Source organism: Mycobacterium bohemicum DSM 44277 (assembly GCF_001053185.1).
Classification (GTDB): domain Bacteria; phylum Actinomycetota; class Actinomycetes; order Mycobacteriales; family Mycobacteriaceae; genus Mycobacterium; species Mycobacterium bohemicum.
Genome location: NZ_CSTD01000001.1, coordinates 1,660,220 through 1,717,890, shown reverse-complemented (window position 1 = coordinate 1,717,890; position 57,671 = coordinate 1,660,220). Strand labels below are relative to the sequence as shown.

The following is a 57,671-nucleotide window of genomic DNA, read 5'->3' as shown; positions in this document are numbered from 1 at the left end:
GCCACATCGGCCAGCAGCCAGTCCCCCAGCTCGCGCTCGATGCGGCCCAGTCCGTTTGCGGCCGCGTCGATCTCCTCGCAGTCGTAGAGCACCAGCGTCAGGTCGTGGGCCGGTTCGGCGACCGTGGCGGCCAGGTGCAGGAAGACCGCGTCCCCGGATTTCATGTCCGAGGTGCCGCAGCCGTACAGCTCCCCGCCGTCCAGGCGGCTGGGCAGGTTTCCGGCCGCCGGCACGGTGTCCAGGTGCCCGGCCAGCAGCACCCGCGACGGGCGGCCCAGCGACGTGCGCGCCAGCACCGCGTTGCCGTTGCGGACGATCTCGAAGCCCGACGTCTGGGCGCGCAGCGCGGCCTCCACCTCGTCGGCCAGGCGGGCCTCGTCCCGCGACTCGCTGGGGATGTCGACCAGCGCGGCGGTCAGCTCGATCGGGTCCCCGCGCAAGTCCAGCACGCCCCCAGTATGCCGAGCAGACGCAGAATCGCACTCGCGGCGGGCTCGGGATGCGATTCTGTGTCTGCTCGGCGGCCAAAGTAACCTGACCGCCGTGACCGGAGCAGTAGGTATCGGGCTGGCGACGCTGGCCGCGGACGGATCGATCCTCGACACGTGGTTCCCCGCCCCGGAGCTGACCGCCGAGGGCACCAGCGCCACCACCAGGCTCGACCAGCCCGACGCACCCCCGGACCTGGCCGCCCTGACGGGCCGCGACGAGGACCGTGGCACCCAGACCGTCGTCGTGCGCACGGTCATCGGCTCGCTGGACGACGTCGCCGCCGACGCCCACGACGCCTACCTGCGGCTGCACCTGCTGTCGCACCGCCTCGTACCGCCGCACGGGCTCAACGCCGGCGGCCTGTTCGGGATCCTGACGAACGTGGTGTGGACCAATCGCGGGCCCTGCGCGGTCGAGGGCTTCGAGGCGGTCCGGACCAAGCTGCGCCGCCACGGACCGGTGACCGTCTACGGCGTGGACAAGTTCCCGCGGATGGTCGACTACGTCGTGCCGACCGGGGTGCGCATCGCCGACGCCGACCGGGTGCGGCTCGGCGCCCACCTGGCGCCGGGCACCACCGTGATGCACGAGGGCTTCGTCAACTACAACGCCGGCACCCTGGGCGCCTCGATGGTGGAGGGCCGCATCTCGGCGGGCGTGGTGGTGGGCGACGGCTCCGACATCGGCGGCGGGGCGTCCATCATGGGCACGCTGTCCGGCGGCGGCACCGAGGTGATCTCGATCGGCAAGCGCTGCCTGCTCGGCGCCAACGCGGGCGTGGGCATCTCGCTGGGCGACGACTGCGTCATCGAGGCCGGCCTCTACGTCACCGCGGGCACCAAGGTCACCATGCCCGACGGCAAGGCGGTCAAAGCGCGCGAGCTATCCGGCGCCAACAATGTTCTGTTCCGCCGCAATTCGGTGACGGGAGCCGTCGAGGCGGTCTCGCGCGACGGTCAGGGCATCGCGCTCAACGAGGAGCTGCACGCCAACTGAGTCACGCCGGGGGTTCCACGGTCAGCGGCGCGGTCGCGTTGGTTTCCGGCAGCAGATACGTGCACACCAGGCTCGTCACGGCCAGGATGGAAAGCATCAACCCGATCGACCAGCTGCCGTAGCTGGCCATCAGCGTGCCCGCGAGCAGCGGCGGCAGCGCGCCGCCGATCACCCCGGCCAGGTTCTGCGCCAGCGCCGACCCGCTGTAGCGGTAGCGGGTGGCGAACAGCTCCGGGATGAACGCCGCGGTGGGCCCCGAGCCGATCGGGGCGACGACGGCGATCCCGACGACGGCGACCGCGTACAGCACGGGATTGCGAGTGTTCATCAGCGGCAGCACCGCGAATCCCCACGGCAGGCACAGCGCCCACCCCACCAGCATCACGCGCCGGCGCCCGACCCGATCGGAGAGGGTCGCCGAGACCGCAATGGAGGAAATGCTCGCCAAGCCGGTCAGCACGCCGACGGACCAGATGAAGCTGCGGGTGTATCCCAGGTGGGAGTGGGCGTACATGATCAGGTAGGTGTTGCCCATGTAGGCGAAGCCGAACGCGCTGAGCATGGCGCCCGCGGCCAGCAACACCTCGCGGCGCTGCAGGTGCAGCACCTCGGCCAGCGGCGCCTTGGGCACCAGGTGGCGGGCCTTCTCCTCGGCGAACACCGGGGTCTCGTCGATGTTGAGCCGCACATACAGCGCGAAACCGATCAGCGCGGCGCTGATCAGGAATGGAATGCGCCATCCCCACTGCAGGAACGCGGGGCTGTTCTCCCCGATGGTGACGTTCACGCCCAGGAACGTCAGGCTGGACAGCACGCCGGCGGTGCCGCCGCCCAGCAGCGTGAACATGCCGTAGCGGCCGCGCTTGCCCGGCGGCGCGTACTCGGCGCTGAGCAGCGCCGAGCCCGCCCATTCGCCGCCCACCGCGAAACCCTGCAGCAGCCGCAGCGCGACGAGGATCAGCGGCGCGGCCACGCCGATGGCGGCGGTGCTGGGAACCAGGCCCACCGACACCGTGGAGACGGCCATGATCAGCAGCGTCGCCACCAGGGTCTTCTTGCGGCCCAGCCGGTCGCCGAAGTAGCCGAAGAAGGCCGCGCCCAGCGGCCGCGACAGGAACGCCGTGGCGAACGTTCCCATCGAGGCGATCATCGCGACAGTCGGGCTCAGGCGGGGAAAGAACACGGTGGGAAACACCAGCGCCGCCGCGGTGCCGTAGATCAGGAAGTCGTAGAACTCGATGGCCGAGCCGACCAGGCAGGCCGCCGCCACCCGGCCCAGCGGGGTGGTCTGGGGGCGGTCCCGAACCGCCGCCGTCGAGCTGTCTTGCTGCACGGTTACGACGGTAGGTCAAGGTTCGCGGTAACGCTCGGCAGAAAACTGCCAACATCCTGCGTGTCGCCTCACCACAGGTCGGGCGCCCGGTACAAGTTGGCGGGGTCGAGCTCGGCGTTGCCCCTGGCGACTTCGCCGACGGCCTCGAGCGCCCGGTGCAGCCGTTCGAGGCCGTCGGCACCGACACGCCTGCGCACGGCCCGGTCCAGCGCGGCGGCCGCGTGCAGGCGGGCCCGGACGTGCTCGACCGCCTTGTCGGTGAGCTCGACCACCTTCTCCCGCTGGTCTTCCGTCGACGCGACGACGTCGACGTAGCCCCGCCGGCGCAGGTCGGCGACGATCTTGCTGGCGGCTTGCCGACTCACGTCGAACTGCCGCCCCATCTGCGAAATGGTGAGCGGCGCGGGCTGGGCGTACAGGGCGAACACGTAGTTCATGGCGGCGCGCCGCTCCGGGTACCCCGCCGCCTCCATGTCGGTGTCGATCCGGTGGACGTAGCTCCACCACGCCATCCGCAAGGCCTGACCCAGCTCCGTCTGCGGCGATTTGGACCCGGGCGCCTCCGGATTGACAACCATGGTTGACAGTCTAGCCAACCGCTCCTACGATTCAAATTGTCAACCACATATGACAATCCCGGAAGGGAGACTGACATGTCCAAGATCCGCACCTTGTCCGCCGGCGTCCTGTGCGCCGCCGGCCTGTCGCTCGCCGGACTGCTGGCCGGTCCCGCGGTGGCCAACGCCGCACCCGGCGTGCCGCCGACCATGCAGCCCGGTCACCCCGTGGCGGCCCCGATGCATCCGGTGCCGCCCCCGACGCACCCGATCTACCACTACGCCGACGACCTGACCCACCCGGTCTGGTCGGTCACGCACCCGTTCTGGGCGCTGGTGCCGTAGCCCGCCGGCTCAGCCCTCGGCCAGCAGTTGCTTCTTGAGCACCTTGCCCATGGCGTTGCGGGGCAGCGCGTCGACGATGCGCACCTCGCGCGGACGCTTGTGCACCGAAAGCTGCCCCGCGACAAAGTCGATCAGCGCGCCGGGCTCGGCCGAGCCGACGACGAACGCGACGATCCGCTGGCCGAGGTCCTCGTCGGGCAGCCCGACGACGGCGGCCTCCCGCACGCCCGGGTGCCCGAGCAGCGCCGTCTCGATCTCCCCGGCGCCGATGCGGTACCCGCCGGACTTGATCAGGTCGACGGACTCGCGCCCGACGATGCGGTGCATCCCGCCGCCGTCGACCACCGCGACGTCCCCGGTGCGGTACCAGCCGTCGGCGTCGAACGCCTCGGCGGTCGCGTCCGGCCGGTTCAGATAGCCGTCGAACATCGTCGGTCCCCGAACCTGAAGCCGCGCGACGGTCTCCCCGTCGCGCGGCGCCGGGTCGCCGTGGTCGTCGACCAGCCTGGTCTGCACGCCGGCCACCGGCAGGCCCACCCAGCCGGCGCGGCGCTCGCCGTCGGCGCGCGTCGAGAGCGTGATCAGCGATTCGGAGGCGCCGTAGCGTTCGACGGGCTGGTGTCCGGTCAGCGCGGCCAGCCCCTCGAACACGGGCACCGGCAGCGGTGCGCTTCCGGATACGAGCAGCCGCGCCGGGCGCAACGCTCGGGCGGCCGCCTCGTCGGCGACCACCCGCGACCACACCGTGGGCACGCCGAAATACAGGGTGCCGCCCGCCCCCGCACAAGCACCCGCATACCCGGCCGGGGTCGGTTTACCGGTGTGCACGAAGCGATTTCCGATCCGCAGCGACCCGAGCAGCCCGAGCACCAGCCCGTGCACGTGGAACAACGGCAGCCCGTGCACCAACACGTCCTCGGGCGTCCACTGCCAGGCCTCAGCCAGCGCGTCGAGGTCGGCGGCGATGGCCCGCCGGCTGAGCACGACCCCCTTGGGCAGGCCGGTGGTGCCCGAGGTGTAGATGACCATCGCGGTGGCGTCGGGTGACGGCTCGGGATAGCGGTGCCAGGATCGGGCGTGCAGTCGCACCGGGATGTGGGGCAGCCCCTCCGGTTCGTCCGGCACCGGACCCAGCCAGGCCTGCACGCGGGAGTCGGTGACCATGTGGCGGCGCTCGGCGGCGCCGACGTCGGCGGGCACCGGAACGAACGGCACTCCGGCGATCAGGCAGCCGGTGACGGCCAGCACCGTGGCCGCGGTCGGCGTGGCCAGGATCGCCACTCGCCGGGCGCCGGCGACGCGCTCGGCCACCGAGGTGGCGGCGCCCACCAGGTCGTCGCGGCTGAGCGCCGCGCCGTCGATGCTGACCGCGTCGGCGATGTCGGCGGCCGCGGGGTTCAGCGAAGCGAGCAGCACGTTACTGCTCGTCCCAGATCTTCATCAGGGTGGACAGGATTTCCTCACCACGCCCGAGGCCGCCCAGGTGGCTTTCGCCCGGCAGCACGATGAGCTCGGCATCGGGGAGCCGCGACACCACGTGCTCGCCGTGCGCGAACGGCACGATGTGGTCGCTGTCGCCGTGCCACCACCGGACCGGCACCTTGACCTCGTCCAGCCGGAATCCCCAGTCGCCGGTGAACAGGATGATGTCGTTGAACGGGGCCGCCAGCTGCTTGCGGCTGCCATTGAGCAGGTCGTCGAGGAACATGGCCCCGAACTCGGGCCGGGTCAGCAGGCGCCGGTCGCCTTCGGGTGAGATCGCGGCGTACAGATACAGCGCGGGATTCGCCACCGGGCGGATCATCCGGACGACGAGGCTGGCGCCGATCCGCAGCGGGTCGCCACCCAGTCGCAGCAGCGGAGCCACCCGCTTGCCCAGATTCATCAGGCCGCTGGCGATGCCTTCGTCGCCGAGGAACGGGGCGACGCCGCCGAGCACCCCGACGGCCACCACCCGATCGGGCAGCACCGCCGCGGAGGCGAGCGCGTACGGACCGCCGCCGGACAGGCCGATGACGGCCATCTTGTCGATGCCCAGCGTGTCGGCGATCGTCCGCAGGTCGTCGCCGAACGCCCGGATGTTCTCGTACCGATGCGGCGTCGAGGAACCGATGCCGGGACGGTCGAGACCGATCAGCCGGATGCGGTGCTGTTCGGCGTAGACGCGCGCTTCGACAGGAATCTGGCGCCGGGCCCCGGGTGTGCCGTGCAGCCAGAACATCGCCCGCCCTTGCGGGTCGCCGAACTCGGCGAAGCCGATCTGGCGGTCCTCGCCGACCGCGACGTTTCCTTCGAGCTTGGGCCGGGCGATCTCGATGACCATGCCACTAGCCTTCCATCCGCCGAACCGGTCACGGAAGGCGGCTCGTAGCGCTACGACTAGGCGTTCAGCACCCGCTCACCGATGACCCGCTCGGCCCGCAACGCGGCCAACTCGTCCGCGGAACAGCCCAGGTCGCGCAGGATCTCCTCGTTGTGCTGGCCCAGCGTCGGTGGGACGCCGCGGTGGTGACGCGGCGGCCCCGGGGTGATGCGGAACGGCCAGCCGGGGTAGCGGTGGGAGCCGGTGATCGGATGCTCGAACTCCTCGTAGTATCCGCGGGCCTGCAGCTGCGGAATGTCATACATCCCCTCCCCCGTGACGACTCGCTCCGCCGGGATGCCCTGCGCCCGCATAAGTTCCACCACGTCACCGGCCGCCCGTGTGCGGGTCCAGGCGGCGACCATCTCGTCGAAGACGTCATGGTCGACGCGCGGGTCGTCGGGCACGGACAGCGCCACCCAGCAGCCCTCGTCGCTGGTCGGGTAGACACCCTGCAGGTAGCCCCGCCGGCGGTTGCCCTCCCGCGGCGCCACCACCCCGTTCATCGAGTACTCGATCACCGGTTCGGCCGTCACACACGCCGCGACCTCGATCTGGGCGATCTCGATCAGCCGGCCCTCCCCGGTGCGGCGCCGGTGCTCGAGCGCCGCCAGCAGCGCGACCCCGGCGTGCACGCCGACGATGGGGTCGGCGGGCCCCTGCGGGTTGCACGGCGGGCCGTCGGGATATCCGGTAACCGCGGACATCCCCGCGGTCTGCTCGAAGTTCAGCGCCCAGCCGACGTAGTCGCGCCAGGGGCCCTGCAGGCCGTAGCCCGGCATCCGCACGGCGATCACGTCGGGCCTCAGCGACACCAGTGAGTCGTAGTCCAGGCCGAACTGCTCGACCACCCGCGGCGAGAAGTTCTCCACGACGACGTCGGCCCGCGCGGCCAGCCGGCGGGCGATGCCGAGGCCACGGTCCGAGGTCAGATCGAGTGTGAGGTCGCGCTTGTTGAGGTTGGTGCCCTGCCAGATGGGGCTGCGCTCGTACCAGTCGTCGCCCTCGTAGGCGAACGCCCCGGAGTAGCGGTGCCCGTCGGGACGCTGGATCGATTCCACCTTGATCACGTCGGCTCCGAAGGCACCCAGATAACACGTCAGGTACGCCCCGGCCCAGAAGGTGGTCAGGTCGAGCACCCGCAGGCCGGCGAAGGGCAGCGGACCCGGCGGCGTGTCCGCCGGGGGCGGTTGTGGGGCAGAGACTTTCGGGAACCTGAACGCCGGGCCCGGGCGCCGGAACGACCACCCCGGTCCACCCGCCCCGACGAAGAAGCCGCGTTCGGCGTACTGCGGACAGTCCAGCACCGTGGCGCCGTCGTTGACCGGGGAGGTCGGGATGCGCAGCGCCTGGCCGAGTTCGACGATCTCGGCGACGGTCTGACCGGCCAGCACCGGCTCCGCCTTGGCGAAGAATTCGTCGCGCTCCGGGCCGCCCAGCATGATCGCGATCTGCTGCTCGCCGTACTCGGGCAGGCCGAGCATCGCGCACACGTCGAGCCAGTGCTGACCGGTCAGGCAGTTGATGCCCACCCAGCCGTCGGCGGCACGCACCACGCCGAGCATGGGTGCCGACCGCAGATTCGCCGGCAGGCCAAGGCTTTTCATTCGCTCCGCCATCAGCATCGGATAGGGCAGCGTCGACAGCAGCGCCTCCAACTGCGACACGTCGACCTGCCTGACACCGCCGGCGGCAGGCAACCGCAGCGCCGTCAGCGCGCCCAGCGCACCGTAGGCGCCCGCGACGTACTCGGGGATGCGGGCGCCGACTTGCACCGGTGGGCGCTCGGGATCCCTGGCGCTGATCCATCCCGACGCCGCCTGCAGGGTCAGCGGGGTGGCACGCCGATCGCGCCACGGGCCGGTCTGACCGAACGCAGAGATGCGCAGCAGCACCAAGTTCGGGTTGAGCCGGTCCAGGTCGTCCGGGCCCAGCCCCCAGCCCTCGAGCGTCCCGGGGGCGAAATCCTCGACGAGCACGTTTGCTGCGGCGATCAGCTCGCGGGCGGCGGCCGCGTCGCCGGGCTGGTCCACGTCGAGTGTGGCGCAGCGCTTTCCGGCGTTGAGGTACTCGAACAGCCCGCTGCGCCGTGGATCGCGAAGCCCGTCCGGAAACGGGCCCCACCGGCGCAGCGGGTCCCCGGCCGGGGGCTCGACCTTGACCACGTCGGCGCCGAGGTCGACGAGAAGCTTTGCGGCGTAACAACCCGCGATCTCGGTGGTGAGTTCGACGACGTGGAGCCCGGCGAGGGGTCCCGTCATGCCGGGATCCCGATGGCCTTCACCTCCATGTACTGGTGCAGTCCGCTGACCCCGCCGCTCTCCCGGCCGAACCCGCTCAGTTTGAAACCGCCGAAGGGCGCGTCACCGGGCCCGACGCCGTTGACCGCGACCTGCCCGGTGCGCAGGCGACGGGCGACGTCGACGGCCCGGTCCACGTCGCCGCCCCACACGCCGCCGGACAGCCCGTAGCGCGAGTTGTTCGCGATCGCAACGGCGTCGGCGTCGTCGGAGTAGCGGAGCACCGACAGCACGGGACCGAAGACCTCCTCCTGGGCGATCCTCGAGTCCGGGTCCACGTCGGTGAGGATCGTCGGTTCGAAGTAGTAGCCGACGTCGAGGCCGGCCGGGCGGCCGCCGCCGGCCGCCAGTTTGGCCCCCTCGTCGACCGCGCCGTCGACGTGCGCCTGGACCCGGTCCCGCTGCGCCGCGCTGATCAGCGGACCCATCTGCGTCTCGGGGTCCCTCGGGTCGCCGACCTTGACGGCTCGCGCGAGCGCGACCAGCCGGTCGACGACGTCGTCGTGCAGCGAATCGGGCAGCAGGAGCCGGCTGTGCAGGATGCAGGCCTGCCCGGCGTGCAGCGAGCAGCAATCGAACAGCATCTGGCGCAGCATCTCGTCGGTCACCTGCGTGTCGTCCAGCACGATGCTTGCCGATTTCCCGCCGCACTCCAGCAGCAGGCGCTTCATCGAGTCACCCGCGGTCCGCATGACCTCACAGCCGACCGCCGAGCTGCCGGTGAAGCTGATCATGTCGACACGCGGATCGGTGGTGAGCAACTTGGCGGCCGGAATGCCGGATGGCGTAACGACATTCACGACGCCCGGCGGGATGTCGGTGTGCTCGTCGATGATACGGGCGAGCGCGAGGCCGGCGATCGGCGTCAGCGGCGACGGCTTGAGCACGACGGTGTTGCCGGCGGCGAGCGCGTTGTTCACCTTCATCACGTTGAGGCAGTGCGGGAAGTTCCACGGGGTCAGGATCGAAACCACGCCCAGCGGCTCGTGTCGCAGCAACGTCGTCCCGGCGCCGACCCCGGTGATCGGCTCGTCGGTCAACTGCGTGGCGAGTTGGGCCGCATACATGGACATGTATCCCGCGCCGTCGATCTGCATCATGCGCTCGTTCGCGACGCAGCCCCACTCCGCCTGCGACAGCGCGAAGAACTCGTCGGCGTGCTTGAGCAGGGCGTCGCCGAGCTGATTGAGGCACCGGGCGCGGCCCTCAGGTCCCATGGCCGCCCACGGCCCGCTGTCGAACGCGCGCCGTGCGGCGGCGATCGCCTCGCCGACCTGCGCGGCGCTCGCGTCGGGCGCGGTGCCGATGATCTGTTCGGTGGCCGGGTCGAGGTCGTCGTAGCGACCGTCCTCCGGCTCTACCCAGCTGCCGCCGATGTAGAGCTGGTAGGTGTCGAGAAGGGGACCCGGAGGTGGTAACTCGGCCATCTGATTCCTCACCGAACGTCGGTCATCTAGGCAGTCAGTGTTCACCCACGCCGTCCCGGCGTCAATCACCAATTCGCCGAATTCCACGCTATTTACTGTCGTTGGGCGCGTATTGACAGAAGCAGCGGGGCCGGAGTAGACACAACCTCGCAAGACACATTGGCACGATCTGTCGGATTCGCCTGGCGAGGGAGGCCTGCCGTGCAGACTACTTTTCCGCTGCACTCCCCCGACTTCTACGCGGGCGATCCCTACCCGGCGTACCGGGAGCTGCGGGCCAACATGCCGGTGTGCTGGAACGACGTCACCAACTTCTGGGCGCTGCTGAAATACGAGGACATCCGCTTCGTTTCGAGCAACCCGACGTTGTTCACCTCGACCAAGGGCATCTCGATCCCCGACCCGCAGCTGCCCAACCCGGTGCAGGAGGGCAACCTGATCTTCACCGATCCGCCGCGGCACCGGCAGTTGCGCAAGCTGATCAACTCCGGGTTCACCCGCCGGCGGGTGGCCGTGCTGGAGCCGAAGATCCGCGAGATCGTCCGGGGAATACTCGATGGCATCGAACCGGATTCGGTCCACGAGTTCGCCGAGGAGATCGCCGCGCCGCTGCCCACCCGGATGATCGCCGAGCTCATCGGCGCGCCGCCCGACGACTGGGAGCAGTTCCGGGCGTGGTCGGACGCGGCCACCGGAACGGCCGACCCGGAGATCGAACTCGACTCCCTGGTGGCCATGGGACAGCTCTACGAGTACTTCCAGAAGCTGATCGCCGCGAGGCGCAGCAGCCCGCGCGACGACCTGCTGTCGGTGCTGGCGCGCGCGGAGATCGACGGGGACCGGCTCACCGACGAGGACCTGCTCAACTTCTCGTTCCTGCTGCTGGTGGCGGGCAACGAGACGACCCGCAATCTGATCGCGCTGGGCACGCTGGCGCTGATCGCGCATCCCGACCAGTACCGCTTGCTGGCCGCCGATCCCCGGCTGATTCCGGACGCCGTCGAGGAGATGTTGCGCTGGAACAGCCCGGTGGTGCACATGGCGCGCACCGCCACCGCCGACGTCGAGATCCGCGGCCAGCGCATCGCCGAAGGCGAGACCGTCGTGATGCTCTACCAGTCGGCCAACCGCGACGAGGACGTATTCGGTGCGGATTCCGAGGAGTTCAAGGTGACCCGCCGGCCCAATCCGCATATCGCGTTCGGGTGTGGTGAACACTCCTGCATCGGTGCGCAATTGGCGCGCCTGGAGGCGTCGGTGATGTTCGAGGAGCTGCTGCGGCGATTCCCCAGGCTCGAACTCGTCGGCGACGTGGACCGGATGCGGGCCACGATGGTGCCCGGCGTGAAGCGGATGCCGGTGCGGTTCGAGAGCGCGAGCTGAGTCATGGAACTCGATTACACGCCCGAGCAGAAGCGGCTGCGCGCCGAGATCCGCGCCGCACTCGAACGCGTGATGACACCGGAACGCGTTGCGGCGATCGGCGACCGCGTCGAGGGCGGCCCGGAAGTGCGGGACTGCGTGCGCGCCCTGGGGGCGGCCGGCCTGCTCGGCGTCGGGTGGCCCAAAGAGTATGGCGGCCGCGGATTTTCGGCTATCGAGCAGTTCATTTTCGCCGAGGAGGCGCAGCGGGTCAATGCGCCGATCCCGCTCGTGACGCTCAACACCGTCGGGCCCACCCTCATGCAGTGCGGCACCGACGAGCAGAAACGACAGTTCCTCCCGGCGATCCTCGACGGCAGCGTGGAGTTCGCGATCGGCTACTCCGAGCCCGGCGCGGGCAGCGACCTGGCGTCGCTGCGCACCGCCGCGGTCCGCGACGGCGCGGACTGGGTGATCAACGGCCAGAAGATGTTCACCAGCGGCGCCGCGTACGCCGATTACATCTGGCTGGCGGCGCGCACGGACCCGAACGTCAAGAAACACAAGGGCATTACCATCTTCATCGTGCCGACGTCGTCGCCCGGCTTCTCCTGGCGGCCGCTGCACACCATGCCGGGTGTCTCCACGTTCTACACGTTCTACGACGACGTCCGCGTCCCGGAGAGCGCCATCGTCGCCGGGGAAAACCAGGGGTGGCAACTGATCACCACCCAGCTGAACTTCGAGCGCGCGGCCCTGGGCAATCTCGGCGCGATCGAGCCGCTGTTCGAGAAGACCCTGGACTGGGCCACCAGCACCGAACTCGACGGCGGGCGCGTCATCGAGCAGCCCTGGGTGCAGCTCGCCCTCGCCAGGGTCGAAGCCCAGGTCGCCGCCTACAAGCTGGTCAACACGCGGGTCAACGCCGCCATGACCAAGGGAGTACTTGGGATGGCCGAGGCGTCGGCCGCCAAGGTCTTCGGCACCGAGCTGACCCAGCAGGTCGCCCGCCAGCTGCTGGAGGTGCTCGACCGCAACGGGTCGCGCGCGGGCCCGGCGGCGCCGCTGCGCGGGGCGCTGGAGTCCGCCTACCGGTTCGCGGTCATCAACACGTTCGGGGGTGGAGCCAACGAGATTCAGCGTGACATCATCGCCATGGCCGGATTGGGGATGCCGCGAGCCCCTCGCGACCTTCGGGCCGCGCAATAGTCAGGAGGGCAAGACCTGTGACCGAGCAAGACTCCGAGTTGCACGCCAAGTTGCGGGCGCTCGTCGGCCAGCCCACCGGGGGGTCCGGAAAGCCTTCGGTGGCACCGGATCCGGTGAACCAACCGATGATCCGGCACTGGGCGCATGCCCTCGACGACATGAATCCGGTCTACCTCGATCCGGAGTTCGCGGCGACGACGCGGTTCGGCGGCATCGTGTCGCCGCCGGTCATGCTGCAAACGTGGACGATGCCCTCCCCCAAGCTGGAAGGGATCGGTGACCGCGGCGGCGCGCCCGTCGAGATCACCGGCAACCCGACGGCGTTCCTCGACGAGGCCGGCTACACCAGCACCGTGGCGACCAACTCGGAGTTCGAGATCGAGCGGTATCCGCGCCTCGGCGATGTCATCAGCGCGACGGCGGTATACGAGTCCGTCTCCGACGAGAAGAAGACCGCGCTGGGCACCGGCTTCTTCCTGACCTGGTTGACGACCTACACCGATCAGAACGGCGAGGTGCTGGGGCGACAGCGGTTCCGCGTGCTGCGATTCAGGCCGGCGAGCTGATGGCATCCCGGTTGGCGCCGGCGATCAGCCCGGACACCGAGTTCTTCTGGAGCGGGCTGCGCGAGCACAAGCTGTTGATCCAGCGCTGCAGCGGCTGCGGGGCGTTGCGCCACCCGCCCCGCCCCATGTGTCCCGCATGCCGTTCCCTGCAGTGGGAGGCCATCGAGTCGTCGGGCCGCGGCACGGTGTACAGCTACGTGATGCCGCACGAGCCCCGGTTCCCGTTCTTCGACTATCCCTACATCGTCGCGCTGGTGGATCTCGAGGAAGGGGTGCGGCTGGTGTCGAACCTGTGCGGCATCGACCCGGCCGACGTCACGGTGGGCATGCCCGTGCAGGTCTACTACGAGACCTTCGATAACGACCTGGTGTTGCACCAGTTCCGGCCCGCGGGATAGCCGGCGCAATGGATTTCACGTTCACCGAAGAGCAGGAGACGGTCGCCAAGCTCGCGAAAGACCTGTTCGAGCGCCGGGCCACCCCCGAGCGCCTGACCGAACTGGAAGCCGGCGAAGTCCGCTTCGACGCCGCGCTGTGGCAGGAACTCGCCGCCGCCGACCTGCTGGGCACGGCGTTGCCGGAGACCTTCGGCGGCAACGGTGGGGGCTTCCTGGAGCTCGCCATGCTGCTCGCCGAGGTGGGCAGGAGCGTCGCCCCGGTGCCCGCCTACGCGACGCTGGTGCTGGGCGCCGACGCGGTCGCGCGGCACGGAACGCCCGAGCAACAAAGACGATTGCTGCCCGGGGTCGTCGCGGGAAGCCGCATCCTCAGCGCGGGCCTGCAGGAGCCCGGCCGCTCCGACCCGACGCTCCCGTCGACCACCGCGCGGCGCGACGGGCCGGCCTGGCGGCTGGACGGGGTCAAAGAACTGGTGCCGGCCGCCCAGCTCGCCGATACGGTCCTGGTTTCGGCCGCCACCGACGACGGCGGCCCGGGTCTGTTCCTGGTGGCCACCGACGCCCCCGGCGTCGAGGTCCGCCCGGTCGCCACCACCGGCCGGGAACCGCACGCGGACGTATTCCTGGACGGCGCCGCCGTTTCCGCCGACGACCGGCTGCCCGGCGACGGATCGGCGATCGGTGCGCTGTACACCCGTGCGCTCGTCGGGCTGTGCGCCATCCAACTCGGCGTCGCGGAGCGCGCATTGCAGATCGCGGCCGAATACACCAGCGCGCGTGAGCAATTCGGGCGAGCGATCGGCAGCTTTCAGGCGGTGCAGCAGCGGATGGCCGACGCCTTCATCGACGCCGAAGCGATCCGGTGGACCACCTGGCATGCGGCCTGGCTGATCGCACGGGACCGACCCCCGGGTGAGGCTCGCCGGGCGGCGCGCATCGCGAAGTTCTGGGCCGCGGAGGCCGGTGCGCGGGTCGCCGCCACGGCCCAGCAGGTCCACGGCGGGATCGGCATCGATCTCACCTACCCGCTGCACCGCTATTTCCTCTGGGCCAAGCACAACGAACTGACGCTGGGACCCGCGTCGGCACAGCTGGCCAGTATCGGCGCCACCTATCCGGAAGGAATCCGATGAACCCCACGACAGCGGCCAAGGGCCGCACGACGCTCACCTGGGCCGACATCAACGTCGGCGACGAGGTGACCCCGCTGGAAATCCCGATCACCACGACGATGATCGTCGCCGGCGCGATCGCCTCGAGGGACTTCATGCCGGTGCACCACGACCGCGATTACGCCCAAAAGCAGGGCTCGCCGAATCTGTTCATGAACATCCTGACCACCAACGGATACTGCGTGCGCTTCCTCACCGACTGGGCCGGACCGGAGGCGATGGTCAAAAACCTGTCGATTCGCCTTGGCGTGCCGTGCTTTCCGGACGACCCGCTGCGATTCACCGGCAGCGTGACGTCCAAGAGCGAGGGCTCCGACGGTGAGAACTTCGTCGAAGTCACCTTCGCCGGCTCGAACAGCCTTGGTGATCACGTCTCGGGCACCGCGGTGCTGAGCCTGCTCGACGGAACGCGCGCATGACCAGCATCCTGCCGGGCGCCACCGCCATCGCGGGCATCGGCCAGACCGAGTTCTCCAAGGAGTCCGGGCGCAGCGAGCTCCAATTGGCCTGCGAGGCGGTCAGTGCCGCGCTCGACGACGCCGGCCTCGCGCCGAGCGACGTCGACGGCATGGTCACCTTCACCATGGACTCCAGCGACGAGATCGACATCGCCCGCAACGTCGGCATCGGTGACCTGAGCTTCTTTTCCCGGGTGCATCACGGCGGCGGCGCGGCGGCCGGCACCGTGGTGCACGCGGCGATGGCCGTCGCGACCGGCGTCGCCGACGTGGTGGTGTGCTGGCGAGCGTTCAACGAACGCTCCGGCATGCGCTTCGGCGGCAGTGGGCGCACCGACCTGGGGACCCCGTTGTTCATGGCGCACTACGCGCCGTTCGGATTGCTCACTCCCGCGGCCTGGGTCGCGATGCACGCGCAGCGCTACATGTCGACCTACGGCGTCACCAACGAGGACTTCGGCAGGATCGCCGTCGTCGACCGCAAGCACGCGGCCACCAATCCCGACGCCTGGTTCTACCAGCGCCCCATCACGTTGGAGGACCACCAGAATTCGCGCTGGATCATCGAACCCGTGCTGCGCCTGCTGGATTGCTGCCAGGAGAGCGACGGCGGGGTTGCGCTGGTGGTGACCAGCGCCGAACGCGCCCGCGACCTTCGCCAGCCGCCGGCGATCATAACGGCGGCGGCGCAGGGCGCGGCCGCCAACGGCGAGATGATGACGAGTTACTACCGTGAGGACATCACCGGACTCCCCGAGATGGGCGTGGTCGCCGAGCGGCTGTGGCGCGATTCCGGCCTCAAGCCGCAGGACATCCAGACCGCCTTCATCTACGACCATTTCACGCCCTTCGTGTTCGCCCAGCTCGAGGAGCTCGGGTTCTGCGGCCGCGGCGAGGCCAAGGATTTCGCCACCGTCGAGCGCCTGTCGCTGGGCGGGGAATTCCCGATCAACACCAACGGCGGGCTGCTCGGCGAGGCCTACATCCACGGCATGAACGGCATCACCGAAGGCGTGCGCCAGGTGCGGGGCACGTCGTACAACCAGGTCGACAACGTCGAGCACGTCCTGGTCACTTCGGGAACCGGCGTGCCCACCAGCGGCCTGATCCTCGCGCCGGCCGGCTGAGGGATCGCCACCATGCCCAAGCTCGCGCTGCTGTCGGCGCCCGGAGGCCCGATAGAGCTGGCCGATTTCCCGCTCACCGCGCCCGCGCCGGGCACCGCGGCGCTCAAGCTGCGCATGGCCGGCATCTGCGGATCGGACCTGCACATCTTCCGCGGCGAGCTGCCCCTGCCGTGCCCCTTCGCCATGGGTCACGAGATGGTCTGCGAGATCGCGGAATTGGGCGAGGGCCTGTCCACCGACGCGACCGGCCAGCCGCTGGCGGTGGGCGACCGGGTGGTGACGCCCTACTTCTGGTTCTGCGGGCAATGCCACGCCTGCGTGCGCGGCCGGTCCCACGCCTGCCAGAACCTGATGGCCGGCGAATACCGGACGCACGAGCACGAGCCGCATTTCGTGGCCGCGCACGGGGAGTACTACTACACCAGCCGACGACAGCCGCTGTACAAGGTGCCCGAGGGTCTCACCGACGAGGCCGTCGCACCGCTCAATTGCGCTCTCGCCCAGGTTCTTTTCGCGCTGCGCGACGTGCGGCTGGGTGACACTGTCGTCATCCAGGGCGCCGGCGGCCTGGGCATCAACGCCGCCGCCGTGGCGCGGACGGCGGGCGCGGCGGCCGTCGTCGTCATCGACAAGATCAACGAGCGCCTCGACGTCGCGGCCGACTTCGGCGCCACCGAATGCATCGACGCGAGCGGCATGTCGACCCACGAGGTCACCGAGCGGGTTCGGCAGCACACCGATGGCATCGGAGCCGACTGGGTGCTCGAGGTCGTCGGGGTGCCGGGCGTCATTCCCGAGGGGATCGGCTTTCTCAACAACGGCGGCACACTGCTCGAGGTCGGCAACGTCGGGATCGGGCGCACGTTCCAGCTGGACCCGAGCGCCCTGGTCTACGGAAACAAGTCGGTGCGCGGCGTGATGTTCTACGACCCGGTCACGCTGGCCATCGGCCTGTCCTTCCTGCAGCACACCGACTTTCCGTTCGAACGTCTGATGCCCAAGCCGTTCCGTCTTGCCGAAGTCAACGACGCGTTCGCGTCGGCCGATGCCGGGCTGGTGCCCCGGGGCGCTCTGGTTCCGTGATGAGTCAGGCTGCCGAGGCTTCCGGTCCCATCGCGGACACCCGCGAGCTGATCGTCGAGTCCGCCTACTCCTGTTTCAGCAGGCAGGGATTGGAAAAGGCGACGATCGTCGACATCGCCAGGACGGCCGGCGTGTCGCGCAGCACCGTCTACGAGTACTTTCCCGACAAGGCCGCCATCGTCGAGGCGTGTGCCGAAAACGCCTCGCAGCGGTTCTACCGCGAGATGACCAAGGCGATGGACGGCGGCACCTCTCTCGAGGACAAGCTGTGCCGCGCAGCGGTATTCGTGACCCGGGCGCGGCGCGTCATCGCGACCGAGAAGTACTTCGACGAAGACGCGGTCAGCCTGCTCTTGACCAAGGATGCCGCCGTCCTGCTTCGCGAGTGCGTGGATTTCTTCAAGCCGTACCTGTCGGCCGCCAGGCTGACCGGCGAAGTCCGCAAAGACCTCGACGTCGAGGCCGCCGCCGAGTGGTTCGCGCGCATTTTGTTCTCGCTGTTCAGCACGCCGTCCTCGACGCTGGACATGGACAATCCCGACGTGGTCGCCGAGTTCGTGCGCGCCCACGCGGTGCGCGGATTCGCCGGGGACCGTGCGCGGGCAAGGCGAGCGCAGTGACCGCGGGCGGCAGACCCGTCGGGGATGTTCGGTCGTCGCTCAGGTAGCGGGGCCCAGGAAGCGTTGCACCATGACTCGTTCGGCGACGGGGTCGTTCAGCGGCCAGCACCACAGCGCCAGGAAGACGCGGATGAGCCATTGCGCAGCGAGCGGGTCCGGGTTGTCTTCTCCGAGCATTTCCGCCGCGAGGTCGGTGACGACGGGCGAGTTCGTGATCCAGTCGCTGACCGCGGTCGTGGGTAGCGACCGCATGAGCTGGGCCAGCGGATCCGATTGCAGGCATTGCAAAGCCACGAGGGTGGCTGTCGCCACCCGGTCCGGGCCGCTGAGGCCTTTGATGGCGTCGCGCGCGGTGTCGACGATGCGCGCCGACTGGATCGCCACGACGGCGTCACGGATGGCCGCCTTACCGCCGGCATGCCGATAAATCGTCGCCGGCGAGCAGTGGACACTGGTCGCCAACGCCTCGATGGTGAAGGCCTCGTAGCCCTTGCGGGAGATGAGCTCGGCGGCCGCGGCGTAAATCCGTTCCGCGGCTTCGCTGCGGCGGTCCCGTCCCAGCAGCCAATCGTCGCGCGACATGACGATGTGCTCCTTCGGACCGCCGGCCGGTGACATACTTTTCTTAGCGTGAGAATTATTCAACACCTTTTCTCACACCTCTGCGCTGATGGTGCCACGTGGGCGATCCGGGACAGCCTCGGCCCCCGGTCGAGCCGTGCCTCAACTTTGTCGCACCCCGTTGACGCCGCGGACGGGCGCATTCAGCCTGAACTCATGACGGTCGTCGATGATCCGATTCAGCTCTTCGGCCACGAGGCGCTCCAGGACCCGTATCCGTTGTATGACCGCATGCGCGCCCAGGCACCGGTCCGGCGGATCGGCGATTCGGTGTTCTACGCCGTCTGCGGGTGGGACGCGGTGCAGGAGGCCGTCGACCGGGTCGGCGACTTTTCGTCGAACCTCACCGCGACCATGGTCTTCGGCGAGGACGGCACCGTCACCCCGTTCGACATGGGGCCGGTCGGGGGTGCCGCGCACGCGTTGGCCACCGCGGACGACCCGGCCCATGCGCTGCACCGCAAGATCCTGCTGCCGCACCTGTCGGCCAGGCGGGTGCGGATCATCGAGCAGTACGCCGTCCAGACCGCCGAACGGCTGTGGGAGCAGAACCTGCAGGACGGCCGCATCGAGTGGATGAGCGCCGTCGCCAACCGGCTGCCCATGATGGTGGTCGCCAGGCTGCTGGGCCTGCCCGATGGCGACGTCGACACATTGATCCGGCTCGGCTACGCCACCACCACCCTGCTCGACGGGATCGTGACGCCCGCCCAGCTCGAGGAGGCGTTCGCTGCGGCGTTGGAGCTGTCCGGCTATGTCTTGGAACATTTCGAAAGGGCAAGCGCCAGTGCCGAAGACGGCTTGATCGCCGATCTGGCCGCCCGTTGCCGCTCGGGTGAGCTCGAGCAACTGCCGGCGCTGGGGATCATGCTCACACTTTTCAGCGCCGCCGGCGAATCGACGGCGTCCCTGCTGGGCAGCGCGGCGTGGATTCTCGCCGATCGTCCCGACATCGCGCAGCGGGTGCGCGAGAATCCCGAATTGCTGAACAGTTTCATCGAAGAAACGCTGCGCGTCGAACCGCCGTTTCGCGGGCACTACCGGCACGTGCTGCGCGACACCACGCTGGCCGGCGTCGAGCTGCCCGCGAATTCCCATCTACTGCTCATGTGGGGAGCCGCCAACCGCGATCCGGCGCATTTCGAGGCGCCGGACGAGTTCCGCCTCGACCGCACCGGCGCCAAGAGCCACCTGACGTTCGGCCGGGGCGTGCACTTCTGCGTCGGGGCCGCGCTGGCGCGCCTCGAAGCCCGAATTGTGTTGGGCCACCTGCTGAACCGCACGACCTGGTTCGAGGCGATCGACGTCGGCGAATGGTTGCCCAGCATCCTGGTCCGGCGGCGCACGCGGCTGCAGCTGGCGGTGCGATGACGGGTGGCCTCGTGCGACGGGCCCTGATGCTGACCGCGGCGGTGGTGGCGGCGACGACGATGCTGTCGGGCTGCGGCGGTTCCGGGGAGAAACGCGCGGCGTCGCAAGCGGTCGTCATCGTCTCCGGCGGCGCCGCGACGAGCCCCTTCACCACGCCCGACCAGGCGTGCGCGACCGGGCTGGCCGCGGGCAACACCGACACCGCGATCCGCGAGGACCTGCTCAAGCACGGCTACAAGGTGTTCACCTCCCCGGCGATGGCCGGCCGCGGCCAGGTGGTGGACCAGACCGGCTTCGGACCGTTCGGGACATGCCCGATCACCTTGCCGGAGAACATGACCGTCAACTCCACCGGCAGCATCGACACCGCCGGTGAGCATCTGGCCCGGTTTCTGACGTACCTGCACACCGACAAGGGCATCGACGACGTCGACCTGATCGGACACTCGATGGGCGGGCTGTACTCGCGCGCCGCCATCCGGGTGCTGACCACGACGAACTTCCCGGTGCACGTCCGCTCGCTCACCACCGTCGGGACGCCGTGGCAGGGGTCCTATCTGTCCGATTACGCCAATGACGCCCTGCCCCTGACGGACTGCGCCGGCGACCAGTTCTGCGAGGGCGCGATGAAGGATTTCAAGACCGAGGTGCTGCGCCTGGTGGCCGGTTCCGGTCGCGAGGTCAACCAGGCATACCTGATGGGGAGAGACGGCTGGAACCAGTTCCAGGCGGGCGTGCTGGACAAGATCCCGGTGGTGCTGGTCGGCGGCAAGAAGTTCACCCGGGCGGGGCAGGTCAACCCGATGGTGTGGCCCAACGACGGGATCGTGGCGCTGCGTAGCGCGCTGGCGGTCGACATTGCCGATCCGGTGCTGCCGCACCGCCGCTGCTACACCTACGACGACACCCACAGCATCTTCGTGTCGAGCGCCGCCGGGCTGGACTGGAAGACCGCCCTCACCTGGGATCCGCAGGTCCTCGACGTCCTGCGCACCGCGATCGACGATGCGCCGAAAGCCCTGCAGGGCACCAACCGCGAGGGCTGCCCGTCTTCGTAAGCGCTCGAGTGTGAACTCAGGGCTTCGCGGGTGAACCCAGGGCGGGATTTCGGCGATTTTCCCGCCCTGGCTTCACTTTCGATGCCGCGGCTTCACTTTCGATGCGCCGGCGCCCGTCGGCCCACTCAGCGGCGCTGCTCGGCCCAGACCGCCCCGCCGGCATGCACCGGCCGGCCGTGGCCGGGCAGCAGGTGGGCGACCGGGAGCTCCTCGAGGCGGTCGCGGGTGACCGCGGCGCTGGCGGCGTCGACGATTTCCGGCGTGTGCCAGACCTTTCCGCGCGTCGTGAGCACGGCGTCGCCGGACAGCAGGGTCCGGGTGGTCGAATTCCACAGCGCGATGCTGTCGTCGGTGTGGCCGCTGGCATTGATCACGGTCCAGTCCGGGGCACCCGGCAGGGGGTGGCCGTCATCGAGCCCGCCGCGAGGCGACGCCCCCCTCCAGCGCATGCCGGCCGGGGTGCCGTATCCGGCCAGCCGGGCCCCGGTCAGCAGGCCCGTTAAGCCCATCCGGTCGAACGGCTGGTCCACCATCGTCGGCCAGATGCGCGCGGCTTTGGCCGGCGTCGGCGTGCGCGGCTTCAGCCCGTCCAGATAGGTGAGCGTGACGGCGGGCAGCCAGATCGGCGCGCGGTGTCGCGCGGCCAGTTCGGCCGCGCCACCCACGTGGTCGCTGTGCCCGTGCGTCGCCACGACGGCATGCAAGGTGCCGCCGAGCCGCTCCAGGACCGGCGTCACGTCCCTGACCGCGCGCGGCAGCCCGGCATCGACGACCACCAGGCCGTCGTCGCCGCGCACGACGTAGCAGTTGAAGATCCACCGCGAGAGCCGGGTGACGCCGAGATCCGGCATGTCGTCGACGATCAGGGCCATAGGCCAGACGCTACGCCCCGGCGTGCGAATCCCGATGCGTCAGCGCCCGCAGGAAGAACATCAGGTTGGCCGGCCGTTCGGCCAGGCGACGCATGAAGTAGCCGTACCACTGGGTGCCGAACGGCACGTACACCCGGAGCCGGTTGCCCGCGCCGGCCAGCCGCAGTTGTTCGCCATCGCGGATGCCGTACAGCATCTGGTATTCGAAATCGCTTGCGGCACGGCCCGCGTCGCGCGCCAGCGCGGGCACCGCCGCAATGATCTCCGGGTCGTGGGAGGCGACCATCGGGTAGCCGGAACCTGCCATCAGCACCCGCAGGCAGCGCAGGTAGGAATCGGTGACCGCGGCGGGGTCGCGGTAAGCCACCGACGCCGGCTCGTCATAGGCGCCCTTGCACAACCGGACCCGCGCACCCGCGAGATCCCGGCAATCGCCGAGCGTGCGCCGCAGGTATGCCTGCAAAACCACGCCCAGCCAGGGGAAGTCGGCGCGCAGGTCGCCCACGATGGACAGCGTCGACTCCGCCGTCGTGTGGTCCTCGGCGTCCACCGTCACCCACACCCCGGCCCCGACGGCGGCCGCGCAGATCGCGTGGGCGTTCTCCCGCGCGATCTTTTCCCCGTCCCGTTCCAGCGACCTGCCCAGGGCCGACAGCTTCACCGACACCTCGAGCGGCGGGGCGTCCGTTTCGCCGCGGTCCCCGAGCCGGCCCAGGCGGTCGATCAGGTCCACGTAGACCGCCACCGCCGCGTCGGCGTCATCGGCGCGGGTGACATCCTCGCCCAGGTAGTCGACGCTCACGTACCGGCCCGACTCCCGCAGCGTCGCAACGCCGGCCAGCGCGCCGGCGAGGGTCTCCCCGGCGACGAACCGCCGCACCACCTTCCGGGTGACCGGCAGCCGTTGGACGCCGCGGCGCAGGCCGTCCCGGCGGGCGGCGGCCAGGATCACGGGGCGGACCGTGCCGGCGAAGAGGGCGGGCATCGCTCACGAACCCATGTGCGGGTAGGTGTGATCGGTGGCCGGGACGAACGTCTCCTTGATGGTGCGCGCCGAGGTCCACCGCAACAGGTTCAGCACCGACCCGGCCTTGTCGTTGGTGCCCGAACCGCGCGAACCCCCGAAGGGCTGGCGCCCGACCACCGCGCCAGTCGGCTTGTCGTTGACGTAGAAGTTGCCGGCGGCGAACCGCAGCCGGTCCTGGGCGGTCAGCACCGCGTCGCGGTCGTCGGCGATGACGGCGCCGGTCAGCGCGTAGCGCGAACCGCCGTCGATGACGTCGAGGATGCGGTCATAGTCATCGTCGGGGTACACGTGCACCGACAGCAGCGGGCCGAAGTATTCGGTGGCGAAGGCCTCGTCGCCCACGTCGTCGGACAGCAACACCGTGGGACGCACGAAATAGCCCACGCTGTCGTCGTATTCGCCGCCCACCGCGATGGTGACGGCACCGCTGCCCTTCGCCCGTTCGATGGCGTCGACGTTCTTGACGAACGCGCGCCGGTCGATCAGCGCGCCACCGAAGTTGGCCAGATCGGTGACGTCGCCGTAGCGCAGGCCGCCGGCGATGCCCAACAAGTCGTCGCCCATCCGCCGCCACACCGACTGCGGTATGAACGCGCGCGAGGCGGCCGAACACTTCTGGCCCTGGTAGTCGAATGCGCCGCGGATCAGCGCGGTGCACAACACATCCGGGCGCGCCGAGGCGTGGGCGACGACGAAGTCCTTGCCGCCGGTCTCGCCCACCAGCCGCGGATAGCTTTGGTAGCGGCTGATGTTGGCGCCGACCCGCTGCCACAGGTGCTGAAAGGTGGCCGTCGACCCGGTGAAGTGGATGCCGGACAGCCGCGGGTCGGCCAGCGCCACATCGGACACCGCGAACCCGTCGCCGGTGAGCAGGTTGATCACCCCGGGCGGCAACCCGGCGGCCTCGAGCAATTGCATGGTGAGGTACGCCGACAGGGTCTGGGTGATCGACGGCTTCCACACCACGGTGTTGCCCATCAGCGCCGGTGCGGTCGGCAGATTGCCCGCGATCGAGGTGAAGTTGAACGGGGTGATCGCGTAAACGAATCCGTCCAGCGGGCGGTAGTCGCTGCGGTTCCATTCCCCGGGCCCGCTGATCGGCTGCTGGGCCAGGATCTGGCGGGCGAACGCGACGTTGAACCGCCAGAAGTCGACCTGCTCACAGGGCGAGTCGATCTCGGCCTGGTAGGCGGACTTGGACTGGCCGAGCATCGTCGCGGCGGCGATCTTCTCCCGCCACGGGCCGGCAAGCAGGTCGGCGGCCCGCAGGAACACCGCCGCCCGCTCGTCGAACGGCATTGCCGCCCAAGGCGTTTTGGCCGCCATCGCGGCCTCGATCGCCGACGTGGCGTCGGCGTGCACCGCGTTGGTCAGGGTGCCCAGCCTGGCGGCGTGGCGGTGCGGCTGGACGACGTCGATGCGCTCGCCGTCGCCCATCCGGTGCCTGCCCGCTATGACGTGCGGCAGGTCGATCGGGCGGTCGGTGAGCGCGGCCAGTTCGTTCAGGAGCCGGGCGCGTTCCGGGGAGTGCGGGGCGTAGTCGTGGACCGGCTCGTTGGCCGGCACCGGCACCTGGGTGATCGCGTCCATGGAGCCAGGGTCCTCGCGCGCGTCGGAGATTGGTTTAGCCGATTGCACAGGATGACACCGACTTACTAGTACGATCGGACAATATGCGCGAGGGCGGTGTGGGGCTGGGCCGGCTGGTGCTCGCGCTCGATACGACGCTGGTCAGCCTGGTCGAGGCCCCGCGGGGCCTGGACGTCCCGGTAGGCTCGGCGGCCCTCATCGATGCCGACGACGTTCGGCTGGGGCTCGCCGTCGCCGCGGGCGCGGCCGACGTCTTTTTCCTGCTGGGGGTGAGCGATCGCGAGGCGCTGCGGTGGATCGCCGAGCAGGCGCGCACGCGGCCGCCGGTGGCGGTCTTCGCCAAGGAGCCGTCCGATGCGTTGGTCACCGCGGCCGTCGCGGCCGGGTCGGCCGTGGTGGCCGTCGAACCGCGGGCCCGTTGGGAGCGGCTGTACCACTTGGTCAATCACGTGCTGGAGCATCACGGGGATCGCGCCGACCCGTCGGACGACTCCGCCACCGACCTGTTCGGCCTGGCGCAGTCGCTGGCCGACCGCATTCACGGCATGGTCAGCATCGAGAACGCCCAGTCCCAGGTGCTGGCCTACTCGGCGTCCGATGAAGACGCCGACGAACTGCGCCGCCTGTCGATCCTGGGCCGGGCAGGGCCGCCGGAACATCTCGAGTGGCTGGCCCAATGGGGCATCTTCGACGCGCTGCGCGCCGGCGGCGAGGTGGTGCGCGTGGCCGAGCGCCCGGAGTTGGGGCTGCGGCCGCGACTGGCCATCGGGATCTACCAGCCGCCGCCGGCCGCGCGGCGACCGCCGGTGTTCGCCGGAACCATTTGGGTGCAACAGGGTTCGGCGCCGCTGGCCGAGGACGCCGAGGAGATCCTGCGCGGCGCGGCGGTGCTGGCCGCGCGGGTCATGACGCGCCTGGCGGCCCGGCCGTCCACGCATGCGCGACGCGTGCAGCAACTCCTCGGCCTCACCGACTCAAAAGCCGACGCACCCGCCATCGCGGGCGAACTCGGCCTGACCGTCGACGGCGCCGCCGCGGTGATCGGCTGGGCCACCGGCGAACCCCGTCCCGCGCGGCTCGCCGACGTCCTGGCGTTGAGCGCCAGCGCTTTTCGCGATGACGCGCAGGTGATCTCGCACGCGTCGCGGATCTACACCGTGTTCCCCCATGCCGCGACGCCCCGCGCGGTCACCTCGTGGGTCCGCGGCACGATCGGCACGCTGCGAACCGAGCTCGGCGTGCAGCTGCGAGCGGTCGTGGCCCAGGTGGCCAACCGAAGGTGTGGGACGTTGCGTTCGTCGGTCAGCGTCCAGCCGTGCATCTGGGCGCTGAGCGGCATCCGCTTTCGATCGAACCGGTGACGTCGCTGGCCGAGGCCCGCACCACCGTGCTGCTCGACGAGATCGTCAGCCTGGTCGGCGCCGACGACCGGCTGGTCGACCCCCGGATCCGGGATCTGCGGGCGCGGGACCCGGCGCTGGCCGAGACGCTTCGGACGTACCTGGACAGTTTCGGCGACGTCGCCGCGGCCGCCCGGTCGTTGCGGGTGCACCCCAACACCGTGCGCTACCGGGTGCGGCGCATCGAGCAGCTGATGTCGGTCTCGCTGGCCGATCCCGATGTGCGACTGCTGTTTTCGCTGGGGCTGCGGGTGGGCTGACGGGCGCTATCCCCCGCGCAGCTGGTCGGCGATGCTGAAGCCGTTGCTGTCGCTGCGGTGCTCGTTCATGTTGCGGCACTCGCCGAAGAGCTGGACGGCCCCGTCGGCGCCCTGGAACGGGCTGACGCCGATGGATGCCATGACACCGCCCTGGTGGATCACCGCACCCGGCTCGTGCCGGCCCGGCGGGGCACCGGGCGACCAGCCGTTGGCCACCATCGTCTTGGCGACCTGGTCGAAGTACGCGGCGTGGTCGACCCCGGGGGGCACCGTGAACGTCATATCGACCCGCCCGCGGTAGGGCGGCTGCCCCTGGTCGTTGCAGGATTCCCAGCTGAATCCCCCCGAAGGGTCTTGCAGCCCGGCCACTTTGGCGATCTCCTTGGCCGGATCCACGACCTGGGCGATGGCCTGCTGGTCGGACAGCGGGTGCTCGGGGTGGTCGGGGTCGTGTCTCGACGGAAACATGGCAGAGCATCCTCCCAGCACGGCGGCGGCGGTGACGGCGGCGACGGCGACCGGCCGCGGCCGCCGCCGTCGCGGTCGACTAACTGAAATCATGATCTTTGGTGACCGAATTCGCGGGCCGATCCCATTCGGGGTCGACGGTGACGGGTTCGCGGATCTCGACGTGCGGCAGCGGGACGGTGCCGAACGGGGTGTGTATCTCGGTCGGGGTCGACAGGGCGGCTTCGTTGCGAAGGGGCGCCAGCATGCCGTCGTTGGCCAGGTTGCCGCCGTGCCCGGTGGCGATCTCGGTCATGCTGCGCAGCGATTCGCTGCCCCTGTCGTAGTAGTGCGAATGGTCGTTGAACCAGGGCACGACGCTGTCCGAGCCGGCGACCTCGGCGCGGAAGCGGATGGCCCCGAAGCCCTCGTGGGCGGGGTCGGCGCCCAGGCCGGCCAGCTGCCCGAGGGGGCCGCCGAGCGCGACGTTGAGGGCGTTCGGCGGCACGCTCCCGGTTTCGCCGATCCAGCTGATCGCGTCGGTCGAGGCCGCGCCCACGTACAGCTTGCCGCCATTTAGGTGGAAGTCGGCGGCGCTGTGCGCCAAATCGGCTCCGGGACAGCCGATCAGCACCGCGTCGTTGGCGCGCATGCCGCTGCCCGCGAACGCGTCGGCGACCGTGGTGGATCCGTATGAATGCCCGATGACCGTCACGTGCGACGGGATGGAGCCGTCGTGGGTGACCGCGAGGCTGTTGACGTCGGCCGCCAGCACCGCCCCGCCGGACCGGGCCATCCACGGCGAGCCGACCTGTTGCAACTTCGAGGGGTCGACCGCGGCGGCCTCGGGATTCTGGAAGTCGAACTCCGGTGCGTTGTAACCCATCCACGCGATCACCGCGGTGGAGTGCGCGGGGTCGGCCTTGACCGACTGGTCGTAGAGGTTGATGGCGTCGTTGTGCCCGTCGTAGAGCCAGCCGCCCTTCACGCTGCTGTTGGTGCCGGGCACGATGACGGCGGTGTTCCGGGCGCGGTCGGGATTGCCGATCGCGACGGCCGCCCGGCCCTTGCCGTCGAAGGCCAGCGGGTCGTAGGCCCACAGCAGCACGGGCCGCGGGTGGGACGGGTCGGATCCCCGGTCGTGCTCGATGCCGTGGTTGGTCTTCACCGCATTCTGGTACCGGGTGATGTCGCCTGCGGTCAGCCCGTACTTGGCGGGGTTGGCGAAGATGTCGTTGCCCCGGTCATTCAGGACGTTGCCCCGCAGGCTGTCCGGCGACAGGCCGTACCGGCCGGCGACGTCCTCGACGCGGTGCAGATCGTCGCTGAGCACCGCGGCGTTGACCTGCCCCCGCATGTCGGCGGGGATGCCATCGAAGTTGCCCAGCGCCTCGGGGTGCTCGCCGATCAGTTGCCGCTGTTGGTCCGGGGTCAGCGTGTTCCACCAGCGGTCGACGTCGTCGGCACTGGTTCCCGGGGCGGGAAGCGGTGGGTAATCGGGCCGCGGTCGGTCCGCCGCGTCGACGTCGGCGAGCCCGGTGGGGTCGTAGCCGTCCGTGCGCAAGGTTGTCAGCGACCGCTGCAGGGAGTCGGAGTAGCCGCCGCGGATCGACAGAAGTTGGCTCAGTGCGGCCTTGGTGTCGGCGATGGCGTCGTCTTCGCAGGCGGTGATCAGCGCGCCGAGCGCGTCCCGGTCGGCGGCGGTCAGGCCCGGAGCATTCTCGTCCTCGGCGGCCAGCGCGATCAGGTCGTCGAGCCGCTGGACATCGGTTTCGAGGGTCACGATGAGCCCGGCCGCCGTGCGCTGCGCCTCGGCCAGGGCGGCCGCGATGTTCTCCAGCTCGGCCCCGATCTTGGGCAGCTGGGCCGACTGCGCCCCCAGCGCTTGCGCCACCCGCTGCACCTCGGCGGAGTCGTTGATGGGGTGCTCGCCGTTTTCCCGGTTCCAAGACGCCTCGAAGCGGCGCCGGGCGTCCTCGAAGGCCGCGGCGGACTCCGCGGTGCTGCGGCCCGCCGAGTGAAACGCCTGGGCGAGCCCGGCGATCTGCGCCGGGCGACCGGCCTGCAGGCTCCGGTTGATCGCCCACGGGTCACCGCCGGCCTGGGCGACCAGCGCCGGGACGCTTATGTAGCGAAGCCGCATCGCAGAGCCCGCGGCCGCCCGGCGTCACGCTCGTCGTTGTCGATCAACTCCGTGGACCCCCGTCCGCCCTTCCCGGCCTGGGACAACGCTACTACCCTCCGGGCCCGGCGGGGCGACGCCGGATCGCGGATCGGTAGCTGACCGGCGCACGGTCGTGGCCGGGGCGCTGCCGTCGGGCGTCGTCGACGACCGGGACCGCGTCCTGCAGGGCTCGACGACGCCCAAGGCCCCCCGTTCAACGGCGGCCTGTTCTGGTGCCCCTGCCGCGCCATTCCGGCCCGCGCGAAGCGGCAGTCGATGTCGGGCAACGGTTTTCCTCACGCTGAAAGAATGTTGTTGGCGTTGCAGGCGATTTGCGTCCGGTTAGGCTGCCTGCGTGCCGAAGTCTCCCTCGTCCTACCTGGTGCTCGCGTCGCAGCGCAGCGGCAGCACCCTGCTGGTCGAAACGCTGCGGGCCACCGGCGTGGCCGGTGAGCCTCAGGAGTTCTTCCAGTACCTGCCGACCACGAGCCTGGCGCCGCAACCGCGGGAGTGGTTCGCCGACTTGCAGGACGAGTCGATCCTGCGCCTGCTCGATCCGCTCGAACCGGGCAAACCGGATCTCGCGCCCGCCGAGACGTGGCGCGAATATATCCGGACCGTCGGCAGGACGCCCAACGGCGTATGGGGCGGCAAGCTGATGTGGAACCAGACGCCGCTGCTCTTGGATCGCGCGCGTCAACTGCCGGATCGTTCGGGCGACGGGCTGCTCGCCGCGATTCGCGACGTTGTCGGCGAGGAACCGCTGTTCATCCACGTCCACCGGCCCGACGTGGTGTCGCAGGCGGTCTCGTTCTGGCGGGCGGTGCAAACGCGGGTGTGGCGCGGCAAGCCCGACCCGCTGCGCGACGCCCGTGCCAGCTATCACGCCGGGGCGATCGCTCACGTCGTCACCATGCTGCGCGCTCAGGAGGAGGGCTGGCGGAGGTGGTTCGCCGAAGAGGACGTTCACCCCATGGACATTCCGTATCCGGTGTTGTGGCGCAACCTGACTCAGGTGGTCGCCGACATTCTGCAGGCGCTGGGCCTGGACCCGCGGCTGGCGCCCGAGCCGGTGCTGGAGCGCCAGGGCGACGACCGGTCCGACGAGTGGGTCGACCGCTACCGCGCCGACGCCGAGCGGGACGGACTGCCGACCTGACCGTGACGACGCTGCCGGGCCGACGGCGGGCCGCTGCACCGGTACCCCGCGGCCGGCATGCATCGTTGTGGGCGAGAACACGTTCCGTCGCTTCTCCGGCAGCCGCGCCATGCTGATCACGCTGCTGGTGATGGCCGTCGCCGTGAGCCTGGAACCGTTCCGGATCGGCATGACGGTGCTGATGCTGAACCGGCCCAGGCCGCTGCTCCAGCTCACGGCTTTCCTGTGCGGCGGCTTCGCGATGGGCTTGAGCGTGGGCCTTGTGGTCCTGTTCGTGCTGCGGCGTGTGTCGACGGGAAAGGAGTACTTCACCCTGCCCCGGGTGCAGATCCTGATCGGCGCGCTGGCGCTGGCCGCCGCCGCCGTGCTGGCCGTGAAACCGCCCGCGATCCGCGGGCCCGCACCGGATTGGCTGTCGGCCCGGGCCCGGCGGCTTTTGGCCGGGCCGTCGCTGTGGGTGGCCGCGGTGGCCGGGCTCGGGATCGCCCTTCCTTCGGTGGATTACCTGGCCGCGCTGGCCCTCATCCTCGCCTCCGGGGCGGCGGCCGTCACACAGGTCGGGGCGCTGCTCATGTTCACCGTGGTGGCCTTCGCGTTCGTGGAGATCCCGCTGCTGGCCTACGCGCTCGCCCCCGGCCGGACCCGATCGGTGATGGTGGCGCTGCACGACTGGGTCCGGGCCCGTCGACGCCTCGAGGTCGCCGCCCTGCTGACCGTGGTGGGCGCCGCCCTTGTGGCGGCCGGCATCGCGGGTTCGTGACCGGCCGGCCTGTCGAGTTGCGTTCCCGGACAACCGAGTGCGGACCGGCCTCGCGCTCGTCGGCGCGCGGCGTTCACGCCACCGTCGTCGACACGTCCGCGCTCGGGGCCTCGGCGGCTTCGTGCGGTGCGTCGGACTTCAGCAACGGCCAGCCCTTCCGCAAGACATAATCGAGCCAGGCGCCGGCCAACTGCGAAGTAAGCACGGCCGCGACCACGAGCGTGGTGTAGAACTTCGAGCTGATGATGCCGGCGTCGAAGGCCACACTGGCCAGGACGATGCCGGGACCGCCGCGGGCGTTGGTGGTGATCCCGAGATTGATCAGCTCCAAACCGCGAAAACCGGCGAGCCGGCCGGCCAGTGCCACCGACAGCATCTTCACCACGCAGGTGCCCACGATGAACACGACCATCATCGTCAGCGAGACGCCGCGGATGAGGTCCAGTTTCAGGCCGACGATCGCGAAGTAGACGGGAATGAAGAAGGCGAAGGAAACCTTCGTGATCGCGTTGAGCGAGTCCTCGAAGATCTCGTGGTCTTTGTCGACGAAGGCGAAGCCCGCGAGGAACGCGGCGAAGACCAGGTTGACGTCGAGCGCCCCGGCGGCCGCGCAGTAGGCCAACAGAACCGCGATGGCGTAACCGGTCGGCGAATGCTGCGCGAGAACATTCCAGCTCGCCTTGTTGAGGGCCCTGACCGCGCGCGGCACCAGCGTCAGCCCGAGGGCGAAGAAGATCACCGTGATGACCAGGTGCGCCGAGATCTGCCAGGGATTCAGGTGCGACTTGGCCGCGATCGAGGTCGCGATCGCGAGCGCAAGCCACAGCACGATGTCCTCGAGGACCGCGACGCCGAGGATGAGCCGGGCGAAGCGAGTGTCCAGGATGTTCAGATCGGCGAAGATCTTCGACACCACCGGCACCGAGGTGACGGCGACGCCGACCGCCAGGATGATGATGAGCGACAGGCGGTTGCCGTGCGGGCCGGCCAGGCTCGGGCGGATGAGAGCGGGCCCGAAACCCAGTCCCAGCAGGAACGGTATGCCGGTCCCGACGATGACGAGCCAGCTCACACTCCGCCGCTCACCTTTTCCGAACAGCTGCTGCATCTCCGCGCCCGAGACGAACATCAGCAGCAGCAGCCCGAGCCAATACACGAAACTGAGGATCTGGCTGTTGTGCCGGGCGGTACCGATCAGGTGCTCGACGAACGGCAGGCGGCCAAGCAGCGCCGGTCCGAGCACGATGCCCGCCAGGATCTCACCCACGACCTTGGGCTGGCCGAGCTTGACGAACACGTAGCCCAGCAGTTGGGCCAGCCCGACAAGGGCAAACAGCACGAAGATGACCGCGGTCAGTTGAGCATTCGACACTAGGCACTCCTCAATGTGGTGGGCACGTCCGGGCCGACGCGACCGGGGCCGATGACCCATCGCTGATACATCCCGAAGGCGAGCGTCAATGCTCCTGCCCCGACAGCAACGGAGATGGGGTATTGCACCCCGGGAGACTTGATGACCAACGGAAGCAGTCCCACGGCCAGCGCGGGCGGCAGGCGAAGGTTGAAGAGGCGCAACACAATAACGCCCGCGACCATAGCGGACGCCGCCGCGATCGCGCCGCTGCCGCAGAGGCGAACGGCGGCCCACCCCGCGGTGGCGGTCAGAGCGCAGGCGGCGGGGAGGGCCAGCGGCTTCCCCGCCCACGGGCACGTCGTGGGATGCGCGAACATCTCATAGGCGATGACGATCAGGGGCGGGAACAACAGCAGCCGCCATCCGGAGGCCGTCCACACCGTGGCGCCCAACGCCATCGCGGTCACGAACGCGAAGTACGGCAGGACCCAGGCGCTTCCGGTGGGGGCCGTCTCGAGAATGTCATCGATGCTCGTTGTCGACCCATCCGCGCCGTGGTGATACTTCCGTCGGCAACGCCTCTGCCAGGGCAACAGAATCAGCGTCAGGGCGACCAGGCTGATCGCGACCGAAGCCGCGTAGACCCAGCTGGTGATGCCCAGGAACAGTGGCAGCACGCCGGCCGCGACCGCCGGCGCGATGTTCGACTTGGTCAGCAGCAACAGGAGCAGACACGCGGAGACCACGAGCAGGATCGCCGGCACGCCGAACGGGAGCAGTCGGGTGACCAGCGTGCCGAATGCCGCCGCCAGGACCGGCGTCGCGATGAGCCGCCCGGGCTGACTCGCCCACTTTCCCCAGGGGCGCGTCAACACGTCGTACGACAGCGCCGCAAGCCCGGGGAACAGCAGGTAATGCCGGCCGTGGCACTGGGCTGCCAGCATCATGTAGATCACCGCGACGGCTTCCATCAGGAGGCGGTCGCGCAGGTCCAGACGTCGGTCAACGATCGGTTCTGAGGCCATGTCTGCATACCAAGCGTCATGCCGCGGGACCCCCCGCACGGGCGGGGCCCCGCGGCACTCCATTGTCGTTTCCGCCCGACTCAGCGGTCCTAGACGGTTTCCCCGGTCTCCAACCAGTGGGCGCATTCTGGGCCCAGCTTCGCCAGCGCGACACGGTCGAAGCGCGCGACCTGTTCCGGCGTCAGCTCGTTGCGGTGATCGCGCTTTAAACCTTTGTGGAAGAAGGCTTTTGCGCTAGACATATGCGCACCGCCGAACGGAGCCATTTTCTCCGCGCGGGCGCTCATGTAGTCGAACGAGCAGTGTTCGACGATGGTGTCCATCCGCAACGAGGCGGGGTCGATGGAGAAGAACTCCGCCAGTCGGGCGATCTGCCCGCGCAGGTCCCGCTTGAGCTGTCCGTAGTGCAGGAGCAGCACATTGGGCTCGTCGCGAAGCACCCACCACGATTTCATGATGTCGAGCAGGTCGCAGCACTGATATCCGTCGTTGTCCAACCACAGGTCGAAAAACTCGTGCATGTCCTCGGGGATCACCAACGGCGCCGGGTCACCGGACCACTCGGCGTGAATCCGGTTGATCGTCTCCATGGTGGGCGCCGAGAAGTTGTAAAGGTAATTGTGGAAGCTGATTCCGAGGTCTTTGCCGTTGCGACCGACGAACACGTACCGGGCTTCCGGCGCGATCGGGAGGGCGTCGGCCGGCAGATGCGACTTCATGACCCGCCGCAGTCCGGCATCCTTCTGCTGCTGCAGCACGTTGAGCATCCCCGCGTGGTCACCCCAGCTGGAGTCGAGCCAGGGCGACGTGTCCGACAGCCCGCCGTCGGGCTCCTCCCCGTTGTGGAGTATTTGCTGGACGATTCGCTGGGTCCACGTGGTGCCGGCCTTGAACGGGTCGGCGACGACGATGTCCCCGTCGGCGAAGCCGCCCTGGGCCAGAAAGTCTTCCCAAACCAGCGAGTTCGAGAGATAGTCCCGCAAAACCCTTGTCGGTGCGAGCAGTTGTTTTTCCACGAACCGGTTGCCTTTCGTCAGACCGCGAAAGCGCGGGCGTTAATCGGTAACATTTCGAGGCCCGTTGAGGGACGAAGCATTTCTCAACACGTCGGGCCTGCCTGTCCTTCATGTCCGGCGACGATCTCACGCCTCTCGGCTATAATCCCGCCACCCGCGACGCGCGGACCCCGCTGAGCTCGCCGTCCGTCAACGAACCGGGCGCCGGGCGCCGGCGCTGGCCTCGCTGCGCTCGGAATTTTACTCATCGTGATTCTTATTATTGGGCGGAAAGCTTAACGGTCGCTGTGTTTCAGATGGCGGCTTCCTGTTGTTCCCGCAGGCGGGCGCATCGTTGTGCGCGCGGGTCGAACGCCGGGACACGGCGAAAGGACACAGGAACTTCCAACCTGGGCGCGCAGAAATCGCAGGCCGCGCCATCCGGGCGCCGCCACGGCACGTCACCGCGGCGCCGACGAGGCGCGCGAAGGCTTCTACCTCACATCGACCCGACCGAACCGGGCCAAGGGCTCCCGACGCCCAACCGGGCTACTCAGGATTGCGTCTGGCCGAGAAAGCGATCCGTCACTTCGGGTCCCGTCGAACGCATTTCGATGGACAGGTCCAGCAATTGGTCTTTTGCTTTCTTGGGGAGCAGCTCGATGGAGCGGGTGGTGGCCGAATCGTACTTGGCGCCCGGGTACCGCTGCAGGAGCGCGTTTTTCTGCTCTTCGGTGGTATGGATCTCCAGCAGCTTCATGCCTGCGAAAGCCTCGTTCGCCAGGTCGGCCATGCCGGCATTCTGCAACAATTCCAGCCGATCCTCGTTGATCCACACGTTGATCTTGATGGTGGGAGCGGCACTGCTCACGCGTCGAGTCCTTCCACTGGGTTGAGGGTGAAGACCGGGCGCCGGTCTCTCAGGTATTCCTCGGTCACGAAGGGCGAGCCCTCCCCGTACTCGGCGGCGCAGTCCATGACCACCTCGAACACCTCGTGGCGCATGACTTTCTGCGTCGGCTTCACCTCGTCGGTCAGAATGCTTCGGATCAGGCTGCCGCTGAAACTCTGAGACTTTGAATCATGGCCGCACAGAGCGGAGTTCGTGACTTCCTGGCATTGCGGGCAATACCAGTTCTCGCGGAGAAACACCGGCTTGATGCCCAGCTCCGCCCGGTATTGCTTGAGCAGGTTCTGGGCGTCGTAGGGATGGTAGAAGTCGCCCACGCCGGCGTGGTCGCGCCCGAACATGTGGTGGGTGCATCCGAGGTTGGTCCTCAGGATGGCGTGGAAGATCGCCTCGCGTGGTCCCGCATACCGCATGTCCCACAACGTGAACGACACCATGTGCACATCTTGTCGGAAATATCCGCTGACATTGAGCTCGTTTTGGGCCAGCAAAATCGCTTCGTCGATGTAGTCCCCCACCCGCTTCTGGCCGATGATGGCGTTGACCAGTACTCCGGTGCTCAGCGTGTCGACGGGCATGTCTTCGTTGGCGGCGAACCACGCCTGCTTCATCAGTGCCTCGTGTCCGGTGTGGGGGACGTTTCGGGTCTGGTGGGCAACGGTGTGCCGCCAGCCCTTCTGTGTCAACGCGTCCTGATGCTGTTTTGGCGTCATCCAGAATTTCTTGAACGGCTCATGGAAGACGGGTTCGTTGATGAGCGTGATGTCCCCGCCGATGAACCTGTTCTGGTAGCCGAGCGTCTTCTTTACGCCGGGGTGCCGGGGATCGGACGTCCCGTAGGTCTTTTCGGCCATCCGCTCGAGGTCGTACTCGAAGATCTCGTTCACCTCGAAGACGGCCATCGGGACGCCGAGATAGTCCAGGACGACGCTGCCCCCCTCCGTCACGCCCAGGTTCTCGATGTCGTCGGCGGACAAGTCGAAAACAATCGGGATGCTCCACAGCGTGCCGTCCGGCAGCTGGAAGTTGTCCAGCGTTCCGTCTATCTCCTCCCGGCCCATGAATCCCGTCAACGGCGTGAAGAATCCATACGCAAGGCTGATCACCTCGTGTGCGGTCGCCTTGGATATCGAAACGCGGGGCATGCCCTTGATCGCGCTCGCGTCCGCGGTGGACACGCGTTCCACTATCGGATGGCCGTTGTGACCCTTGTAACTCATTGCCATGACCTCTTTTTCCGGGCTCGCGCTGCGTCCATCGAGCGGAGCGGCAGCTAGTTTTTCACCATTGGTTCGGGGGAATGGGGGCTTGGGCCGAGGACGGGGATGACACCGGTCTCCTGCAGGTGCGAAATCACCTCGTCCGCCAGGGTGTCCGCGTCCTTCTGGCCGCCCTCGACGCGCAGTTCCGGTTGCAGCGGCGGCTCGTAGGGATCGTCGATGCCGGTGAAGCCCTTGATCTCGCCGGCCCTGGCCTTCCTGTACAGGCCCTTGGGATCGCGCTGTTCGCAGACCTCGATCGGGGTGTCGATGAAGATTTCCAGGAAATCGCCGTCCTCGAGCGTGGCGCGAACGGCGTCGCGGTCGCGACGATAGGGGCTGATGAACGCGGTCAGCGCGACCATGCCGGCCTCGCAGAACAGCTTGGCCACCGCCCCGATCCGGCGGATGTTCTCCTCGCGGTCCGCGGCCGAGAACCCCAGGCCGAAACGGTCGGCGAATTCCTTACCGTGGCTTGCCTCGAGCGTTTCGGGGCCGGCGTTGAGCCCGTAGCGCACGTTGTCGCCGTCCAGCAGGAAGCTCCGGACGCCCCGCTCGTAGAGCTTCTGCTCCACCATGTTGGCCACGGTGCTCTTGCCGCTCGCGCTCAGACCGGTGAACCAGACAACGCAGCCGCGGTGGCCGTTGAGCTTCTCGCGGTATTCGCGCGTGACGGTGTGTTGATGCCAGGTGATGTTGTTACTCATTGTCAGCTCCTCCGTCTTGACGGCTCGTACGCGGACCCATGCTTGACGCCGTCACGTCGTGACCTTCTGCTCGTTTGATAATTGCGCGGATGCCGGCGTGGCCGAATCTGCCTCCTGCGGCCGCACATAACGAATCCAGACCAGCGCGGCGGCGGCCACATAACACATCAGGAACGTCCAAAAGGCGGGTGTCTCTGTCCCGGTGGTGTCGTACGACTGCCGCAGCGCCAGGTCGATGCCCACCCCGCCGAGGGCGCCGAAGGCACCGGCCACCCCGATCAACGCCCCCGACCGCACGCGCGCCCAGTGCCCGCGCTCGGCCGCGGCGACGCACAGCGCGCGGGCGCGCGCCTCGAACACCGACGGGATCAGCTTGTAGACCGCGGCTTTGGCCGCACCGCAGAAGATGAACAGGGCGATGAAACCGACGATGTAGCCCAACATGGTGAGATCGGTTACCTTGCGGCCGCTGTCCTCGGCGGCGTCGGCGTGCGTGCTCATGCCAACCAGGAAGCCCCCCGCCACGATCGAGGCGAGGAAGACGGTCAGGGTGACGCGCCCGCCGCCGAAGCGGTCGCTGACCTTGCCGCCGACGATCCGGGCCAGCGACCCGAGCAACGGGCCGATGAAGGCGACCTCGGCGGCGTGCAGCGACGCCTGGGCATGGGTCTCCCCGCCGGCCACGAAGTTGTGCAGCAATACCTGCCCGAACGCGAATGCGAATCCGAGGAACGATCCGGAGGCGCACAGGTAGAGGAACGAGATGGCCCAGGTGTCCGGCACCGTGACGATGGACCGCAAGTTGTGCAACGACAGCCCGGTGCGGTGCGCGACAACGTTGTCCATGAACACCGCCGCGCCGACACCGCCGATCGCCAGCAGCACGAGGTATATCGCGCAGACCCAGTACGGCGCCGCGTGTCCCATGGTCGCCAGAGCGAGGAGTCCGACCGCCTGGATGCCCGCCGACCCCAGGTTGGCCATCCCGCCCGTCAGGCCCAGCGCAAAACCCTTGAGCCGCTGCGGGAACAGGCCGTCGACCTTGGCCAGCGAGGCGGAATAGTTGCCGCCGCCGAGGCCGGTCAGCGCGGCACATACCAGATACGGCCACAGCGGCAGGCCGGGATGGGCCAGCAGGACGATCGCTCCCGCGGTCGGAAACAGCAGCACAACGGCCGAGAAGATCGTCCAGTTCCGGCCGCCGAACCAGTTCGCCGCCATCGAATAGGGAATGCGCGCGAGCGCGCCGACCAGCGCGGCGGTGGCTCCGATCAACAGCTTGTCGCCCGTGGCGAAGCCGTAGACGGGCTGCGGCATGAACAGCACCATCACCGACCAGAGGTACCAGACCGAGAACGCGACATGGACATTCACGACCTGCCAGAACAGGTTGCGCCGGGCGATCGCGTGATTGCCGCCGTGCCAGGCGACCGCGTCCTCCGGATCCCAGACCACGATGCGATGCGAACGCGACAAGTGGTATCTCCCTTTCGCAGTCGACGGTGGCGTGGCCTCGAAATCGACTTGACCGCCGCCGCCGTCCCACGGGCCTCGGGCGTCCGGTCCAGTCGGGCTCGTCAACACTTCAGCACCGGCCGGCTTCGGTTGCGAATACTCGCAATCCCAACGGCCACTTGCGATCCTCCGCGTCACGCTCGGCTGCCCAACCGGCCAGCCGACTCCTCGATGATCCGTTCTGCAGGGGCCGTCCGCCGTCGACAGCGACGTGCCTGTGATGAACCCCGGTGATTCATTAGTAATCGCACTCGGGTCACTTCACAAGTTAAGTGGGTCAACTTACAGGAGATTTCCAGCCTGCTTCACCACGATCCACACCGGGCCGATGCGCAATCGAGACGCGACGACGGCGTCGAACGGTTGAAATTCGGCCCGGCATCCATCACGAAAAACGACGGACCCGATTCGACCGCACAGTTAGCTGCAGAGATGCTTGCCGCGGCGAAGCGGCGCGCCGGCGGATCACATCCCTGTCCCGGTTGGGTGCCGACATGTGCCAAAGCCCGCCGGGGACCGCCTTCCGGAACGGCCCAGCCAACCATGTCGTCTGGAACATATCGCCTGGCAGAGCCCGAGATCCCACCGCGATCCGCCCGCGCGCGACCGGCGGCCGGTTTGGGTGCCACGGTGAGCCTCGCGATCTGGAATGGCATCGGGTCGCGCCGAATGCAGCGGCCCTTCGACAGCTTGAAGTTTCAGAGTTGTTCGCTGGAAAGATCCTGTACATCCGCGGTTTTAACTTGTCGAACGTCCCGAATCGCGTTTGACTGAATCAACAACCAGTGCAGTTTTGTCGCCGGGATCCGCGGCGCCAAACGCACGCCGACGGCGGTGGGGCTCGCCACGAACCGCGCGTCACAGTCGACGCCCAACGGTCCCTACGAAGCAGATCACCAGCGATGGCTGGCCAAGGGGCAGTCACCTGTGATGCGGAGGGCCGTATGTGGGCGCGCACTTTTCGTCGCACCACGCATCGAGAGCGTTCCCGCCTCCGCCCTCCACGTCGCTGACGATCTCGATCGGCCGTCGCCGCCAGGCCGCCTGACGAAGGGAATCACCGTGTTGGACTACGGAGCGCTGCCGCCCGAGATCAACTCCGCCAGGATGTATGCCGGCGCCGGCTCGGGCCCGATGATGGCGGCGGCCGCGGCGTGGGACGTGCTGGCCAATGCGCTGGAATCGGTTGGCCGGGCGTACGCCACGACCATCGCGCGGTTACAGGGCGAGGGTTGGTCCGGCGCCGCGGCGCAGACGATGGCCGGTGCGGTCGCGCCATACGTCGCGTGGGTGTCGAACGCGGGGGCGCAGGCCGAGGAGGCCGCCAGTCAAGCGCGCGCGGCCGCGGCCGCGTACGAGACGGCGCTCGCCGCGACGGTGCCGCCGGCACTGGTCACCGCGAATCGCACCGAGTTGGCCACGCTGATGTCGACGAACGTCTTCGGGCAGAACACCGGGATGATCGCGGCGACCGAGGCGCAGTACGAGCAGATGTGGGCCCAAGACGCCGCCGCGATGTACCGCTATGCCGCCTCCTCGTCGGCCGCGACCACGCTGAGGCAGTTCACGCAGCCGCCACAGACCACCAACGCCGCCGCCCAGCCCGCTCAGGCCGCCGCGGTGGCCCAGGCCACCGGATCGTCGGCGGCGGGAAACGCCCAGACGACGCTGTCTCAGCTGATGGCGAGCGTGCCGCAACAACTGCAGGCGCTTGCCACAACGGGAGCGTCGTCGTCGGGCTTGTCGGCAACCGCGGCGTCGTCTCCGTTGTCGCAATTGGAGGCGTTGATCCCCTCGCCGCTGCTCACCGCCTTCAGCAATTTCAACACGTTCACCTCGCCGGTCAATCTCGGCGACGGCATCAGCCGGACGTTGACGTCGGCGGGAAGCTTCGGCACCGGGGTCCAGCGGGTCGGGTTGCAGGAGGCCGGCGCGGCGGCGAAAGCAGCCGGCGCCGCCGCCCACGGCGACCATCCGCGGGCCGGTGCTCGCCAGTGCCGGCAACGCGGCCTCGTTGGGGAAGCTATCGGTCCCGCCCAGCTGGACGGTGACCAACCCGGGGGTGGCCGCCCCCGTCGCAGATCCGCACTGGCTTTCGGACGCGGACATCGGCGGTGGCCCGTCATGGGAAGAGGTGCCGGTGAGCAACATGTGGAACGGCGTGCCGGCCGCCGGCACCGGCGGCAAGTCGGGCCTGTTCTCGGGGTCTTCGGTCAACAACGCGCTGCGGGTGGGACCCCGCAAATTCACCATGCCCCGTCCTTCTGCGGGCGGATAGCGGCTGACGCCCGCCACCGCACCAATAACCCCGCCCCAACCTTCCGGGTGACGGGCGGCCTCAGAAGGGAACGCCGATGCTTGACTTCGGGGCACTACCGCCCGAGATCAACTCGGCCAGAATGTATTCCGGTCCCGGCTCGGGACCGCTGATGGCCGCCGCGTCGGCCTGGGACGACCTTGCCGCGCAACTGGATTCCTACGCAGCGACCTATTCATCCACTGTCTCGGAGCTGCGGGGCCTGTGGTCGGGTGGCGCGTCGTTCGCGATGGCGGGGGCGGTGGCGCCGTACGTGTCCTGGGCTACCGCGACTGCCACTCAGGCCGAGCAAACCGCCGGCCAGGCCCGGGCGGCGGCGGCCGCGTACGAGGCGGCGTTCGCCGCGACGGTGCCGCCGCCGGTGATCGCCGCGAACCGCAGCCAGTTGGCCGTATTGGTCGCCACCAACTTCTTCGGCCAGAACACCCCCGCCATCGCCGCCACCGAGGCGCAATACGCCGAGATGTGGGCCCAGGATGCCGCCGCCATGTACACCTACGCCGCGGCCTCGTCGACCGCCAGCGTGCTGGAACCTTTCGATCAGCCACCGGTGATCACCGACACCACCGGGCAATCCGCTCAGGCCGCGGCGGTCAGCCAAGCTGCGGCGCTGCCGTCGGGACAGGCTCAGGCGGCGCTCGCGGAGCTGCCCGGGCTCGGCACCGGGACATCCGCCGGCACTGCCGCGGGCCTTCCTTCACCGGCGACGGCGTATTCCGCGCTGCTGAGCGCCTTCAGCGACTTCGACACCCTCGTCGTCGGGCCCGCCCAACCGTTTTGGTCGACGACCTACGCAGTGTTTTCGGCGGGACAGTTCGGTACCGGTTCCAGACTGCTCGGGCTCCAGCTGGCCAAGGCAACAACGGCGGCCCGATCGGTGGGTCCCGAAGCCCTTCGCGGCACGGTCCAGGCCAGAGTTGGCAGCGCGGCGTTCGTGGGAAAGTTGTCGGTCCCGCCCGACTGGAGCTCAGCCAGTGCGGCCGCCGATCGTCTCAACACGTCCGCGATACCGTTGCCGGACAGCATGATCCAAGCGGAACAGGCGGCGGTCAGCGGCCATCCTGGAACGGGTATGGTGGGCGGGATGCCCCGGGGGAACTCGGAGAAGGCGGGAAGTTTTGTGTTGCGCAATGGGCGTCGTCGCTTCCAGATGCCTCGCCCGCCGTACGGCGGTTGACCCCCGCACCGGCTCATCGATCACCGTCGCGCTTTTGGTCCGCGGCCGGCGACCCAGCTTCCTTGGCGGGGTCCTCGACCACGTGGTACACGGGGTCGATCATGCAGACGGGCTGGTTGCCGGTCTGGCGGGCCTTGCCGGTGATCCGCACCACCTGGCCGGGCTGGATGTCGGCACCCCCGTGGCCCGGACGGAACGTGACGGTCAACTCACCGCTGTTGTCGCCGACGACCACCTGCCGCAGGGTCCGACTGCCCCGCGCGACGTCCTGGACCTCGTTGACCCGCCCCTCGACGGTGGCGCGCTGACCGGAGATCAGGCCCGACACCATGATGACCGACCGCGGCCGCTGGGGATGCTCGTAGTCGTCGATGTTTCGATCCTCGCCCTTGGACACCCATGCCTGAAGTTTGTCGATCTCGTGGGCGATGCGCTGCTCGAAGTCGTCGGGGTAGGCCTCCCTGATCCGCGATTCCACGTCGTAGGGCACGATCGTGGCCGCGGCGTCGGGGATGACGCTGACCGCGCGGGCGATCTTGTCGGCCGTGCGGTCGTGCAGTAGCCGACCCAGCAGGGGCGCAAAGGTTCTGCGCGGCAGCAATACGGTCACGTTGGTGTTCGGATGTTCCTCCCGGGCCTTGGCGACCAGCAATTGCGCGGCCCGGGTGATCCGCCGGTCGGGGCAGTCCACAACCCGCAGCGGGGTGTCCAGGTCGAAGTGGTCCCACCGCTTGCGCAGCTGCGCGGCATACGCCGCGTCGACCATGAAGTGCACGGCGACCAGGTCGTCGGCCCGCAACCCCTTCCCGTAGCGCAACGCTTCGATCACCGACAGGTCGAGCGAGCTCACGAACACGAACACCTTGTGCCGCGCGTACTTGACCAGATCGGGCCGGTCGGTGCGGAACATCTCGAGAATGGCCGCCTCGGCACGGTATTCACGGTTGAGCCGGGTGAGTCCCCACACCAGCAGGGGGAAGATGACTACCACCAGCCACGCACCTTCGGTGAACTTCGCCACCGCGAAGATGCCGACGACGACGGTGGACAGGATGGCCGCGGAAAAGTTGATCACCAGCCGGTGCCGCCATCCCCGTTCACGCTGGGTCAGGTGGTGTTTGGTCATGCCGTAACCGGCCATCGAGAACCCGGTGAAAACGCCGATCGCGTAGAACGGCACCAACGCGTTGACGGAGGCGCCGGTCACCACGAGCAAGGCCACCGACAGCGCGGCAAGTGTGAGGATGCCGTTCGAAAACACCAGCCGGTGGCCGCGTTTCATCAGCTGTCTCGGCAGGAAACGGTCCTCGGCCACGAAACTGGCCAGCGCCGGGAACCCGTTGAAGCTGGTGTTCGCACCGGTGAACAGGATTGCGGCGGTGGCCGTCTGGACGAGGATGTACAAGACGTTGCCGACCACGCCGGTACCGAAGACCCCGCGGGCGATCTGCGACAGGACCGAAGGATACTCACTGCGGTAGGGCGTGGCATGGGTGACGTACGCGAGGTAGGCGACCCCGGCCAGCAGGAAGCCGAGGATGGAGGCCATGACGGTGAGCACCAGACGGGCGTTGCGGCCCTGCGGCTTTCGGAAGTAGTCGACCGTGTTGGAGATCGCTTCCACCCCCGTCAGCGACGAACCGCCGTTGGCGAAGGCACGCAGCAGCACCAGCACCGTCGCACCCATCACCAGGCCGTCGGCTTGATGAACCGCCACCGTCCCGGGCATGCGGGCGGGGTCATACACCGGCAGGTCGCCCGACAGCGCCCGCGCGACGCCCACGACGATCGTCGCCCCGACCATGAGGACGAAGAAGTAGGTCGCGAACGCGAAAGGCCATCCCGCCTCCCGCAGTCCGCGCAGGTTGGCGTAGCAGATCAGCAGCACCACGGCGACGGTGATCTGCAGGCTGTGTGGCCCCAACGCGGGGATGGCCGACACCACGGCAACGGTTCCGGCCGCCGACTGCACGGCGACCGTGACCACGTAGTCGATCAACAGCGCCGCGGCGGCGACCTGCGCCACCCGCGGGCCGAAGTTGTCCCGCGCGACGATGTAGGAACCGCCCGCCCGGGTGTAGGCCATCACCACTTGGCGGTACGACGCGGTCACCAACACCAGGATGAACAGGATGACCCCGGTGATGGGCAGCAACAACAAGAAAGCCGCCAAGCCGGCGTGCGGGAGCAGCTCGATCAGGATCTGCTCGGGGCCATAGGCGGTGGACGAAATAGCGTCGGGCGAAAGCGCTCCGAGAGCAACAGGGTTCGAGAGCTTCTCAGAGGACAGGTCCTCGGTGATCAACGGCTTGCCTAGAAAGACGCGCTTGGCCAATTCACCGAAAGACAGGGGAATCCGGGGCGTACCCGACGACGAAGTCAAGGGCGACATTCCTTCCCGAGGGTTGACCGCAAGAACCGCCTTCGATGCATTCTGCCGTTTGCCACGCCGACGCGGCAGGAGGCTCGGCTAACTCAGCCGGTGCACCGCGGCGGCGATCCGCTCGTCGGCGGCAGTCAGCGCCACTCGCACGTGCCGCGCCCCACCCGGGCCGTAGAAGTCGCCGGGCGCCACCAGGATGCCGCGTTCCGCCAGCCAGGCGACGGTGTCGCCGCACGGGTCACCGCGGGTGGCCCACAGGTAGAGGCCCGCCTCGGAGTGGTCCACCATGAAGCCCGCCGAACGCAGCGCCGGCAGCAGGACGGCCCGGCGCCGCTCGTAGCGTTCCCGCTGCACCCGCTCGTGGGCGTCGTCGTCGAGGGCGGCCACCATGGCGGCCTGGATCGGAGTGGGCACCATCATCCCGGCGTGTTTGCGCACGGCGAGCAGTTCGGCGACCAGGGCCCCGTCCCCGGCGACGAAGCCGGCGCGGTAACCGGCCAGCGACGAACTCTTGGACAGCGAGTGGATGGCGAGCAGCCCCGTGTGGTCTCCCCCGCAGACGTCGGGGTGCAGGATCGACAGCGGCTGGGCTTCCCATCCCAGGCCCAGGTAGCACTCGTCGGAGGCGACCACGCAGTCGCGATCGCGCGCCCAGTCCACCACCTTGCGCAGGTGGTCGACGCCCAGCACGCGCCCGGTCGGGTTGCTCGGCGAGTTCAGGTAGACCAGCGCCGGCGACAGGGGCCCCAGCTGGGTCAGCGAGTCCGCGCGCAGCACCTGCGCGCCGGCCAGCCGGGCGCCGACGTCATAGGTCGGGTAGGCCAGCTCCGGCACCACGACGGAGTCCGAGGGTCCCAGGCCGAGCAACGTCGGCAGCCAGGCGATGAGCTCCTTGCTGCCGATCACCGGCAGCACGTCGGCCTCGGTCAGCCCGTCGATCCCGAAGCGGCGGCCCAGCGCGGCGACCGCGGACTCCCGTAGCCGCGCGGTGCCCGCCGTCGCGGGGTACCCCGACGCGGAACCGGCGGCGGCCAGCGCGTCCTGGATCAGCGGCGCCACCGGGTCGACCGGGGTGCCGACGGAGAGGTCGACGATCCCGCCGGGATGCGCGCCCGCCAGGGCCTTGGCGTCGGCCAGGGTGTCCCACGGGAACTCCGGCAGCGAGGCCGAGACCGGCCCGGACACTCGCCCGCGCGGGGCGCGCGTCCCCGCTCCGGGCTGACGCGGCACCGGCGCGCTCAGTCGCCTTCGCCCTGGGGCGGCAGATCCTTGACCACCTGCGGGTCGTTCTCGGTCAGGCCGACCTTCGCCGCACCGCCCGGCGAGCCGAGTTCAACGAAGAAGTCAGCGTTGATCTGGGTGTACTGGCTCCACTGCTCCGGGACGTCATCCTCGTAGTAGATCGCTTCCACCGGGCACACCGGCTCACAGGCCCCGCAGTCGACGCATTCGTCCGGGTGGATGTAGAGCATCCGGGCGCCCTCGTAGATGCAGTCGACCGGGCACTCCTCGATGCACGCCTTGTCCTTGATATCGACGCAGGGCTCGGCGATCGTGTAGGTCACAGACGTCTCCTCCATGTGGGGCTCGATGCGGGCTGCGGGTCGGCCGGAAACGGTGCTCGGGACCGCTCCGGACAAAGCTTTCGGTTACTGATACTAGACGTTTCACATACACGTCAACCACCTGGCCCGCCGGTCGCCGGACCGGCCGGAGGCGGCGGCCGGGGCGGTCCGATCGCAGCGCGGGCGTCGGGGGTGGCCGACGGACGCGGATCGCGACAAACCGCCCGGTTACGGCCCCGGCGGGATCACGGCAACCGTTCGCCCCTGGCGAACAATGCCCTGGCCTGGCATTTGTTACGTCTCCTCGACGTTGTGCGATAACGATTGCGTTGGAAGAAAGCTCAGGGGGGCTGTAATCTCGACCGAAGACGGCAACCGCTGGGCAAGATGTCGTCGCCGTCGTCTGACGGTGCATTAGTTGGGGAAGGTGTCCGTACATGGTGAGGCTGTCATTGACCAAACTGGCTACCGCTGTTGGCGGTGCCGCCATCGCGTTGACTGCCGGGGCCGGGATCGCGTCCGCGGACCCGTTGGACCCGGTGATCAACACGACGTGCAACTACGGGCAGGTGATGGCGGCGCTCAGCGCGACCGACCCGGGCGCTGCCGCGCAGTTCAACGCGTCGCCGATCGCGCAGAGCTACCTGCGTCAGTTCCTTGCGTCGCCGCCGTCGAAGCGGGCTCAGATGGCTGCGCAGATTCAGGCCATGCCGCAGGCCGCGGCGTATTTCAACGACGTGACGGCGGTCGCGAGCACTTGCAGCGGTTACTGAGCCGCACTCCGGTTCAGTAGCCGCTGAGCAGGCGGCGCACTTGATTTGAGGCCTCGGGCCCGGCACGGCTTGAATCCGTGCCGGGTCCGCCGGTTTTCTGGCCCACAACAGCGGCGTCCCGGATCGCGGCATCTGTTCTCAGTGTTCTGTGGGCCGCGGTGTCCACGACCGGCGGCCGCGCGCGGTCGCGGCCTTGCGGTCAGACCGGCAGCGGCGCGTAGGAGGTGGTGCGCTGACGCGCCGGGCGCCCGATGCCCTCGGCGATCGCCATCAATTCGGCCGCCGTCTTCGACGACCCGTGTTCCGAGCCGGCCATGCGCGAGATGGTCTCCTCCATCAGCGTGCCACCGAGGTCGTTGGCGCCGCCGTTGAGCATCACCTGCGTCCGTTCGACGCCGAGCTTGACCCAGCTGGTCTGGATGTGAGAAATGCGGCCGTGCAACATGATCCGGGCCAGTGCGTGGACGGCGCGGTTGTCGCGGTGGGTGGGCCCGGGGCGGGCGGCGCCGGCGAGGTACAGCGGCGAGTTCTGGTGCACGAACGGCAACGGGACGAACTCGGTGAAACCCCCGGTGCGGTCCTGGATGTCGCGCAGCACCTGCAGGTGGGCCACCCAGTGCCGGGGGGTGTCGACGTGGCCGTACATCATGGTCGACGACGACCGCAGGCCCACCTCGTGCGCGGTCGTCACGATTTCGACCCACATCGACGTCGGCAGCTTGCCTTTGGTCAGCACCCACCGCACTTCGTCGTCGAGGATCTCGGCTGCGGTGCCCGGAATCGTGTCCAGCCCGGCCTCGCGCAGGCCGATCAGCCACTCGCGAATGCTCAAGCCGCTCTTGGTCACCCCGTTGGCGATCTCCATCGGGGAGAACGCGTGCACGTGCATGGACGGCACGCGGGCCTTGACGGCGCGAACCAGCTCCGCGTAGCCGGTCACCGGCAATTCGGGGTCGATCCCGCCCTGCATGCACACCTCGGTGGCGCCCTGGACGTGCGCCTCCCACGCGCGGTCGGCGACCTCGTCGACCGAGAGCGAGTAGGCGTCGGCGTCGCCCTTGCGCTGGGCGAACGCGCAGAACCGGCAACCGGTATAGCAGATGTTGGTGAAGTTGATGTTGCGGTTGACCACGAACGTCACGTCGTCGCCTACGGCGTCGCGGCGCAACGAATCAGCAAGGGCGGCAACCGCTTCCAATGCGGGGCCGTCGGCCGTCGCCAGCGCGAGATATTCGTCGTCGGTGCAGCCGCCCGGGTTCCGCTCGGCCGAGCGCAGCGCCGCGAGCACGTCGGTGTCGATGCGTTCGGGGACCCGCGCGGCCAGCTCCGCGACGTGTGCACGGATGGATTCCCAGTCGCCGAAGGCGCTTTCGAGGTCGCTGCGGGCCTCGCTGTTGCGGCCGTCGGTGTCGATCGCGGCGTTCAGGTCGACCCGGCCGGCGGACTCCACGTCGTCGGGCTCCTGCCACGGCCTGCCCACCGGGTTGACGTCGCGGGCCAGGCCGGTGTCGGGGTCGGCCAGCGCCTCGACGTGGCCGTAGACGCGGGGGTCGATCCAGGCCGCGCCGGCCTGGACGTACCTGGGCTGGGCGGTCAGCCGCTGGACCAGCTCGTAGCCGCCCGCGACGGTGACGGCGGCCAGTTCGTCCAGCGCCGGCCAGGGCCGTTCGGGGTTGACGTGGTCGGGGGTCAGCGGCGAGACACCGCCCCAGTCGTCGACGCCGGCGCGGATCAGCGCCAGGCATTCCTCGCGCGACACCAGGTTGGGCGGCGCCTGAATCCGCATTCCCGGCCCGAGCACCAACCGCGCAACCGCCACGGTCGCCAGGTAGTCCTCGATCCCGGCGTCGGGGACATCGGCCATCGCCGTGTGCTGCTTGGCCCGGAAGTTCTGCACGATCACCTCTTGGACGTGGCCGAACTCCTTGTGGGACTTGCGGATCGCGTGCAGGGTTTCCGCGCGTTCGGTCAGCGTCTCCCCGATGCCGACCAGCAGGCCGGTGGTGAACGGAATGGACAGCCGGCCCGCGTCGGTGAGCGTGCGCAGCCGCACGGCCGGGTCCTTGTCCGGACTGCCGTAGTGCGCAAGCCCTTTGGTCTCGAAGAGCCGGCGCGACGTGGTCTCGAGCATCATGCCCATCGACGGTGCCACCGGTTTCAGCCGCGACATCTCCGACCAGCTCATCACACCGGGGTTAAGGTGCGGCAGCAACCCGGTCTCCTCCAGCACCCGGATCGCCATCGCCCGCACGTAGGACAGCGTGGAATCGTAGCCGCGCTCGCCCAGCCAGTCGCGCGCCTCTTCCCAGCGCTCTTCCGGCCGGTCGCCCAGCGTGAACAATGCTTCCTTGCAACCCAGTTCGGCCCCGCGACGGGCAACGTCGAGCACCTCGTCGGGCTCCATGTACATGCCGGCCCCGCGGGCGCGCAGCTTGCCGGGGGCCGTCGCGAACGTGCAGTAGTGGCAGCTGTCACGGCACAGGTGGGTGATGGGCAGGAACACCTTGCGCGAGTACGTGATCGGCAGGTGCCCGTTCGGCCCCCGCCGCCCGGCCGATTCCAGACCGGCGTCGCGCACCCGCGCCGCGCTGGCGCACAGGTCCGCCAGGTCCGCACCCCGCGCCGTCATCGCCAGGGCGGCCTCGTCGACGTTGAGGACGACGCCGTCGCGGGCCCGGCGCAGCACCCGCCGCAGCGCCGAAGCGCTTGCTACGGGCGGGACGACGGGGCTCCGCAGAGCGACGGGCGCCTTACCCGGGGGCTCCGGTGTCAGTGGCACGTTGGTGTAACTCCCCCACGATCGGATTTCATCCGCGTGTCCCGGAACATCGCGTCTTGGCAACCACGGCAGGCCCCATACGCGCAACAGTAGCGGCAGGGGCCGGCCGCCAAGCGGTTGACCACGAGTCGACGAGGTCCAACGGACCCGTTGGGCTTTGCCGTGATTCCCGGTGATCGGCTCGCCGATGGCGATACGATCCGAGCAATTCGTCGAATGACGACCAGTCACAGCCGCGCTGGGGTGTGTGGCCAGGGCTGGCAAAGGGAGGTGCCAGATGTCTTTTGTGTTCGCCGCGCCTGAAGCACTGGCCGTCGCGGCCTCCGACTTGACCGGTATCGGACGCGGGCTCGGCTCGGCCGGCGCCGCGGCCGCCGGCCCGACGAAGGCGCCGTGTCGGGCGGCGGCGGCCTGCTGGGCGGCCCGGGACTGCTGGCGCGCGGCGCTCAAAGCGTCGGCCAGTCCGCCGCTCTGCTGCTGGCCCCCACGGGCGGGGTTCGCGCTCTGACCGCGGCCGCCGCGCTGCTGTCGCCCGCCGGCATGACGGCCGCCGCCGCGCTGACGCCGGCGGCGAACGCGTTCGCCCCCATCGCCGACGCGATCGAGGCCGCCTACCTGCAGATCGAGCCGTGGGTGCAGTACGGCTTCCAGCTCGTTACGTGGGCGGCCGGCTATGTGCCCTACGTGAGCTGGGTGGCCCCGCAGATCATGTTCTTCTACGACCTCTTCGAGCCGATGGTGCAGAGCGGCCTGTTCAACACGCTCGATTGGCTGGCCGGCGAGATCACATTTTCTCAGGGGCTGAGCAACTTCTGGGCGGCCACCACGGCGTCGATCAACCAGTTCATCAACACCGAGATCTACTGGTTCCGCAGCTTCCTGCCGCCGCTGCCGCCGCTACCGCCGCTCTCGTAGCGGCCGGAGCGGCTCAGGGCATCGGCGCTGCCGGATGGCCGCGCCGCCACAGCACCCAGGCCGGCGGCGCCACCCCGAGCGCGATCAGCAGCAGCGCGCCGTAGGCCATGAGGCCCCGGCCGCCCAGAACGATGTCGTCGCCCGGCCCGCCCATGCTGAACACCGCCACGGTCAACAGCCATGACCACAGCGGCAGCGCGGCCACGCGCGACGACCTGGTCCACTGCCCGGCGGCCCAGACGAGCGCGGCGTTGAGCAGCCCACTGAGCAGTGCGCTGACGGGGAAGGGAACGGAGCCGATGTAGGAAGGCAGTAGCAGGGCCCCGGCCAGTGCGGAGAGGACACCGTCGACGGCGAGCAGCGACAAGACGACAAAGCGGATGGCGGGGTCCGTCGGGCCGGGATCGTCGACCGACGCGACGCGTGGCTCGATCGCGGTCAGGTCGGAACGCTGTCGATGTTGGACAGGATCGAGCCGATCACCCACTGCAGGCTGTCCAGCCGGTCCTGCCAGTGCTGCATATTAGGGTCCATGTCCGGGTCCATGAGAGTTCCTTCCGTGGCTGCCTTGTAGGAGCCTACCCCGTGGGCCCCGCGCCGAACCACGTGAAGCCAAGCCCCGCAAGCAAATCTGTCTCCCAGCCACGCTCGTCGCGCTCGCCGGCCGTGCCCGCGGCCAGGACGTAGTGCTCGGGCCCCACGATGGGCAGCGCCATGTTGTTGGACAGCGCGCAGGCGCGGCCGGTCGGACCGACCACCACCTGGGTGGCGTGCGCGGCCAGGGCCGCGGCTTTGGCCGCCTGCGCCCTGGGGTCGGGCTCGATGACGGCGTCGATGTCGGCGTCGGCATACCCGAAGTCGAACCCCTCTTCCGGCGGCACGGCCCACTCCTTGAGCAGGTCCTCGGGATTCAGCGCGGCCAGCGCGGCGGCGAATGCCTTCTGCGCGAACACCGTCCAGTAGAACTTCGGCACCGCCCACGGCTCTCCCGGATAGTCGGCGGGGCCGGTCGCGGGGCCGGCGGCGGCGACCGCGGCGGTCGTCACGGCGTGGGCGTGGACGTGATCGGGATGCCCGTACCCGCCGTTGGGGTCGTAGGTCACGACGACGTGCGGCCGCTGGTCGCGAATGATCGCCACCAGCGCGCCGACGGCCTCGGGCTCGTCGGCGTCGATGAACCTCTGCCGGCGCCGCGGCGGAGTGCCGGCCATGCCGGAGTCACGCCAGCGGCCCGCGCCGCCGAGGTAAACCGGTTCGCCGACGCCCAGCGCGCTCAACGCGGCCGTGAGCTCGCCGATGCGGTAGCCGCCGAGCTGGTCGGCGCGGTCCACGGCGAGGTTCGCCCACCGGTCACCGATCACCTCGCCCTCCTCGCCCAGGGTGCACGTCACGACCGACACCTGCGCGCCGCGGGCGGTGTAGTGGGCGATGGTGGCTCCGTTGCTGAGGCTTTCGTCGTCGGGATGGGCGTGGACGAACAGCAGCCTCGGAGTCTCGCGCGTCTGCGGCATGGACGTAAACTACCCGGAACCCCCGCCTTTGCTCGGACAGCAGCGGGATAGGAACGCCGACGGCTACTATCGAGAAATGCCTCAGCTCACCCAGAAATCGCCGGAGAGCCGCAGCCGCCGGCGCGGCGAGGTTCTGGAGCGGGCGCTCTACGCGGCGACCCTCGCCGAATTGGCCGAGGTCGGATACGGCGGGCTGACGATGGAAGGGATCGCGGCGCGCGCGCAGACCGGCAAGGCGGCGCTGTACCGACGCTGGTGCACCAAGCAGGATCTGGTGCACGCGGCGCTGGTGCATACCCTGCCGCCGTCGCCCGAGCTGCGCTCCGGCCGGTCGGCCAGGGACAACCTGCTGGCGGTGTTCAGCGCGCACCGCGACGTCTGCGCCGGCAAGACCGACTTCCCCGGCATGGCCACCATCAATCAGCTCCTGCACGAAGACGAGATGCGCGCCATCTTCGCCGACGCCGTGGTGGCGCCGCGCCTGAAACTCATCGAATCGATCCTGCAGGCCGCGGTTGCCGACGGCGACCTCGATCCGAACACGGTCACGCCATTGACGGCGCGCATCGGCCCGGCGCTGATCAACCAGCACTTCCTGCTGCACGGATCTCCGCCGAACCGGCGTTACCTGGAGCTCATCGTCGACACGGTGATCCCGCCGCGGTCGCCCGCGACCGCCGACTGAACCGCCCGGCCTAGAGCAGCCCGGCCAGGTTGGCGCCCAGCGCCAGGCTCTGGTCGAAGATGCCCTCGATGCCGCCGATGTTGCCGGCGTTGAAGACCTCCTGTCCGGTACCGGTCAGGAAGAGCGCGGTGGCCGGCGAGCCACTCAGGAAGCTGTTCACCGTCTGCTCCCCGGTGGAAATCACCAGATTGCCGACGTTGAAGGCGCGGTTCAGCACCCCGTTGAGTGCCACCGGAGTGCCGAATGTGGCTGTCTCCCAGGCGATTTCGTTGCCCAGCAGGTTGGTGTTGAAGGCCGTTTCCAGCCCGACCAGGTTGTTGAACGCGCCGAATTCGGCCGCCCCGATGGCCTGTAGGCCCGCGATCGGCGCCGCCACCAGGGCCGCCCCCGTCGCGGGAAGCCCGGCGAACACCGACCCGCCCAGCGTCACGCCGAGCATCGCCTGCAGGCCGCCCGCGGTGAGCGCCCCGGTCAGGGCCGCCTGCAGGCCGCCGCCGCCCAGGAAGGCACCCGCGACCGCCTCGACGACACCGAGGTCCCACAGGAACTTGGTGGGCAGGGCGGCCAGGAACCCGCCGCCGGCGATGATCGGGCTGGTGCCGATCGCCAGACTTCCGGTCAGCAGGCCCAGGGGCAACTGCAGGCCGATCAGGCTGTCGACGGTCGCCTCGCCCGTCCCCAGCACCAGGTTCCAGAAGTTGAAGAAGGTGTTGGCCACGTCGTTGCCGAGGTTGCCGAAGAGGGCCAGTTCCAGGCCCGCTTCCTGGGCGACCAGGGCGGCGTTGAAACCGAGTTCGGCGTTGAGCAGCGCCGCGTTGAAGTTGAGCTCCATCGTCTGCAGTTGCGCCAGGAACGCGGCCGGCGAGGTGGCCGTCAGCAGCGTCTGGAAGGGCGCGACCAGGTTCAGCATCGCGGTCGGCAGCTCCGCCAAACTGGCCGCCAGGCCTCCCGACAGGGCCGCGCTCAGCGAAGCGCCCAGCCCGGTCAGGGCGAGGTTGATGTTGGCGCCGAGGGCCGGGCTGAAGCCCAGGATGTTCGCCAGCGCGGCGAGGCTGCCGCTCAAACCGCCGGTCAGGCCGGGAAGGCCGGCACTCAGGGCGCCCGACAGCGCCGTGCTGATGCCGCCGGTCAAGGCCGGCAGGCTGAGGCCCAGTCCGGGCAGCCCGGCGGTCAGGGTGCCGGCCAGCGACTGGCCGGTCTGCACGAGCCCGGAAAGGCTGGCCCCCAGGCCCGGGAAGCCGCCCGTCAACACGGCGTTGAGCCCGGGCAGCGCGCCGGTCAGGGTGGCCTGTAGACCGGGCAGGCCGGCCGTCAGCAGCGCACCGCTTTGCGCCAGCGCCGCCAGGCCGCCGTTGACGTCGGCGGCCAACGCGGCGCCCAGGGGCCCCAGTCCCGAGAGGCTGCCGCCGAAGCCGCCGCTCAACGCCGCCGTCAGTTGTGCGCTCAGGCCGGACAGCCCGCCGCTCAGGCTGGCGGCCAGGCCCGGGAATGCCAGGCTCAGCCCACCGGCCAGGCCGGACAGTTGGGCGCCCAGGCCGCCGGCCAGGCCGTTTATCCCCGCGCCGAAGCTGTTTGCCAGCGCCGTACCGGTCTGCGCCAACCCCGACAGCCCGGCCCCCAGCCCGGCTCCCAGCCCGGAGAGGTTTGCGGACAAGCCACCCGACAACGCGGCGTTCAGCTGGGCGTTGAGGCCGGAAAGTCCGCCGCCGATGGTGGCCTGCAGGCCGGGCAATCCGGCGCTCAGCGCGCCGGAGACGTTGGACAGCCCGGCGCCGATGTTGGTGGCGAGCGCGCCGCCGGTCTGCGCCAGGGCGTTCAGGCCGCCGTTGACGTCCGCCGCGATCGCGGTGCCCAGTGGCGCCAGGCCCGAGAGATTTCCGCCGAGGCTGGCGGACAGGGCGAGGTTGAGGCCGGCGCCGAGCTGCGTGATGTCGGCGCTGAGGCTGGCGGCCAGGCCCGACAGGCCACCGCTGAGGTCGACGCTCAGCGCGGGGACCGAGGCGGCCATGGTCTGCACCACGTTGGCCTCGGCCGCCGCGTATGTGCCCGCGCCCGCGTTCATGGTCTGGACGAACAGTTGGTGGAACGCCTCGGCCTGAGCGCTGAGCTGTTGATAGCTCACCGCGTGCTGGGAGAACAGGGTAGCTATCGCCGCGGACACCTCATCGGCGGCGGCCGGCAGCACTCCGCTCGTCGCCACGGCGGCGGCCAGATTTGCCGAACCGATCGACGAGCCGATATTCGCCAAATTCAGCGCGGCATCGGCCATCAATTCCGGTGCTGCGATCAGATACGACATGCTGCCTCCCCGGCTCAAGACATCCCCACCCCGCTATCCCCCACGTCGGATCGTGCGGGTGAGCGCGATAAAACCGAGAGTATCGCCGTGCCGCTAGGCGGTGCTGAAAACAACCATTTGCGTTAATTCACCTAATTGTTACCGACCGGGGCAATTCGCCCGTAAGGGTCCGTTTGAATTCGGTTGGGCCGGGGTTGTTTTCGGCCAGGCCCGGGCCGCGGCCGAAGGTGCCCTCAGGGCCCGGTTTTGATCCATTGGCCGGCGTCGCCGACGATGCCGACCGGCACGGCTCCGGAAAGGCTGACGTTCTGCACGCTCGGCCCGGCCGCGACAATGGTGGTGTCCTGCAGTATTGGCAAGACCGTGGACATATTCCAAATTCGCGGCTCGACCGCGGTGATCACGTCGTTGATGTTTTTGGTGCCATTGAGCGCGGCATCGATGTTGGACTGGATACTGCGATCGCAGATTCCGGTGAGATTCGACGGCGCCTGCACCAAGGCGCCGGGTTCGGGTGCACGGCTGGTGGTCGTCGGCGTCGGGGACGGCGGGGCCGGGGGCGCCCCGGCGGACGGCCCAGCCGCGGTGGGACCGCTGGTGGCGGCCGCATTGGAGGTCGACACCTGGGTGGTCTGCAGCGCGGGACAGCCATAACGCGAGGCCAGCAGCGTGGCGAGGTTCCCGCCGGCCTGATGCCAGCCGACGATGGCGTCAACCTGGTTGTTGTTGAGCGCGTCGCGGTAGAGCAGCACCGGGTCCAGCGCCTGCACGGTCGCGGCGATGCCGACGTTGCGCAGCTGGTCGGCCGCGGTGTTGGCCACCGCCACGGCGGTCGGGTCATTGGCCGCCACCCCGATCGCCAGCGAGAGCTGCTGGCCGTCCTTACTGATCCGGCCGCGGACCACCTCCGGCGGCCCACCACCGGGCGGCGGCGGCGGCGGTGGCGTCGAGGTGTCGCTGTCGACCTTGTATCCGGCGCCGGTCAACAGCGCCAGCGCCGCCGGCGTCGTCATCGCCGGCGGAGCGGTCGGCTCGTAGCCCGGATCGCTCGGGGAGCGGATCTGGGCCTGGTCGAGCGTGACGGTGTTGTCGCTGCCGGCGCCGACGGCCGCGAGCAGGTCGACGTCGAGCAGTCCCAGGATCGCCTTGCGCACCTGAGAGTCCGACAGCTTGGGCTGGTTCGCGCGCAGCGTGAGCTGCATGACCCGGGGCGTCACGATCCGCGCCGTCCGCACGTCGGGAATCGCCGACAGCTGGGCGAAGGCCGCCGAACCGCCGTGCACCTGGGCCACCTGAGTGTCGCCGTTGCGCACGGAATCGGCCAGCGCGGCCGGGGCACCGGCGCGGCGGAACAGGATCAGCGCGGGCTTGGCCGGCGGACCCCAGTAGCGGTCGTTGCGGGCGATCAGGATTTCGTCGCGCTGCGGGTCGATGCTCTCCACCCGGAACTGCCCGCCGGTGACGGGCAGCGCCCTGGCCAGGCCGGCCGCAAAGCCGCCCGGCACGTCCTTGACGATGTGGGCGGGCAGGATGTTGCTGAACAGTTCCTTCCACGCCGGGTACGGCTGCGAGAAGGTGACCACCGCCTGCTTGCCCCCCTCGAGCGACTGCACCGAGGTGATCAGGTCGTATCCGGCCGGGTCGACCACCCCGGGCTGACCGACCATCTGGCGCCACAGGTACCAGAAGTCGTCCGCGGCGATCGGAGCGTTGTCGGTCCACTGCGCCTCGGGCCGGATCTTGTAGGTCACCGTGAACGGGTTCTGGTTGGTCACGTCGGCCGACACCAGCAGCGTCGGGTCCATCTCCCAGCGCGAACCCGTGGGCGTACTGGGATCGGCCACCGGCCGAAACGCGCTGGGCAACACGAGCGCGCTGATCGCGGCGTTCACCGGCGACAGGTCGGACAGCAGGTGCGGGTTGAACCCGGCGCCGATCGAGTCGATGCCCATGATGATCTGCGTGACCCGCGGCGGAGGCGGGGGCGCGTTGTGCGGCGTGTCGGTGCTCTGGGGGGCCGGCGGCGGGTTGACCGTGCACGCCGCCACCACCACGCCCACGAGCGAGACGACCCCGCCCACCGTCGTCATCAGGCGGCGGGATGGTCTCGGCACGCCGATCAGCGTATCGAGCACCCGCCGCGGCACGCGCGCACCGAGCCTGACCCGGCGGCGGGAAACCGCGCCGGCGTTCGCAGTGAGGTCATGCTCGCGGGGTTCCGCCAATCCGCTAACCCCGGGCCTTGGCGCGCGCCCGGCTGCGGGCCCGGGTGGTGGCGTCGAGCTCGACCTTGCGGACCCGCACGATCTCCGGGGTCACCTCGACGCATTCGTCGGGCGCGCAGAACTCCATGGCGCGTTCGAGGTCGAGTTCGAGCGGCTTGGCCAGGGTCTCCATGACGTCGGCGGTCGACGAGCGCATGTTGGTCAGCTTCTTCTCGCGGGTGACGTTGACGTCGAGATCCTCTGGGCGAGGATTGATTCCGACGACCATGCCCTCGTAGGTGTCCTGCCCGGGCTCGACGAAGAACTGGCCGCGATCGGCGAGCTGGAGCAGCGCGAACGGCGTGATGGTGCCGGACCGGTCCGACACCAGCGAACCGGTGTGCCGGGCCCTGATCTCCCCCGCCCACGGCCGGTATCCGTCAAAGACCGCATTCGCGATCCCGGTTCCGCGGGTGAGCGTGAGGAAGTCGGTGCGGAAGCCGATCAGCCCGCGGCTGGGCACGATGAAGTCCATCCGCACCCAGCCGGCAGCGTGGTTGGTCATCTCCTCCATGCGGCCCTTGCGGCCGGCCATCAATTGCGTTATCGCGCCGACGAATTCGTCCGGGCAGTCGATCGTCATCGCCTCGAAGGGCTCGTGCAGCCTGCCGTCGATCGTGCGGGTGACCACCTGCGGCTTGCCGACCGTGAGCTCGAAGCCCTCGCGGCGCATCTGTTCGACCAGCACCGCCAGGGCGAGTT

48 protein-coding genes and 3 pseudogenes (2 of these 51 running past the window's edge) are annotated in these 57,671 nt (G+C 69.2%); 22 read left to right on the top strand and 29 right to left on the bottom strand.

Going from position 1 to position 57,671, the window contains the following annotated elements:
- Positions 1-449 carry the start of a succinyl-diaminopimelate desuccinylase gene (gene dapE / locus BN971_RS07835; protein WP_085180323.1) on the bottom strand. It extends 616 nt beyond the left edge of the window, so the window shows 449 of its 1,065 coding nt (coding positions 1-449); it begins with the start codon at positions 447-449; the stop codon falls past the left edge of the window.
- A gap of 85 nt (positions 450-534) precedes the next feature.
- On the opposite strand from dapE, the gene dapD reads away from it, so the two are divergent.
- Entirely contained in the window at positions 535-1,488 is a 954-nt protein-coding gene (gene dapD / locus BN971_RS07830) for a 2,3,4,5-tetrahydropyridine-2,6-dicarboxylate N-succinyltransferase (RefSeq protein WP_090350040.1), read from the top strand.
- A 1-nt stretch (position 1,489) separates the two neighbouring features.
- Here the strand turns inward: dapD and BN971_RS07825 are convergent, their stop codons facing one another.
- Positions 1,490-2,767, bottom strand: a complete 1,278-nt coding sequence (locus BN971_RS07825; protein WP_085180558.1) for an MFS transporter — start codon at positions 2,765-2,767, stop codon at positions 1,490-1,492.
- A gap of 122 nt (positions 2,768-2,889) precedes the next feature.
- On the bottom strand, positions 2,890-3,399 hold the full coding sequence (locus BN971_RS07820) for a MarR family winged helix-turn-helix transcriptional regulator (RefSeq protein ID WP_085180326.1): 510 nt from the start codon (positions 3,397-3,399) through the stop codon (positions 2,890-2,892).
- 75 nt (positions 3,400-3,474) lie between these two features.
- Between BN971_RS07820 and BN971_RS07815 the strand changes: the two genes are divergently transcribed.
- Positions 3,475-3,723 carry a hypothetical protein gene (locus BN971_RS07815; protein ID WP_085180328.1) on the top strand — a complete coding sequence of 83 codons (249 nt, stop codon included), beginning with the start codon at positions 3,475-3,477 and terminating at the stop codon, positions 3,721-3,723.
- Positions 3,724-3,732: 9 nt separating this feature from the next.
- On the opposite strand, the gene BN971_RS07810 is transcribed toward BN971_RS07815, so the two are convergent.
- From BN971_RS07810 to BN971_RS07795, 4 genes are read right to left on the bottom strand one after another with little or no spacing between them, the layout of a single operon-like run.
- Complete coding sequence (locus tag BN971_RS07810) at positions 3,733-5,139, bottom strand: acyl-CoA synthetase (RefSeq protein WP_085180330.1); 1,407 nt, start codon at positions 5,137-5,139, stop codon at positions 3,733-3,735.
- Position 5,140: 1 nt separating this feature from the next.
- Positions 5,141-6,046 (bottom strand): alpha/beta fold hydrolase, encoded by a 906-nt coding sequence (locus tag BN971_RS07805; RefSeq protein ID WP_085180332.1) that lies wholly within the window; start codon positions 6,044-6,046, stop codon positions 5,141-5,143.
- A gap of 56 nt (positions 6,047-6,102) precedes the next feature.
- Positions 6,103-8,346, bottom strand: coding sequence for a CaiB/BaiF CoA transferase family protein (locus tag BN971_RS07800; protein ID WP_085180333.1), 2,244 nt, complete (start codon positions 8,344-8,346; stop codon positions 6,103-6,105).
- Positions 8,343-9,812: an aldehyde dehydrogenase family protein gene (locus BN971_RS07795; protein WP_085180335.1), complete on the bottom strand. Its 1,470-nt coding sequence runs from the start codon at positions 9,810-9,812 to the stop codon at positions 8,343-8,345. Before BN971_RS07795 ends, BN971_RS07800 begins: the two co-directional genes overlap by 4 nt.
- 201 nt (positions 9,813-10,013) lie before the next feature.
- Here BN971_RS07795 and BN971_RS07790 point away from each other — a divergent pair, with 201 nt between their 5' ends.
- Genes BN971_RS07790 through BN971_RS07750 form a run of 9 tightly spaced genes read left to right on the top strand, consistent with a single transcriptional unit; the run spans position 10,014 to position 17,807 of the window.
- Positions 10,014-11,195 (top strand): cytochrome P450, encoded by a 1,182-nt coding sequence (locus BN971_RS07790; protein WP_085180337.1) that lies wholly within the window; start codon positions 10,014-10,016, stop codon positions 11,193-11,195.
- A gap of 3 nt (positions 11,196-11,198) precedes the next feature.
- Positions 11,199-12,383, top strand: a complete 1,185-nt coding sequence (locus tag BN971_RS07785; RefSeq protein WP_085180339.1) for an acyl-CoA dehydrogenase family protein — start codon at positions 11,199-11,201, stop codon at positions 12,381-12,383.
- A 17-nt stretch (positions 12,384-12,400) separates the two neighbouring features.
- Positions 12,401-12,949, top strand: coding sequence for an FAS1-like dehydratase domain-containing protein (locus BN971_RS07780; RefSeq protein WP_085180341.1), 549 nt, complete (start codon positions 12,401-12,403; stop codon positions 12,947-12,949).
- Positions 12,949-13,347 carry a Zn-ribbon domain-containing OB-fold protein gene (locus BN971_RS07775; protein ID WP_085180343.1) on the top strand — a complete coding sequence of 133 codons (399 nt, stop codon included), beginning with the start codon at positions 12,949-12,951 and terminating at the stop codon, positions 13,345-13,347. The genes BN971_RS07780 and BN971_RS07775 overlap by 1 nt, the downstream gene beginning before the upstream one ends.
- Positions 13,348-13,355: 8 nt before the next feature.
- A complete protein-coding gene (locus BN971_RS07770; RefSeq protein WP_085180345.1) occupies positions 13,356-14,480 on the top strand; it encodes an acyl-CoA dehydrogenase family protein in 1,125 nt (374 codons plus the stop codon).
- Positions 14,477-14,938: a MaoC family dehydratase gene (locus tag BN971_RS07765; protein ID WP_085180347.1), complete on the top strand. Its 462-nt coding sequence runs from the start codon at positions 14,477-14,479 to the stop codon at positions 14,936-14,938. The genes BN971_RS07770 and BN971_RS07765 overlap by 4 nt, the downstream gene beginning before the upstream one ends.
- Positions 14,935-16,104, top strand: a complete 1,170-nt coding sequence (locus tag BN971_RS07760; protein WP_085180349.1) for a lipid-transfer protein — start codon at positions 14,935-14,937, stop codon at positions 16,102-16,104. Before BN971_RS07765 ends, BN971_RS07760 begins: the two co-directional genes overlap by 4 nt.
- A gap of 12 nt (positions 16,105-16,116) precedes the next feature.
- Entirely contained in the window at positions 16,117-17,187 is a 1,071-nt protein-coding gene (locus BN971_RS07755; protein WP_085180351.1) for a zinc-binding dehydrogenase, read from the top strand.
- Positions 17,187-17,807 carry a TetR/AcrR family transcriptional regulator gene (locus tag BN971_RS07750; RefSeq protein ID WP_085180559.1) on the top strand — a complete coding sequence of 207 codons (621 nt, stop codon included), beginning with the start codon at positions 17,187-17,189 and terminating at the stop codon, positions 17,805-17,807. The genes BN971_RS07755 and BN971_RS07750 overlap by 1 nt, the downstream gene beginning before the upstream one ends.
- Before the next feature lie 39 nt (positions 17,808-17,846).
- On the opposite strand, the gene BN971_RS07745 is transcribed toward BN971_RS07750, so the two are convergent.
- Positions 17,847-18,389 (bottom strand): TetR/AcrR family transcriptional regulator, encoded by a 543-nt coding sequence (locus tag BN971_RS07745; protein WP_085180560.1) that lies wholly within the window; start codon positions 18,387-18,389, stop codon positions 17,847-17,849.
- Positions 18,390-18,584: 195 nt separating this feature from the next.
- Here BN971_RS07745 and BN971_RS07740 point away from each other — a divergent pair, with 195 nt between their 5' ends.
- On the top strand, positions 18,585-19,799 hold the full coding sequence (locus tag BN971_RS07740) for a cytochrome P450 (RefSeq protein ID WP_085180353.1): 1,215 nt from the start codon (positions 18,585-18,587) through the stop codon (positions 19,797-19,799).
- Complete coding sequence (locus BN971_RS07735; protein ID WP_308203739.1) at positions 19,796-20,857, top strand: lipase family alpha/beta hydrolase; 1,062 nt, start codon at positions 19,796-19,798, stop codon at positions 20,855-20,857. Before BN971_RS07740 ends, BN971_RS07735 begins: the two co-directional genes overlap by 4 nt.
- Before the next feature lie 125 nt (positions 20,858-20,982).
- Here the strand turns inward: BN971_RS07735 and BN971_RS07730 are convergent, their stop codons facing one another.
- From BN971_RS07730 to pruA, 3 genes are read right to left on the bottom strand one after another with little or no spacing between them, the layout of a single operon-like run.
- Positions 20,983-21,729 (bottom strand): MBL fold metallo-hydrolase, encoded by a 747-nt coding sequence (locus tag BN971_RS07730; protein ID WP_085180355.1) that lies wholly within the window; start codon positions 21,727-21,729, stop codon positions 20,983-20,985.
- A gap of 10 nt (positions 21,730-21,739) precedes the next feature.
- Positions 21,740-22,714: a proline dehydrogenase family protein gene (locus tag BN971_RS07725; protein WP_085180357.1), complete on the bottom strand. Its 975-nt coding sequence runs from the start codon at positions 22,712-22,714 to the stop codon at positions 21,740-21,742.
- Between the two features lie 3 nt (positions 22,715-22,717).
- On the bottom strand, positions 22,718-24,346 hold the full coding sequence (gene pruA, locus BN971_RS07720; RefSeq protein ID WP_085180359.1) for an L-glutamate gamma-semialdehyde dehydrogenase: 1,629 nt from the start codon (positions 24,344-24,346) through the stop codon (positions 22,718-22,720).
- An 83-nt stretch (positions 24,347-24,429) separates the two neighbouring features.
- Between pruA and BN971_RS07715 the strand changes: the two are divergent.
- A pseudogene (locus BN971_RS07715) lies at positions 24,430-26,006 on the top strand (PucR family transcriptional regulator).
- A gap of 6 nt (positions 26,007-26,012) precedes the next feature.
- Here BN971_RS07715 and BN971_RS07710 read toward each other — a convergent pair.
- Positions 26,013-26,474, bottom strand: a complete 462-nt coding sequence (locus BN971_RS07710) for a hypothetical protein (RefSeq protein WP_085180363.1) — start codon at positions 26,472-26,474, stop codon at positions 26,013-26,015.
- A gap of 79 nt (positions 26,475-26,553) precedes the next feature.
- Positions 26,554-28,596, bottom strand: coding sequence for a putative alpha/beta hydrolase (locus BN971_RS07705; protein WP_085180365.1), 2,043 nt, complete (start codon positions 28,594-28,596; stop codon positions 26,554-26,556).
- Between the two features lie 376 nt (positions 28,597-28,972).
- Between BN971_RS07705 and stf0 the strand changes: the two genes are divergently transcribed.
- Both stf0 and BN971_RS07695 read left to right on the top strand, forming a co-directional pair.
- On the top strand, positions 28,973-29,776 hold the full coding sequence (gene stf0, locus BN971_RS07700) for a trehalose 2-sulfotransferase (protein ID WP_085180367.1): 804 nt from the start codon (positions 28,973-28,975) through the stop codon (positions 29,774-29,776).
- A 109-nt stretch (positions 29,777-29,885) separates the two neighbouring features.
- On the top strand, positions 29,886-30,536 hold the full coding sequence (locus BN971_RS07695) for a GAP family protein (RefSeq protein WP_085180562.1): 651 nt from the start codon (positions 29,886-29,888) through the stop codon (positions 30,534-30,536).
- A gap of 73 nt (positions 30,537-30,609) precedes the next feature.
- Here the strand turns inward: BN971_RS07695 and BN971_RS07690 are convergent, their stop codons facing one another.
- The 7 genes from BN971_RS07690 to BN971_RS07660 all read right to left on the bottom strand — a co-directional run bounded on the left by BN971_RS07690 (position 30,610) and on the right by BN971_RS07660 (position 38,262).
- Positions 30,610-31,908, bottom strand: coding sequence for a cation:proton antiporter (locus BN971_RS07690; RefSeq protein ID WP_085180369.1), 1,299 nt, complete (start codon positions 31,906-31,908; stop codon positions 30,610-30,612).
- Positions 31,908-32,915: a hypothetical protein gene (locus tag BN971_RS07685; protein WP_245836639.1), complete on the bottom strand. Its 1,008-nt coding sequence runs from the start codon at positions 32,913-32,915 to the stop codon at positions 31,908-31,910. Before BN971_RS07685 ends, BN971_RS07690 begins: the two co-directional genes overlap by 1 nt.
- A gap of 89 nt (positions 32,916-33,004) precedes the next feature.
- Entirely contained in the window at positions 33,005-33,931 is a 927-nt protein-coding gene (locus BN971_RS07680) for a sulfotransferase domain-containing protein (RefSeq protein ID WP_090349902.1), read from the bottom strand.
- Between the two features lie 532 nt (positions 33,932-34,463).
- Complete coding sequence (locus BN971_RS07675) at positions 34,464-34,781, bottom strand: DUF6955 family protein (protein WP_085180375.1); 318 nt, start codon at positions 34,779-34,781, stop codon at positions 34,464-34,466.
- Entirely contained in the window at positions 34,778-36,040 is a 1,263-nt protein-coding gene (gene sat, locus BN971_RS07670; protein WP_085180563.1) for a sulfate adenylyltransferase, read from the bottom strand. Before sat ends, BN971_RS07675 begins: the two co-directional genes overlap by 4 nt.
- Positions 36,041-36,093: 53 nt before the next feature.
- Positions 36,094-36,786 (bottom strand): adenylyl-sulfate kinase, encoded by a 693-nt coding sequence (gene cysC / locus BN971_RS07665; RefSeq protein ID WP_085180377.1) that lies wholly within the window; start codon positions 36,784-36,786, stop codon positions 36,094-36,096.
- 51 nt (positions 36,787-36,837) lie between these two features.
- Positions 36,838-38,262, bottom strand: a complete 1,425-nt coding sequence (locus BN971_RS07660; protein ID WP_085180379.1) for an MFS transporter — start codon at positions 38,260-38,262, stop codon at positions 36,838-36,840.
- A gap of 1,101 nt (positions 38,263-39,363) precedes the next feature.
- Here BN971_RS07660 and BN971_RS07655 point away from each other — a divergent pair.
- Positions 39,364-40,579: pseudogene (locus BN971_RS07655) on the top strand (PPE family protein).
- A gap of 76 nt (positions 40,580-40,655) precedes the next feature.
- Positions 40,656-41,795, top strand: a complete 1,140-nt coding sequence (locus tag BN971_RS07650; protein WP_085180383.1) for a PPE family protein — start codon at positions 40,656-40,658, stop codon at positions 41,793-41,795.
- 13 nt (positions 41,796-41,808) lie between these two features.
- Here the strand turns inward: BN971_RS07650 and BN971_RS07645 are convergent, their stop codons facing one another.
- The 3 genes from BN971_RS07645 to fdxA form a co-directional block, all read right to left on the bottom strand.
- A complete protein-coding gene (locus BN971_RS07645; RefSeq protein WP_085180564.1) occupies positions 41,809-44,178 on the bottom strand; it encodes an APC family permease in 2,370 nt (789 codons plus the stop codon).
- Positions 44,179-44,265: 87 nt separating this feature from the next.
- A complete protein-coding gene (dapC, locus tag BN971_RS07640) occupies positions 44,266-45,363 on the bottom strand; it encodes a succinyldiaminopimelate transaminase (RefSeq protein WP_090349900.1) in 1,098 nt (365 codons plus the stop codon).
- 53 nt (positions 45,364-45,416) lie between these two features.
- Positions 45,417-45,743, bottom strand: a complete 327-nt coding sequence (gene fdxA, locus BN971_RS07635) for a ferredoxin (RefSeq protein WP_085099779.1) — start codon at positions 45,741-45,743, stop codon at positions 45,417-45,419.
- Between the two features lie 440 nt (positions 45,744-46,183).
- Between fdxA and BN971_RS07630 the strand changes: the two genes are divergently transcribed.
- On the top strand, positions 46,184-46,516 hold the full coding sequence (locus tag BN971_RS07630; protein ID WP_085180565.1) for a hemophore-related protein: 333 nt from the start codon (positions 46,184-46,186) through the stop codon (positions 46,514-46,516).
- 199 nt (positions 46,517-46,715) lie between these two features.
- Here the strand turns inward: BN971_RS07630 and BN971_RS07625 are convergent, their stop codons facing one another.
- Positions 46,716-49,289, bottom strand: coding sequence for a bifunctional FO biosynthesis protein CofGH (locus tag BN971_RS07625; protein WP_090350039.1), 2,574 nt, complete (start codon positions 49,287-49,289; stop codon positions 46,716-46,718).
- A 283-nt stretch (positions 49,290-49,572) separates the two neighbouring features.
- Here BN971_RS07625 and BN971_RS25670 point away from each other — a divergent pair.
- Together BN971_RS25670 and BN971_RS07615 are read left to right on the top strand one after the other, a co-directional pair.
- Positions 49,573-49,647, top strand: a pseudogene (locus BN971_RS25670) (PE family protein); the annotation flags it as partial.
- 41 nt (positions 49,648-49,688) lie between these two features.
- A complete protein-coding gene (locus tag BN971_RS07615; RefSeq protein ID WP_170322090.1) occupies positions 49,689-50,210 on the top strand; it encodes a hypothetical protein in 522 nt (173 codons plus the stop codon).
- 13 nt (positions 50,211-50,223) lie between these two features.
- Here BN971_RS07615 and BN971_RS07610 read toward each other — a convergent pair whose 3' ends face one another.
- Together BN971_RS07610 and mshB are read right to left on the bottom strand one after the other, a co-directional pair.
- On the bottom strand, positions 50,224-50,697 hold the full coding sequence (locus tag BN971_RS07610; RefSeq protein WP_085180390.1) for a hypothetical protein: 474 nt from the start codon (positions 50,695-50,697) through the stop codon (positions 50,224-50,226).
- A gap of 91 nt (positions 50,698-50,788) precedes the next feature.
- On the bottom strand, positions 50,789-51,721 hold the full coding sequence (gene mshB / locus BN971_RS07605) for an N-acetyl-1-D-myo-inositol-2-amino-2-deoxy-alpha-D-glucopyranoside deacetylase (protein WP_085180392.1): 933 nt from the start codon (positions 51,719-51,721) through the stop codon (positions 50,789-50,791).
- Between the two features lie 76 nt (positions 51,722-51,797).
- Between mshB and BN971_RS07600 the strand changes: the two genes are divergently transcribed.
- The gene (locus BN971_RS07600; protein WP_085180394.1) at positions 51,798-52,406 is read left to right on the top strand and encodes a TetR/AcrR family transcriptional regulator; all 609 of its coding nucleotides are present in this window, start codon (positions 51,798-51,800) and stop codon (positions 52,404-52,406) included.
- Between the two features lie 10 nt (positions 52,407-52,416).
- On the opposite strand, the gene BN971_RS26275 is transcribed toward BN971_RS07600, so the two are convergent.
- The 3 genes from BN971_RS26275 to typA all read right to left on the bottom strand — a co-directional run.
- Entirely contained in the window at positions 52,417-54,705 is a 2,289-nt protein-coding gene (locus tag BN971_RS26275; RefSeq protein ID WP_085180395.1) for a PE family protein, read from the bottom strand.
- Positions 54,706-54,938: 233 nt separating this feature from the next.
- Positions 54,939-56,825, bottom strand: a complete 1,887-nt coding sequence (locus BN971_RS07590) for an ABC transporter family substrate-binding protein (protein WP_169718582.1) — start codon at positions 56,823-56,825, stop codon at positions 54,939-54,941.
- Between the two features lie 109 nt (positions 56,826-56,934).
- A protein-coding gene (typA, locus tag BN971_RS07585) for a translational GTPase TypA (protein WP_085180399.1) crosses the window boundary here: on the bottom strand, positions 56,935-57,671 show its final stretch. The gene runs 1,153 nt beyond the window's last position; the window shows 737 of its 1,890 coding nt (coding positions 1,154-1,890); its start codon lies beyond the right edge, outside the window — the gene reads right to left on this strand; it ends in the stop codon at positions 56,935-56,937.

Excerpts from the sequence above, each read along its gene's own strand:
- BN971_RS07820 (WP_085180326.1), bottom strand. The coding sequence starts at position 3,399 with ATGGTTGTCAATCCGGAGGCGCCCGGGTCCAAATCGCCGCAGACGGAG.
- BN971_RS07815 (WP_085180328.1), top strand. The coding sequence starts at position 3,475 with ATGTCCAAGATCCGCACCTTGTCCGCCGGCGTCCTGTGCGCCGCCGGC.
- BN971_RS07805 (WP_085180332.1), bottom strand. The coding sequence starts at position 6,046 with ATGGTCATCGAGATCGCCCGGCCCAAGCTCGAAGGAAACGTCGCGGTC.
- BN971_RS07800 (WP_085180333.1), bottom strand. The coding sequence starts at position 8,346 with ATGACGGGACCCCTCGCCGGGCTCCACGTCGTCGAACTCACCACCGAG.
- BN971_RS07795 (WP_085180335.1), bottom strand. The coding sequence starts at position 9,812 with ATGGCCGAGTTACCACCTCCGGGTCCCCTTCTCGACACCTACCAGCTC.
- BN971_RS07785 (WP_085180339.1), top strand. The coding sequence starts at position 11,199 with ATGGAACTCGATTACACGCCCGAGCAGAAGCGGCTGCGCGCCGAGATC.
- BN971_RS07775 (WP_085180343.1), top strand. The coding sequence starts at position 12,949 with ATGGCATCCCGGTTGGCGCCGGCGATCAGCCCGGACACCGAGTTCTTC.
- BN971_RS07770 (WP_085180345.1), top strand. The coding sequence starts at position 13,356 with ATGGATTTCACGTTCACCGAAGAGCAGGAGACGGTCGCCAAGCTCGCG.
- BN971_RS07765 (WP_085180347.1), top strand. The coding sequence starts at position 14,477 with ATGAACCCCACGACAGCGGCCAAGGGCCGCACGACGCTCACCTGGGCC.
- BN971_RS07760 (WP_085180349.1), top strand. The coding sequence starts at position 14,935 with ATGACCAGCATCCTGCCGGGCGCCACCGCCATCGCGGGCATCGGCCAG.
- BN971_RS07755 (WP_085180351.1), top strand. The coding sequence starts at position 16,117 with ATGCCCAAGCTCGCGCTGCTGTCGGCGCCCGGAGGCCCGATAGAGCTG.
- BN971_RS07750 (WP_085180559.1), top strand. The coding sequence starts at position 17,187 with ATGAGTCAGGCTGCCGAGGCTTCCGGTCCCATCGCGGACACCCGCGAG.
- BN971_RS07745 (WP_085180560.1), bottom strand. The coding sequence starts at position 18,389 with ATGTCGCGCGACGATTGGCTGCTGGGACGGGACCGCCGCAGCGAAGCC.
- BN971_RS07740 (WP_085180353.1), top strand. The coding sequence starts at position 18,585 with ATGACGGTCGTCGATGATCCGATTCAGCTCTTCGGCCACGAGGCGCTC.
- BN971_RS07735 (WP_308203739.1), top strand. The coding sequence starts at position 19,796 with ATGACGGGTGGCCTCGTGCGACGGGCCCTGATGCTGACCGCGGCGGTG.
- BN971_RS07730 (WP_085180355.1), bottom strand. The coding sequence starts at position 21,729 with ATGGCCCTGATCGTCGACGACATGCCGGATCTCGGCGTCACCCGGCTC.
- BN971_RS07725 (WP_085180357.1), bottom strand. The coding sequence starts at position 22,714 with ATGCCCGCCCTCTTCGCCGGCACGGTCCGCCCCGTGATCCTGGCCGCC.
- pruA (WP_085180359.1), bottom strand. The coding sequence starts at position 24,346 with ATGGACGCGATCACCCAGGTGCCGGTGCCGGCCAACGAGCCGGTCCAC.
- BN971_RS07710 (WP_085180363.1), bottom strand. The coding sequence starts at position 26,474 with ATGTTTCCGTCGAGACACGACCCCGACCACCCCGAGCACCCGCTGTCC.
- BN971_RS07705 (WP_085180365.1), bottom strand. The coding sequence starts at position 28,596 with ATGCGGCTTCGCTACATAAGCGTCCCGGCGCTGGTCGCCCAGGCCGGC.
- BN971_RS07695 (WP_085180562.1), top strand. The coding sequence starts at position 29,886 with ATGCTGATCACGCTGCTGGTGATGGCCGTCGCCGTGAGCCTGGAACCG.
- BN971_RS07685 (WP_245836639.1), bottom strand. The coding sequence starts at position 32,915 with ATGGCCTCAGAACCGATCGTTGACCGACGTCTGGACCTGCGCGACCGC.
- sat (WP_085180563.1), bottom strand. The coding sequence starts at position 36,040 with ATGAGTTACAAGGGTCACAACGGCCATCCGATAGTGGAACGCGTGTCC.
- cysC (WP_085180377.1), bottom strand. The coding sequence starts at position 36,786 with ATGAGTAACAACATCACCTGGCATCAACACACCGTCACGCGCGAATAC.
- BN971_RS07650 (WP_085180383.1), top strand. The coding sequence starts at position 40,656 with ATGCTTGACTTCGGGGCACTACCGCCCGAGATCAACTCGGCCAGAATG.
- mshB (WP_085180392.1), bottom strand. The coding sequence starts at position 51,721 with ATGCCGCAGACGCGCGAGACTCCGAGGCTGCTGTTCGTCCACGCCCAT.
- BN971_RS07600 (WP_085180394.1), top strand. The coding sequence starts at position 51,798 with ATGCCTCAGCTCACCCAGAAATCGCCGGAGAGCCGCAGCCGCCGGCGC.
- BN971_RS26275 (WP_085180395.1), bottom strand. The coding sequence starts at position 54,705 with ATGTCGTATCTGATCGCAGCACCGGAATTGATGGCCGATGCCGCGCTG.